Source organism: Flavobacterium sp. 316 (genome assembly GCF_000967805.1).
GTDB lineage: Bacteria > Bacteroidota > Bacteroidia > Flavobacteriales > Flavobacteriaceae > Flavobacterium > Flavobacterium sediminilitoris.
In genome coordinates, this window is the sequence record NZ_JYGZ01000001.1 from 57,672 (window position 1) to 115,342 (window position 57,671).

Sequence of the window (57,671 nt, forward strand, 5' to 3'; positions counted from 1 at the left end):
TTTTGCTGTAATAAAGAATTAACACACTTTTTAAACTTTCCTCTGCTTTTTTTAAATAACAATCGTTATCGTCTATGTCTTCATGAAGTATAGGGTTGTCAATATGGTTTATTATTACATTGAGTTTACTTAGTTCATAGGAGAACTGAGTGTCATCATGACCATAAAATTTTATTTCTTTGTCAAACTCTACTTGATCAAAAATAATCTTTTTAATAAGTGTGTTATTGAAAAGTAAAGATTTGAAAGGGCTAAGGATTCTTTTAGAAGCTATTTTATCTTCAATGTATTTACCATATTTCCAGCGTAATTTTTGTTGCTTTGATGGAAACGTTTCTGGGTGTTGTCTTCCACCATAAATAACATCAAATCCAATACAATTATTAAGATAGGTTTGGATGTAATTAGATTGAATTATTTTTGAATCCCCATCAATAAATAGTAGCCATTTAAAGTTAGCTTTTTTAGCAAGAAGATTTCTATTTTGTCTGTGAGCCACATTATTTTCTAAAGAAATAAAAAAACAGTTGTCAAGTGAATTGATTTCTTCATTTATTTTATTTAAAGGAGATTTTGAAGCATCATCTTGACAAATGATTTCATACACTATTCCATTTAGAATACATTGCTTTTGTAACTCTTTGACTAAAGGTAAAGCATTGTGATTATAAATTGGAATTAAAATAGATAACATCTTTAAACCGTTCTTTGTACTACTTCAAAAACTTTTCCACCGTCAAACTTTAGTGTTTTTGCAGGAAATTTTAATAACAAAGCATAATCATGTGTTGCCATAATTATAGTTTTTCCAGTACTATTTATTTTTCGAAGCACTTCCATAACTTCTACACTTGTTTGAGGGTCTAAATTTCCAGTAGGCTCATCGGCTAAAATTAATTCAGGATCATTTAGTAAAGCCCTTGCAATAGCAATTCGTTGTTGTTCTCCACCCGAAAGTTGATGAGGCATTTTTAATTGATAATTTTTCATACCTACCTTGTCTAAAACTTCATCAATTTTAACGTTCATCTCTTCAGTTGCAGTCCAACCTGTAGCTTTTAAAACAAATAAAAGATTTTGCTTAACATTTCTATCAGGTAGTAATTTAAAGTCTTGAAAAACAACTCCTAGTTTTCTTCTCAAATAAGGAATATCTTTTTCTTTTAAATTTCTTAAATCATATCCTACAATGTTTCCTTCTCCTTCTGTCAAAAATAAATCAGCATATAATGTCTTTAAAAAACTACTTTTTCCTGCTCCAGTTTTTCCTATTAGATATATAAAATCTCCATTTGTAACCTCTAAGTTAACATCTGTTAGTATAGGATTTTTCTCTTGAAATACTGTAATTTCTTTTAATGAAAGAATTGTTTGAGACATAGTTTACTAAAGTTTAATTGTGTAAAAGTAATAACTTAGGGCACGCTTTCAAAATTAAAAATTAATTTCAATCGAAAATATTATTATCGTTTATAAAAATGTTTAAAAAAAGTACAATAATATGTTAACTAGCTTCGTTTATAGTTGTAATAAACTTTATATTTGAGGTCAATAAAATACAAGCAAAAATGATAAAAATACTGAAACTTTCCTTATTCTTTTTATTTGTTAGTCCATTAATGGTTTCAGCTCAACAATCTTCAATTTATACACATGATTTGAAAGAGTATGATAGAGCTGTCGCATTGTATAAGGATAAACAATATCAATCCGCTCAAATTTTATTTGAAAGAGTTAAAAAAGAAGTCTCAAATCAGGAAGTACAAGCTGATTGTGCCTATTATATTGCGAATTGTGCTATTCGATTAAATCAAATGGGAGCAGATGACTTAATTGAAAAATTTGTAGAAGATTACCCTACAAGTACAAAACAAAATCAAGCCTATATTGAAGTAGCTCACTATTACTTTGAGCAAGGTAGCTATGCTAAATCATTAGAATGGTTTGATAAAGTAAATGAAAGTTCAATGTCTTACGAAGATCAAGAAAAATATAATTTTCAAAAAGGATATTCTTATTTTACAGCAAAAAATACTACTGAAGCATCAAAATATTTCAATAAAGTATTAAACTCTAAAACATTTGGTAGTCAAGCTAAATACTATTTAGGTTATATGTCTTATGAAACAGATGATTATAATACTGCGAATCAATATTTTGATCAAGTACAAGATAAAGATAAGTATAAAGAGAAAATGGGCTATTTTCAAGCCGATATGAATTTCAAATTAGGGAATTTTCAAAAAGCAATAGATTTAGGTCAAGAGCAAATGCCTAAGTCAAATGCAATTGAAAAAAGCGAATTATCTAAGATTATAGGTGAAAGTTATTTTAATTTAAAGCAATATGATAAAGCATTACCTTATTTGTTAGAATATAAAGGGAAAAAAGGAAAATGGAATAATACAGATTATTATCAATTGGGATATGCTTATTATCAGCAAAAAGATTATGAAAATGCAATTGCTCAGTTTAATAAGATTATTAATGGAAATGATTTTGTAGCCCAAAATGCTTATTATCATTTAGCTGAAAGTTATTTAGAAACAGGTAAAAAACAACAAGCTTTAAATGCATTCAAAACGGCATCAGAAATGGAGTTTGAGCCTAAAATTCAAGAAGATGCTTATTTAAATTATGCTAAATTAAGTTATGAAATAGGAAATCCATATCAATCTGTTCCTGAAATTTTAAATGCTTATTTAGATAAATATCCTAACAACTCTAATAAAGAGGAGATTAATACATTATTAATTAGTTCTTACATTACATCAAAAAATTATGCAGAAGCACTAGTCTTATTAGAAAAAAATAAATCACCAGAAAATAAGTTAGCATATCAAAAAGTAACTTTTTATAGAGGATTAGAATTGTACACAGACAGTAATTATCAAGAAGCATATTCATTATTTAAAAAATCCATTTCGGAAAATAAAGATTCAAAATTTACAGCGCGTGCTACTTTTTGGAAAGCTGAAACAGAATATAATTTAGATCAATATAAAGAAGCAATGCTAAGCTTTAAACAGTTCATGAACTATAATGAAGCAGCATCTACACCAGAATATAAAAATGTGAATTATAACTTAGCTTATTCATACTTCAAGTTAAAAGAATATGACAATGCTATAAAGCACTTTACAGATTTTACCGCTGAGGTAATGAACGATAATGTGAGAAAAACAGATGCTTATCTTCGTTTAGGAGACTGTAATTTTATTTCAGCCAAATATTGGCCTGCAATGGAAGCTTATAATAAAACGATTGAATTAAAAAGTGTTAATTCAGATTATGCGGCCTTTCAAAAGGGAATTAGTTACGGATTTGTAGATAGAAATGATAGAAAAATAGAAGATTTAGAAAAATTTGTAAAAACGTATCCAAACTCGCAATATGCAGATGATGCATTTTACGAATTGGGAAATACTTATGTAAATGAAAATAATGAATCTAAAGCAGTTGCCACTTACGATAAATTAATTACTAATTACAAAACAAGTTCTTATGTAGCAAAAGCAATTTTAAAACAAGGGTTAATTTATTACAATAATAATAAAAGTGATCAAGCATTAACGAAGTTTAAAAAAGTAGCTGCCGAATATCCAGGAAGTCCAGAATCATTAGAAGCAGTTTCTACGGCTAGATTAATTTATGTAGATAGTGGAAAAGTAGATGAATATTCAAATTGGGTTAAAACGCTAAGCTTTGTTGAAGTTTCAAATGCCGATTTAGATAATACAACTTACGAATCTGCTGAAAAACAATATTTAATGAACAATGCAAAACAAGCTATTTCTGGATTTAGTAGTTATGTTGCTAAATTTCCTAATGGAATTCATGCATTAAAAGCAAACTTCTATTTAGCTCAATTATACTTTGCAGATAAGTTAGAATCTAATTCAATTAAACATTATGAATATGTTGTAAATCAGTCAAGAAACGAGTTTACAGAGCAAGCTTTAGCACGTTTATGTCAAGTACATTTAAAAACAAACGATTATGATAAAGCAATTCCTGTTTTAAAGCGTTTAGAAAATGAAGCCGATTTTCCTCAAAATAAAACGTATGCACAATCTAATTTGATGAAATCGTATTATGAAAAAGAAGATTATACAAGTGCTGTTGTTTATGCGGATAAAGTGTTAGCAAATGACAAAATTGATGATAGAATTAAAAGTGATGCTCAAATTATTGTAGCACGTTCAGCAATTAAAACAAATGACGAAGTTAAGGCAAAACAAGCTTATGCTGATTTATTAAAAATTGCAAAAGGAGAATTAGCAGCAGAAGCGCTATATTATGATGCATATTTCAAAAATAAAGAAGAAAAATTTGAAGCTTCAAATAAAGTAGTTCAGAAAATCGCAAAAGATTATTCAGGATATAAATATTACGGAGCAAAAGGATTAGTGATAATGGCTAAGAATTTTTATGGATTAAAAGACAGTTTTCAAGCAACTTATATTTTGGAAAGTGTAATTAAGAATTTCTCAGATTATCCAGATGTTGTAGAGGAAGCTAAAACAGAATTAAATAAAATTAAAACTGAAGTGTCTAAAACAAATTCATCAGTAACTAATTAGTATAAAATATAAAAAAGAATAAAAAGAAAAATTTAGAATATATTCTATTTTCTTTTATCCAAAAATAATAAATATGAACAAAGTCAAAATATATTTATCACTAGCAATCCTTACTTTAGTAACACAAATATCTTTCTCACAGGTAAAAGACGAAAATATAGGTTCTGAAGTAGTAAATATTGTAAAACCATATACTCCAACAATATCTGATGCTTTTAAAGTAAAAGAAACACCAGTAATGGAAGACGATGAAAGTATGAATAAAGAAACAATTCAATATAATATTTTCTCATTTCCAGTAGCTTCAACTTTCACACCAGCAAAAGGAAAAGCAGCATCTGTAGATAAAGCAGAAAGAGAGAAAATATTTCGTAATTATGCAACACTAGGATTTGGGAACTATTCAGCAGTAAATGCAGAATTATTTGTGACAGAAAATTTTGGAAGAAATAGCTATGTAGGAGGAATGTTACGTCATTTATCTTCTCAAGGAGGAATAAAAGACTTAGTATTAGACGATAAATATTATAATACAAGCTTAGATATTACCTATGGAACACGTGAACGAGACTTGAGTTGGAATGTAGATTTAGGTATTAAAAACCAAATTTATAATTGGTATGGTTTACCAACAAAGAATATCGTTTTTGATGAAGCAACAATAAAAGAAATCGATCCAAAACAATCTTACAACACTATTGCTTTAGGTGGAAAATTAAATTTAGAAAACAGCTTTTTTAATGAAGCGAGTTTACTCTTTAAACGATTTTCTGACGGATTTGGTTCAGGAGAAAACCGTTTTTATGTGAAGCCAAATTTTGATTTTGATGTTGTAAATCAAAAAATAAAAGCAAATTTTATATTAGATTATGTAGGTGGTAAATTTGAAAAAGATTATACTGCTTCAAATGAAATTAAATATAGCAATGTTATCTTCGGAACTAAGCCAAGCATCTTATATCAACAAGACGATTTATCAGTACAGCTTGGAGCAGGAATATTTTATACAACAGGAAAAATAAATGGTGAAAGTGATAGTAAATTGTTTGTTTATCCAAATGTAAAAGCATCTTATAAAATTGTTGGTGATGTATTAATAGGATATGCTGGAGCTGAAGGTGGTTTAAATCAAAATTCGTATGCTGATTTTGTAGATCAAAGTCCTTTTGTTTCTCCAACACTTTTTGTTGCACCAACAGATAATAAATATGATATTTATGTAGGATTAAAAGGGAAATTAGCTAATACTGTAGCTTTTAATATAAGAGGATCATTTAATAATGAAGATAATAAACCTCTATTCATGAGTAATGAATACGTTTTTCAGAATGCAAATACAGAAGGTTATACATATGGAAACTCTTTCAAAGTAGTGTATGATAATGTTAAAACAGCAAGTTTTTTTGGAGAAATTAAAGCCGATTTTTCTAAAAATGTATCATTAGGAATTAATGGAACTTATAATAATTATACAACAGACGAAGAATCAGAAGCATGGAATTTACCACAGTTGAAAGTAGGAACAACATTAGATTTTGATATTAATGAAAAATGGTATGCTGGTGTAAATGTGTTTTTTGTGGGAGAACGAAAAGATAGAGTTTCAGTTCAGAGCTTAGCGGCAGTTTTTCCTCCAGAATTTCAACCACAAGATGTAACTTTAGATAGTTATTTCGATTTAAATGCTCATGTCGGATATAAATATAATGACAGATTAACTGCGTTTTTAAGAGGAAATAATTTAGCAAATCAACAATATAATCGTTGGACAAACTTTCCAGTACAAGGTGTTCAAGTGCTTTTAGGAGCTAATTATAAATTTGATTTTTAGAATTGAAAAGTAAACAAGTTATAGTTGTAAACTTTCTTTTTTTAGTCGTAAAAAAGAGAATAAGAACGATTTTTTGTCAGAATTTGAGAGTGTTTTTAAAAGCTAATTTATAAATATGAACCTTAAACAAAAAATGTACAATCATTATTGTAATTTATTAGAAGAAAAAATAAAAACACTTCGTAATAGAATTGCTGATTTGGCAGAAGACGCTCAAAATGATGCAAAAGGTTCAGCAGGCGATAAGCATGAAACAGCTCTGTCTATGATGCATTTAGAGCAAGAAAAATTAAATCATAACCTGAAAGAAGTTTTAGATCAAAAAAGTATATTAGAAAATATTGATGTTACCCTTGTAAATAAATACATTGGCTTAGGAAGCTTAATTTACACAGATAAATTTATTTTCTTTATAAGTTTAGCTTTACCAAAGATTGAAGTTGATGGAAAAGAAATAATAGCATTGTCTTTACATTCACCATTAGGAAAAGAAATGAAAGGGAAAAAAAAGGAAGAAACCTTCACTTTTAATAAAACAAACCATAAAATTGTAAAAATAGAATAATTAAAAACCACTTGTAAAGTGGTTTTTTTATGATTTGTAACCAATACCATGTGTTTTTATCATTTTAGTTTAAATTTTAATTATAATTTAGATATTTTGGTTATAATTTGTAATTAAAATTAAGTTTATGATTTATATTTAGTACTTAAATACTCAAATTTGCTTTGTTAATGAAACAGAAACAAAGTATTAAAAATAAATTATAAAGTTATGTGTGGAATTTTAGCCATTATAGGAAAAGGAAAAGAAGAAGCTTTAGTGCAACAATTATCAAAGCGAATGAGTCATCGTGGACCAGATGAAAGTGATATTCATGTTACGGAAAACGGACACATACTTTCACATGAAAGATTATCAATTGTAGACTTGCATACAGGGAAACAACCTATTCAAGGTACATCATCTGCTTGGATGGTGCATAATGGTGAAATTTATAATCATAGTGCTTTAAGAGAAACGGTCTTGAAACATCACACTTTTAGAACAACTTCAGATTCAGAAGTAATTGTTCATTTATATGAAGAATTTGGATATGACTTTTGCGACTATTTAGATGGAATGTTTGCTTTTGTAGTGGTAGATGGAGATGATTTTATAGTAGGAAGAGATCCATTAGGAATTAAACCATTATATTATGGTATTGATGAAAGGGGAAGATACTATTTTGCAAGTGAAATGAAATCAATAGCAGATCAATGTAAAACATTTTCCACTTTTCCACCAGGACATTATTATACAAATAAAACAGGTTTTGTAAAATATTATAAACCTGAATGGGAAGACGATTTAAAAGCAGTAGAAGAATTAGACTATACAGCAATCAAGGAAACACTAACAGAAGCAGTTCGTAAAAGATTAATGGCAGATGTTCCATTTGGAGTTTTACTTTCAGGAGGATTAGATTCATCATTGACATCTTCAATTGCAAAACGATTGTTGGGAGATTCGCAAACGCTTCATTCATTCTCAATTGGTTTAGATGAAAATGCTCCAGATTTAGTTGCAGCAAGAAAAGTTGCTGAATTTTTAGGAACAGAACATCATGAAGTATATTTTTCAATTGAAGAAGGAATTAAAAATATTGAGAACCTTATTTGGCACTTAGAAACTTATGATGTTACTTCTATTAGGGCAAGTACACCAATGTATTTTATGTCTAAAAAGATTACCGATTTAGGAATTAAAATGGTATTGTCTGGTGAAGGAGCAGATGAAATATTTGGAGGGTATTTGTATTTTAGAAATGCTCCATCTTCAGAAGATTTTCAAAAGGAAACAATTGAAAGAGTTCAAAAATTATTTACAGCCGATTTATTAAGAGCCGATAAATCGACAATGGCTCATGGATTAGAAGCACGTGTGCCATTTTTAGATAAAGAGTTTTTAGAATTGGCAATAAAAATTAGACCAGAAGAAAAACAACCGAAAAGATATAAAGGAATTGAAAAATATATATTAAGAAAAGCATTTGATACAAAAGAGCAACCTTATTTACCAGATGAAGTTTTATGGAGACAAAAAGAACAATTCTCTGATGGAGTTGGGTATAATTGGATAGATCAATTAATAGAATATTGTACAACACAAGTATCTGATGTGGAATTTGCAAAAGCTAAAGATTTATTTCCATATAATACGCCTACAAGTAAAGAAGCTTTTTATTATAGAACCATTTTTCATAAACATTTTCCACAGGAAAGTGCTGCGCAAACAGTAAGAAAATGGATTCCAAAATGGCAAGAAAATCAAGACCCAAGTGGTAGAGCAAATGCAGCACATGTACAAGCAGATATTGAAATTGCAAAAGAAAAAGAAATAGTTTAAAATTTTGAATATGATTTGTTTTTGAAACGTCAGCTATATTAGTTGACGTTTTTTTATTTTTAATCGCTTAAAACCCTCTTAAAATGAAAATTTTCAACATTTGTTAATAACTTATGCCTAAAAACAAAACTAAAGGAAGATAAATTTTTATATAATGGTTATATTTGTCTGTTTAATAATAACCAGTCTTTTTTAAGAATTAAAATATGAGTGAAGAAGTAAAGAAAAACAATTATTCAGCCGACAGTATTCAGGCTTTAGAAGGAATGGAGCATGTTAGAATGCGACCTTCTATGTATATTGGAGATACTGGAGTTAGAGGTTTACATCATTTAGTATATGAAGTTGTTGATAATTCAATTGATGAAGCTTTAGCTGGACATTGTGATACTATATCTGTATTTATAAATGAAGATAATTCTATTTCGGTTGAAGATAATGGTCGTGGTATTCCTGTAGATATTCATAAGAAAGAAGGAATCTCTGCTTTGGAAGTTGTAATGACTAAAATTGGAGCAGGAGGTAAGTTTGATAAAGATTCATATAAAGTTTCTGGAGGACTTCATGGTGTAGGTGTATCATGTGTAAATGCATTGTCTGATAATCTAAGAGCAACTGTATATAGAGACGGGAAAATTTGGGAACAAGAATATGAAAAAGGAAAATCTTTATATCCTGTTAAACAAATTGGAACAACAGAGAAAAGAGGTACAATGGTTACATTTAAACCAGATGCTACAATTTTTACTCAAACATTAGAATACTCTTATGATACTTTAGCAGCTCGTATGCGAGAGTTATCGTTTTTGAATAAAGGGATTACAATTACATTAACAGATAAGAGAAATAAAGATAAAGAAGGAAACTTTATATCAGAAATTTTTCATTCTAAAGAAGGATTAAAAGAATTCGTTAAATTTTTAGATGGCAATAGAGTGCCAATCATTAGTCATGTTATTAGCATGGAAAATGATAAAGGAGAAATTCCTGTTGAGGTCGCTTTAATTTATAATGAAAGTTATAATGAAAATATCTTTTCTTATGTAAATAATATTAATACTCACGAAGGAGGAACGCATTTACAAGGTTTTCGTATGGGATTAACCCGAACTTTGAAAAAATATGCAGATGCTTCTGGGTTATTAGATAAATTAAAGTTTGAAATATCAGGTGATGATTTCCGTGAAGGTTTAACGGCTATTATTTCTGTAAAAATACAAGAACCTCAATTTGAAGGTCAAACTAAAACAAAATTAGGAAATAGAGAAGTTGTTTCTCCTGTTTCTCAGGCAGTAGCAGAAATGCTTGAAAATTATTTGGAAGAGAATCCTAATGATGCAAAAATTATTGTTCAAAAAGTAATTTTAGCAGCTCAAGCACGTCATGCAGCTAAAAAAGCTAGAGAAATGGTACAACGTAAAACCGTTATGGGCGGTGGAGGTTTACCAGGGAAACTTTCTGATTGTTCTGAACAAGATCCTGCAAAATGTGAAATTTTCCTTGTTGAGGGAGATTCGGCAGGTGGTACTGCAAAACAAGGACGAGATAGGATGTTTCAAGCTATTTTGCCATTAAGAGGTAAGATTTTGAACGTTGAAAAAGCAATGCAGCATAAAGTCTTTGAAAATGAAGAAATTCGTAATATTTTTACTGCATTAGGCGTAACTGTTGGTACAGAAGAAGATAGTAAAGCTTTAAATCTTTCAAAATTAAGATATCATAAAGTAGTAATCATGTGTGATGCCGATGTCGACGGTAGTCATATCTCAACACTTATCCTAACATTCTTCTTCAGATATATGAAAGAATTGATTGAAGGAGGACACGTATATATTGCTGCACCACCTTTGTACTTAGTGAAAAAAGGAAATAAAAAAGAATATGCTTGGAATGATAATCAACGTGATAAAATTGCAATGCAAATGGGTGGAGGTGTAAACATTCAGAGGTATAAAGGTCTTGGAGAGATGAATGCTGAACAGTTATGGGATACAACTCTTAATCCAGATTTTAGAACACTACGCCAAGTAACAATAGATAGTTTATCTGAGGCGGATAGAGTGTTTTCAATGTTAATGGGAGATGAAGTTCCTCCTCGTAGAGAGTTTATTGAGAAAAATGCAGCTTATGCTAAAATTGATGTTTAGTATAGCTATAAATAAATAACAGTTAGGCATCTTATATAAGGTGCCTAACTGCTTAAAAAAAGGATATAAAAATAAAAGAGTTAAGTTTTGTTGAACTTTCATCTTTTAGCTAAAATTATATAACAAACTTGCTTTGCAAAGTTCATTTGCTTTTGGTAAATTTGCGAGAGTTAATAAAAAAATAGTAAATAACAACATACAAAAAAAATAAAATGAAAGTAACTATAGTAGGTGCAGGAAATGTAGGTGCAACATGTGCAGATGTAATTTCATATAGAGGAATTGCAAGTGAAGTAGTATTATTAGATATCAAAGAAGGATTTGCAGAAGGAAAAGCAATGGATATCATGCAATGTGCTACAACTACAGTTTTTAATACAAAAGTTTCAGGAAGTACAAATGATTATTCAAAAACAGCAGGGAGTGATGTAGTAGTAATTACTTCGGGTATTCCTAGAAAACCAGGAATGACTCGTGAAGAATTAATAGGAATTAATGCTGGAATTGTAAAATCAGTTGCGGAAAATGTATTAACTCACTCACCTAATGCAATTATTGTTGTGGTTTCTAACCCAATGGATACTATGACTTATTTAACATTAAAAGCAACAGGTTTGCCAAAGAATAGAGTAATAGGTATGGGAGGAGCTTTGGATAGCTCTCGTTTTAAATACTTTTTATCTCAAGCATTACAAAAACCAGGAAATGATGTACAAGGAATGGTTATAGGTGGTCATGGTGATACAACAATGATTCCTTTAACAAGATTAGCATCTTATAATGGTTCTCCAGTTTCAAACTTCTTATCACAAGAAGAATTAGACAAAGTAGCAGCTTCTACAATGGTAGGTGGTGCAACATTAACAGGTTTGTTAGGAACATCAGCATGGTATGCACCTGGAGCATCAGTAGCTTATTTAGTAGATAGTATTTTAAATGATCAAAAACGTATGATACCTTGTTCAGTAATGTTAGAAGGAGAATATGGACAAAATGATATTTGTATTGGAGTACCATGTATTATAGGGAAAAATGGAGTAGAGGAAATTGTAGACGTACAATTAAATGATACTGAAAAAGCATTATTTGCTAAGAGTGCAGACGCAGTTCGTAATATGAATGCAGACTTAAAAGCAGTTTTGTAATATATAAAAAAGGAATAAAAAAAACTGTCAAATAAAATGACAGTTTTTTTTATATAGTCAACAATAGGTTAATATTGAAAAAAACTAATTTTATTAGGAAATAAAATTGGTTAATCCTATTGTAAATTATATATTTGTCCGTTTTTATAAAATAGAATAATTAATTTATAGTAATAATGCAGAATAAAGGACTAATTAAATTTTTCGCAATTCTTTTCGCGTTGGTTTGTATTTACCAACTTTCTTTCACTTTTGTAGCTAATGGAATTAGTGAAGATGCTAAAACATTTGCAAAAGGAGATTTCACAAAAGAATTAAGATATCTAGATTCGATTGGAAAAGAAACGGTTTTCTTAGGGAAAACCTATAATGAAGTGAGAGATAATCAACTACAAAAGGGACTTGACCTTGAAGGTGGATTGAACGTAATTCTTCAAATATCTGTAAAAGATATTTTAAGCGGTTTAGCAAATGACTCAAAAAATGTAGCATTTGTTAAAGCTTTAAATGATGCAAAAACGAATCAAAGGGGAAATCAAGATTATATTGATGCTTTCTTTATTGAAGCTAATAATGCAAATTTAAAATTAGCAAGTTCTGACATTTTTGGAAATAAAAATTTAGATGAAGTAATTAAATTTGATATGACTAACGCTCAAATAGAGCCGATTATCAAACAAAAAGTTATTGAATCTGTAGAAAGTGCTTTTGGAGTTTTAAGAAAGCGTATTGACCAATTTGGTGTTACGCAACCAAACATTCAAATGTTAGGAAATTCGGGTAGAATTTTAGTAGAATTACCAGGTGCAAAAGATGTAGATCGTATTAAAAAATTATTACAAGGTACTGCAAAATTAGAGTTTTGGGAAACTTATAAAATAGAAGAAGTAGCTAATTATTTAATTTCTGCAAATGAAGTATTGAAAAAAACTGAAGTTGCAATTAAAGATGAAGTAAAAGATAAAGTTTCAACAGGAATAGACTCTTTATTAACGGATAAAGCTGATTCAACTCAAGTTCAATCAAATCCATTATTTGAAAAATTACAAATTACTCAACAACAAGGGTTATCAGTTTTAGGATATGCTAAAGTTACTGATACTGCTTTGATTGGTGGATATTTAAGGAGAAGTGATATTGTTTCAAATTTACCAAATGCTTTATCTAACATTAAATTTGTATGGGGAAAAACAGATGAAAAAACTCCAGATATTGTTGAATTATATGCATTAAAAAGAGGTAGAGATGGTAAAGCTCCTATTAGTGGAGGTGTTATTGTTGATGCTAGAGATACATTTGATCAATTAGGTAAACCAGCCGTTTCAATGCAAATGAACGGAACTGGAGCAAAAGAATGGGAAAAATTAACTGGAAAAGTTTCTCAACAAGGAAATGCTATTGCAATCGTTTTAGATAATATTGTATATTCTGCACCAGGTGTAAGTAGAGGAGCTATTTCAGGTGGACAATCTGAAATTTCAGGAAACTTTACGCTTAATGAAACTAAAGATTTAGCAAACATTCTTAGAGCTGGGAAATTACCTGCTGAAGCTAAAATTGTTCAATCTGAAGTAGTAGGACCATCTTTAGGAAAAGAATCTGTAAGAAGTGGTATGTTGTCATTCATTATTGGTTTCTCTTTAGTTCTTTTATGGATGGTTGTATATTATGGTAAAGCTGGTTTCTATGCTAATTTAGCATTATTAGTGAATATCTTATTCATTTTTGGTGCCTTAGCAAGTTTTGGAGCTGTGTTAACATTACCTGGTATTGCAGGTATCGTATTAACAATTGGTATGGCAGTAGATGCAAACGTAATTATATACGAGAGAGCAAAAGAAGAATTAGATTCAGGTAAAACAGTTGAAGAAGCTGTTAATTATGCTTATACATGGAAAGGAGCAATGTCGTCTATTGTAGATGCAAACGTTACTACTTTTATAACTGCATTAATCTTATTTGTATTAGGTACAGGACCAATTAAAGGTTTTGCAACTACATTATTAATTGGTATTATTACATCATTAATAACAGCTATATTTATTACAAGAATATTCCTTGACTGGAGTTTAAGTAGAAATGAAAAAATTGCTTTCTCTACATCAATTACAAAAAATTGGTTTAAAAACTTAAACTTTGATTTCTTAGGAAAACGTAAAATTGCTTATGTGATTTCAGGTACATTAATTGTATTAAGTTTAGTTTCTTTATTTACAAAAGGATTAAATCAAGGAGTTGATTTTGTAGGAGGAAGAACATACCAAGTTCGTTTTGATAAAGCAGTTTCTGCTCCACAAGTTACAGATGAATTAGTAGCTGTATTTGGAAGTGCTGAAGCTAAAGTTTTTGGTAATGACAATCAATTAAAAATTACTACAAAATACAAAGTAGAAGAAGAAGGTGAAGAAATAGATAAAGAAGTAGCAAATACATTATTTGATGCATTAAAGAAACATTTACCAGCAGATTTAACTTACGAGAAATTTGTGAATTCTTATGATGGTAAAAATATCGGAATTATGCAATCTTCTAAAGTATCTGGAACAATTTCAAAAGATATTAAAACAAACTCTATTTGGGCTGTTTTAGGATCATTATTTGTAGTTTTCCTTTACTTAATGATGTCGTTTAGAAAATGGCAGTTTGGTCTTGGTGCTGTTGCTGCTGTTGCGCATGATGTTATCATTGTATTAGGGATATTCTCTTTCTTTTATACAATTTTACCTTTCAATATGGAAATAGATCAAGCATTTATTGCAGCAATCTTAACTGTAATTGGATATTCATTAAATGATACGGTAATTGTATTTGACCGTGTAAGAGAGTATTTAGATTATAACTCATCGTCAGATTTTAAAGGATTAGTAAATAAAGCATTAAATACTACATTAAGTAGAACAATTAATACATCTGCAACTACATTAGTAGTATTACTTGCAATTTTCTTCTTCGGAGGAGATTCAGTAAAAGGATTCGTATTTGCTATTTTAGTAGGTATCTTAGTAGGAACTTATTCGTCATTATTCGTTGCAACTCCTGTAATGAATGATACTATGAGTGATAAAGAAGCTAAGAAAATGGCTGAGTTTAAAAAAGAAGAATAGTATTTAACATATTATATATAAAAAGAAGACCTGAATTTTCAGGTCTTTTTTTTATATATTTATAGGACTAAATTCTGTAATATGAAATATTGTAAACATTTATTTTTTCTTGTTTTTCTTTTCTTATTATCTTGTGATAAGGATATAGTTTATAGTAAATTTTATTCTGATTTTAAAGAAAATAGATGGTTGACCAAAGAAGTGAAATCATTTGATTTTTTAATTAAAAATAACGAATCTAAAGTAGATTTGATATTACATCTTGGTCATGTTTACGATTTCCAATTTCAATCGGTTCCATTTAATGTTATTATTTTTTATCCTGATGGTAAGAAAGAATCTATTCCTATTAATTTAAAAATAAAAGATGAAAATGGAAAAGATTTGGCAGATTGTTCAGGTGATATTTGCGATTTGTATTTTACAATCAAAGAAAAAATGGCATTGCAAAAAGGAAAATATAAAGTTGAAATTAAGAATAATTTTAGCGGAGATTACCTTCCCAATGTACTTGGTGTAGGAATTAAAGTAAAAAAACAATAGACTATTCTATATTAACAATCTTATTTTTTATTGCATACAAAACTAAACCTATTCTAGTTCTTATCTCTAATTTTGAAAATAGATTTTCTCTATAACCATCAATAGTTTTAGGGCTTAAACACATTTCATCAGCTATTTCTTTATACGTTTTTTCAGTACAAGCATGTTTGATGAATATAATTTCTTTATCTTTCAGTTCTAATCTTATATTTTTATTATTGTCTAATCTATTAATAAGAAGTCCAGAAACTAATTCAGTAAAGAAAAAACCTTTATCTGAAACAGTATTTAGAGCTTCTTCAAATATTTGAGGAGAAGTATCTTTTAGTAAGTATCCTTTAGCTCCATTTTTCATCATTTTTATAATGGTTTCCTCATCATCATTTACAGAAAGAGCAATTACTTTTGAACTTTCATGATTAATTTTAATCCATTCCATTGTTTTTAGTCCATCAAGTATTGGCATATTTACATCAAGTAATATAATGTCAATTTCATCCAAATTTATCTTATTTGCAACTACAGAATCAATAAAATCTTTTCCATTTTCAAAATTATTTACAACAATAAAGTCTTCAAAACTATTAATCAAAAATTTTAAAGATTGTGAGAATAATAAATGATCGTCAATAATTATTACTTTATTTTTAGTTTTCATTTTTCTTGTTTAAAAGGTATTCTAAAAGTAAAATTGTTCCATTATTATTAGATTCGATTGAAACAGTTGCTCCTATAAGTTTAGCTCTAAACTTTATATTGTTTAAGCCTAAACCCTTACTTGTCTTGTTTAAATCAAACCCAATACCATAATCTTTTAATCTAATTAATAGTTTTTTCTTTTCACAAGTAACGTCAATCTCTATTTTTTTACTTAATGAATGTTTTAAACTATTATGGATTGCTTCCTGAAAAATGCGATATAGAATTAATTCATGCTCTACATTAATTTTAGGAAAGGTCTCATCGTGATTAAAAACACATTCTATATTTTTTAACTTTTTAATTCTATCAAAGTCATTTTTTATAGACTCTATAAAGTTAGTATTTATTAAATTGTCTTTGTTAATTATTCTCGATAATATTCGAATTTCATCTAATGACTTGGCTAAGACATTCTTTAATTCATTTAAATCTGCTTTTGTAACTTTCTCTTCATTTTTTAAATACAAATTCACTTGCATTATTGCAACAGATATTATTTGACCTATATTATCATGTAATTCTTTACTTATTTCTGATAATGTTTGATCTTTTATTTCAACTCTAGTTTTAATTAATTCAGATTGAAAATGAATTTCAGACTCCATTTTATCTATAAGAAATTGTGTTTTCTTTTTCTGAAAATAAAAAAATAGCGCAAACAGTATTATTAGTAAAGTAAAAAATACAATACTAAGCGATATTACTAATAATTGTACCTTTTCTCTGTCCATATGAATCCTATTATAAAACAACTATGCATTAAAAAATTTAAAATAAACACTACAAAACTATAGATTGATTCTACTCTTTCTATTAAAAACCAATCAAGTGCTAATAAAAAAGGTAAATATGGAAGATGGAAAAGTAAAACACCTAATATAAACCAAAAATAAATTGACTTTTTAAAATTTAAAATCTTTTCAGAATTAAACATCTCAATTAAATATAAGCAAGATAGAATTAAAACAAAGAGAACACCTATTGCAAAACTATTGGTAAAAGTTTCATCAATATTATTTTGAATAAGTATAAAATTGATAGCATAAAAAATAATATAAATAACTAAGAATAGGTTTGCAATTGCTTTATATATGATTTTATGTACTAATAATTTTAGTAGGTATATATAGTAAATGAAGCTTATTAAAATGTAAAAATTAAATATGAAATAATTGATTATGCCTGTCCATTTGCTAAAATTGATTCCTAAAAACTCAATTATAACAGATAGCCATATCATAACCAAAATAGATTTAGCTTTGTTATTTGGTAGTTTGTAAAAGAAAAACAAACCAATAATTCCAGATAACAAAGCTAAATAAATAGTATAAAATCTTATATTTTCTAACATTTTTTAATTTGAAGGATACGACATTTTTGGAGGGTTTCCCATTGAACCATAATTTAGCGGACTAATTTCATCAACATCACTGCTTTGTCCTAATTCTTCTTTTGATGAATAACTTAGTAAACTACTTTTTTGCGCTTCTGTTTTATATCCAGTTGGACTTAAAAATATTGTAGTCATTCCCGCTTTTTCCTTATATTCTTCTTTATTTGGATATTTACCTATATAAAATCTGATGCCATCAATTTTATAGCCTTTTTCAATTCCTTCTGTTTTAATATGATTGATGTAATTTTCCAATTCTTCTAATGAATACCAAAAAGCATTTGCGTCATCCTTCGCATTTTTATTTGCAGTTGCAATTGCTTCTGTATGATTATTATTCAGTTCTTTAGCAAACGAATTCGTGATTAACTGTTTAGGTTTGCTGTAACTCATGTTGTCTTCTTTTGATTTAATTTCAATTGTCTGAAGATCATCTGCAATTAAAACGTTATTCATTTTTTTCATAATAGTAATGGTTTTAAATTGATATGGGACAAATGTATTCCTAACCTTAAAGTGAAACAAGGGGAAAATCCCCCTTTTTCAAAGGATAATTACTTTTTCTGTTGATTTATAGTGATTTATTAATAAGGATAGTACCTGTTTCTTATTTATAAGAAGCTTATTTAGTAATTGAATTCTCGTAAATAATTTATTTTATATTATTTTTCCTTTATTTTTGCTCAAAATAGAAAAATAGGTGAAAAGTAAAATTGAAGAGCAATTAGAGAAAGGATATAGCTTAGATTTGGGTAAAGTGATAGATTAAAGTATTGAAATATATAAGAAAACATTTCTTATTTCAGGATTAGGATATCTTTTACTAATTTTTGTAATGATTGTTTTATATAGTTTTTTATTTTTGTTTATATATGGAATTAATGATTTTGCAGACTTTGCAGTTGAAATGAATGAAATGAAGCTCGATTCAACATATTTAATTGGAAACCTTATTCTTTCAGTTGTTTTTGCATCATTAACAGCACCGTTAAACGCAGGATTTATAAAAATCTGTTTCTTAGCAAAAAGGAATGAACCTCTTAATGTTAGTACAATATTTGATTATTACAAAGGAAAGTATTTTAAGGATATCGTAATAGGTTCGGCTATAATTGCATTAGGAACGCTTATCTTAACAGGACTATTTGATTTTTTAGCATTATCATTTATAAATATAATTATACATATTATATTTAGTCTTTTTACAGTATTATTTATTCCTATAGTAATATTTGGAAATCAAAGTTTTGGTGAAGCTATTGAAAAAAGTATTAAATTAGTAGCAAAACAACCAATACATATTTTTGTAGCATTACTTATTGCAATTGTAGTAATTATGTTAGGACTTATAGGTTTATGTATTGGGATTCTTTTTACACTACCATTTTGGCCAGCAATGACTTTTGTATTGTATGATAATATTATAGGTATTGAAGAAGAAGAGAATATTATTGATCAAATAGGATCATCTGAGGTTTAATTTAAATAGATTATTTATGAAATGGCAAGGCAGACGTCAAAGTGATAACGTAGAAGATAGAAGAGGAATGTCTTCAAAAGGGAAAGTAGTTGCAGGTGGAGGAATTATAGGTATAATTGTCCTTTTGTTACAAATTTTTGGAGGTGATACAGGTAAGATGGTAGCTCCAGTTTTAGAACAAATGAATCAGCAACCTACTACTCAGCAAACAGAACAGAGAGAATTAACAACAGAGGAAAAAGAGCTTGGTCAGTTTGCCGCTACAGTTTTAGCAGATACAGAAGATATTTGGACTAAAATTTTTAGAGATAACCAAATAGGTGAATATGAAAAACCAAAAATGGTATTATTTACCGATGCTGTTCAAACAGCTTGTGGAGGAGCTAGTTCTGCATCAGGACCATTTTATTGTCCAGCAGATCATAAAGTATATATGGATTTACGTTTTTTTGAAGAACTTCGTACTCGTTTTGGAGCAAAAGGAGGAGACTTTGCAATTGCTTATGTTATCGCTCATGAAGTAGGGCATCATATTCAAACTTTACTTGGGACTTCACAAAAAGTAAGACAAGCACAACAAGGGAAAAGTAAGGTTGAAGCAAATAAACTATCTGTTTGTTTAGAACTTCAAGCCGATTTTTATGCAGGATTGTGGGCACATTATAATAAAAAGTATTTAGAAGCAGGTGATATTGAAGAAGCATTGAGCGCTGCTCATGCAGTAGGAGACGATGCTATTCAAAGTAAAATGCAAGGTCATGTGGTTCCAGATTCATTTACTCATGGTTCATCTGAGCAACGTATGAAGTGGTTTATGAAAGGTTACAATTCTGGAGATATTAATCAACATGATACTTTTAAAGAAGAATTGTAAAAAGATTTTAAATAAATAAAAATACCCCAAAAGTTTAATTAACTTTTGGGGTATTTTTTATGAAAAAAACTCTCCATCAATCATTACTTTTTCAATGAGATTATTTCCAAATTCATAAGGTAATTGATAATAGGATGTGAGTGGTTTTGTGACAATAATATTTGCTTTTTTTCCTTTAGTAATACTTCCATGAGTTTTACTAATTCCCATAGCATAAGCACCATTTATTGTTGCAGCATTAATAGCTTCTTCAGGAGTCATCTTCATTTTGATACAAGCTGTTGCTACAACAAAGTTCATGTTTCCAGATGGAGTAGTACCCGGATTAAAGTCAGTAGCAAGAGCTAAAGGTAAACCAGCTTTTATCATTTTTCTAGCAGGTGTATAAGGAATACTAATAAAATAAGAACAACTAGGTAAAGCAACTGGCATAGTATTACTGTTTTTTAGTACTTCAATGTCTTCATCAGTTACAATTTCTAAATGATCTACAGATAAGGCACCTTGCTCTACACAAGCTTTTATTCCTTCAATTGCAGTAAATTGATTTACGTGGATTTTTGGGATTAAACCATATTTTCTTCCTGCTTCCATAATTTTAACAGTTTCATCTACAGAAAAATATCCAGTTTCTAGAAAAGCATCTATATAATCGGCTAAATTTTCAGCAGCAATTTTAGGTAGCATTTCATTAATAATAACATCAATATAAGCAGCATGATTTTCTTTATATTCAATAGGAAAAGCATGAGCACCAAGAAAGGTAGCTTTTATAGGAAGGCTATAATTCTCTTTTAATCGTTTTATTACACGAAGCATTTTTAATTCGCCATCAATTGTTAAACCATAACCCGATTTTATTTCAACAGCTCCAGTCCCTTGTAGCATCACTTCTTCTAAACGGAGTTTTGATTGTTCATAAATCTCATCTTCAGAAGTTTCATTTAATTTTTTAGCCGAATTTAGAATACCACCACCACGATTAGCAATTTCCTCATACGATAATCCATTAATTCGATCTACAAATTCTTGAATTCTATTTCCAGCATAAACAATGTGCGTATGACTGTCAACCCATGTAGGTAAAATTACTTTTCCTGTAGCATCAATAACTTCAGTGTTTTCAAGTTTCGGACAGTTAGCCATTGTTCCAAAATCTTCAATGATATCATCTTTAATAAGTAAAAAAGCATTATCAATTTTTGGTAATATTGCCATTGCATCACCCGATACTTTGTCTATTGGATTAGTTCTTATTTGAAGAAGTTCTTTTATGTTGATAAAAAGTTTTTGCATGAAATAAAATTTTCACAAAAATAAGCAGCAATTTTTAAAAACACCTATCTTTATGCTTAAAAACTATAAATCTTGAGAAAATTAAGATATAAAAAAGGAAGAAAAGTAAATTCACAACCGTTAGAATATACAGGAGTTTATAAGGATAAGCAAACTGAAATGCAACTTTTTGTATTTAATGAAAAAGAGGTTGACGAATATGAAAAAATATCTGTAAAAGAGTTTAATGAAAAAAAGAAATTTGAATTAAATAATTGGCTTAATATTCATGGCCTAAATGATGTAGAAATCATAAAATCATTGGCAGAATATCTTCAACTAAATAGTTTAATTGTTTCAGACATTTTAAATATTACTAGAGGAACTCGATTAGATGAGTTAGATGATACCTTGTTTTTTAGTGTGAAATCTATCTTGCCAAATGATGACGAAGGAACTATATTGATTGAACAAATTAGTTTTTTACTACAGGATAATTTAATTGTATCTTTTCAAGAAAAGAGAGGTGACTTTTTTACGCATATAAGAGAACGTTTAAGAGGAAACACTGGAATTGTTCGTAAAAAGAAAGTGGATTATTTACTGTATTTAATGCTCGATTCAATTATTGAAAATTTTTATATTACTATAGAAAGCAAAGAAAATAAAATAGAATCTCTTTTATTAGCTTCAAAAACTTCTGATAGTCCAGAAATAATGGAAGAAATTGAGAAGTTAAGGGAGATTTTTCATTTGTTAAAACGTTCTATTACTCCTTTGCGAGATGCGTTATTTACGATTAAAACCATTAAAGATGATGATGAGTTTGATTGTATAGAAACAGCGAATTATATTTTCTTTGGTAGGTTGCACCAAAAGGCATTGGAACTTTTGGAACAAATTGATTACGATATGAAAACTTTAGATAGTGCAAGCAATTTTTTCTACACTGCTCAAAGTCATAGAATGAATGAAGTGATGAAAACATTAACGGTTATTTCATCAGTTTTTTTACCTCTTACATTTATAGCAGGTATATATGGAATGAATTTTAAACATATGCCAGAACTTGAATATCGATACGGATATTTTATCATTCTAGGAGTAATGATTGTTTTAGTATTATTAATGCTTTATTATTTTAAAAAGAAAAAATGGTTTTAAATATGAAATAATTAGAAAAACTATGAAAGAAAATATATTTGTTAGCTCAATATCAAAAAAAGAATTTCCAATAAGTGAAAAAATATCAGCAAAATCTATAAGGAAACCAATTTTTGATTTAATTGTAAAAGAAAATAATTCGTTTACAAATACTAGTGTAATTTCTATATCTGAATTGAATAAATATAGAGAAAAATATATAGGTTCATTATTGTTAAATGAAGAAGAAGAGCTTTCAGGGCTAGAAAATATGGTTTTAGACTCTATGAAAGATAAAAGTAGTTTAAGTCAAATTATTGAAGTTAAATCTAAAAGTACTTTTGGACAAAAAATTGCAGACAAGGTTGCTCAATTTGGAGGAAGTTGGACTTTTATTCTTTCATTTCTGTTTTTTTTAATTGTTTGGATTATTGTTAATGTTTTCCTTCTTATAAATAAAGGTTTTGATCCTTATCCATTTATTTTATTGAATTTGATTTTATCTTGTATTGCAGCTCTTCAAGCTCCAGTAATTATGATGAGTCAAAATAGACAAGAAGAAAAAGATAGAGAAAGAGCAAAAAATGATTATATGATTAATCTAAAATCAGAATTAGAAATTAGAATGTTGCATGAAAAAATAGACCATTTAATTCTACATCAAGAACAATCAATGCTTGAAATTCAAAAGGTTCAAATTGATATGATGAATGATATAATTGATAAAATAAATAATCCTAAAAGTTAAATCATATTTTCAGGTTTTACCCAAAGATCAAAATCTTCTGCTGTAACATAGCCTAATCGAATTGCTTCTTCTTTTAAAGTGGTACCGTTTTTATGAGCTGTTTGTGCTATTTCGGCCGCTTTATAATATCCAATTTTAGTATTTAACGCTGTAACAAGCATTAATGAATTAGCAACTAATTCATCAATTCGTTTGTTGTTAGGTTCTATTCCTTTAGCACAATTCTCATTAAAAGAGTTGCAAGCATCGCCTAATAATTGTGCTGATTGAAGAAAATTAGCAATAATCATAGGTTTAAAAACATTTAATTCATAATGTCCTTGTGTCGCACCTATTGTTATGGCTACATCATTCCCCATTACTTGAGCACAAACCATTGTTAAAGCTTCACATTGTGTTGGGTTTACTTTACCAGGCATTATAGATGAGCCAGGTTCATTTTCAGGAAGTAATAATTCTCCAATTCCCGAACGAGGACCAGAAGCTAGCATTCTAATATCATTAGCTATTTTATTTAAGGAAATTGCTAGTTGTTTTAATGCGGAATGACTTTCAACGATTGCATTATGAGCAGAAAGAGCTTCAAACTTATTTGGAGCAGTTATAAACGGATAACCTGTAAATTTTGAAATATAATGAGCTACTAATGTATCGTAATCTTTAGGTGTATTTAAACCTGTTCCAACAGCTGTTCCTCCAAGTGCTAATTCAGACAGACTTGATAAAGAGTTTTTTAAGGTTTTTAAACCGTTTGCTAATAATTGAGTATATCCAGAAAATTCTTGACCTAAGGTTAAAGGTGTTGCATCCATTAAATGGGTTCTTCCTATTTTAACAATGTCTTTGAAGCTTTCAGATTTATGTTTAAAAGTATTAAGTAGATTTTCAATAGCAGGAATAGTTTTTTCAACAAGCATAATATAAGCAGAAATGTGCATAGCAGTTGGAAAAGTATCATTTGAAGATTGCGATTTGTTAACGTCATCATTGGCTTTTAAAACGGGTTCTGTACCAATTTCTTTCTTCATTAAAAGCTGCGCTCTATTAGCAATAACTTCATTTACATTCATGTTAGACTGTGTTCCAGAACCTGTTTGCCAAATAACTAAAGGAAAATGGTCATTTAATTGTTCTTCTATTATTTCATCACATACTAGAGTAATTACATCTCTTTTTTTGGTAGAAAGTACTTTTGATTCTGTATTTGTGTAAGCTGCGGCTTTTTTCAAATAAGCAAAAGCTTTAATTATTTCAAAAGGCATTGATGCTTCTGTTCCAATTTTAAAATTGTTTCTTGAACGCTCTGTTTGTGCACCCCATAATTTATTTTCAGGAACACGTACTTCACCTAATGTGTCTTTTTCAATTCTATATTTCATACTACTTTTTATTATTTAAGAAAATTACAATTTATCAGGGTTTTAAAGAAATAAAAAGTGTTATTATATTGCTAAAAAAAATAAATACTAGTATCTTTGGCATGAATTCATAAATTCCGGAAAACATGTTTGAATTTGATCAGTATTTAGGTTTTTTACTTTTCTTAACCATTTTAACAATCGGGTTTTGGTTAATGATTTTTTTAGCGTCGTTTGTACCTTATTGGTTAGGTGGTGCTATTGTTGAATTAATCAAAGAGAAAAGAGCCAAAAAACAGCAAGAAAGACAAGAATAATAAATAATAATTATTTTTCTTGTTTAAAAATAAAAAAGGACTGCATTTGCAGTCCTTTTTTTTATATTATCCCATGAAGTCATCTCCACCGTTATCGTCTCTTCTCTGATTTTCTCTTTCATTTTTCTGCTTATTAAATCTATAAGTAAAAGAAAGATTAATTTGTCTTTGTCTCCATTGAAATTCTGAATAACTAGTTATATTTTCTAAATTAGTTTCAGAACGTCTTTTTCTAGAATTAAATAAATCGCTAACATTTAATGCAATTGTTCCTTTGTCTTTTAAAACATCTTTGCTAAATGCTAAATTTACACTAGTCATTGATAATCTTTTACCTTGTGCATTATTTTCTGGTGCACTATAGGTTGCATTTGTTTGCCAATCAATTTTGTATGGTAATGTAATTTTAGAAGAAACTCTTGCAAACCAACTTGATGCTACATTATCGAAATTTTGAACGATTTCTTCATTTAATGAATTTATATATCTATAATCTCCTTTTGTTTCGTTTCTATAAAGATTGAAATTAGTATTCAATCTCCACCATTTATATGGAGAATAATTTACATTAAATTCAAAACCAGATCTAAATTCTGTTGCTAAGTTAATAGGCGTTGCTTCAATAACGGGAACACCATCAACGATTGATCCAGATTCTCTTCTGATGAATTGGAACGAATCATCTGTTAAATTAGCATAAACAGAGGTGTTGAATGTTACTTTATTCCATCTTTTTAAATATCCTAAATCAAATGCATTTGTATAAGCAGGATTTAAATCAGGATTTCCTCTAAAAATATTAATTCTACTTGAATAAGTTGAAAAAGGATTTAAGAAACGACCTCTTGGTCTATTAATTCTTTTACTATAGCTTAAACTTAAACTACTTGTTTCCGAAAATTCATAGTTTACAGTAGCAGTTGGGAAGAAATTATTATATTTTTTAGTATTATAATCGTTAACCGAAATTGAGTTTACATCAATATTACTATCTTCAAAACGTAATCCTAAGAAATAAGAAAATTTATTGATTTTTGAACCAAATTGAACATAGAAGGCATTTACATTTTCGTTATATTCTAATAGATTTGAATATAAATCATTTCTAACCCAGTTTCCATTGTCTAATAAATCAATTTGGAAATCAGTTAGGTTTTTTTGAAAACTACCACGATATCCTGCTTCAAAACGAGATTCTTTTCCTATAGGTAATACATAATCAGCTTGAAAAAGATTGCGTTGTTGAGTTTGAGGATTTAATGTTCTTTCAACAAATAATGAACTAGGATCGTTTAAAACTTGATCATTAATTATAGAATTGTCATTTTCTCTGTTTTGAGAGAACGACATATCAATTGTTAATTTGTGATCTTCTTTTTTAAAGTTTTTTGTAAAATTTGTAGCGTATTCAAAAGTTAAATCTTTACTTCTTTGATCGTTAAATCGATTTCTAGTATAAGTAGGATTTCTTAATTCATCAAAATTATAGAAAAATACATTATCTGGATTTTCTCCTCTACTATTCTGTATCGTTAATGAATTTGTCCAGCTAGTTGATTTATTTATAAATAATTCTATTCCAAAGTTTGTATTATATCCTTTGTTTAAACGTTCATTATTTCTTTTTTCATCAATATAGTTTTGAATAACACCATTATCAAAGTAAGTAGAATTATTAAATGAATTCCCTAGAGAAGTTCTATAATTATAACCAGTATTTGAAAATAAATTGAATTTATCACTTCTATAGTTTAAACTTGAGCTTACACCATAGCTTTCAGGATCACCAGCAGAAACTACAAACGAACCATTTAATCCTTGTGCTTTTCCTTTTCTTAAAATAATGTTTATAATTCCACCACTACCTTCAGCATCATAACGAGCAGATGGGTTGGTAACAACTTCTACTTTTTCAACAGAGTCTGCTGGAAGTAATTTTAAAGCATCTGCAATATTAATTCCAGCTAAACCAGATGGTTTTCCGTCTATTAAGATTCTAACATTTTCATTTCCTCTAAGAGCAACATTTCCTTCTGGATCAACTGTAACAGATGGAACATTATCCAAAACATCACTAACTGTTCCACCTTTTACCATCATATCTTTTCCTACATTATAAACTCTTTTGTCTAGCTTTATTTCTACAGTAGAGCGTTCCGCAATAACTTCAACAGCTTGTAATTGAGCAATATCAGCTTCTAAATATACAGTACCAAAATCGGTATTAGTATTATATGTTTTATTTTTAAATTCAACAGTTTTGAAAGAAATAAACTCAAATCGAACATTATATGTCCCAGATTGTATTTCAAAGTTAAAATCACCATTTAAATCAGTAACACCACCGCTTAATTTTTCAGGGTTTTTAACATCCTGAAATACAACAGTTGCGTATTCTAAAGGTAATGTAGTTCCTTTTTCAATAATTTTACCAGAAACTTTAATTCTTTTTGCATCTGGTCTTTGTTGAGAAAAAACCATCATTGGTAATGAGAGTAAAAAGAAAAGGGCGGTTAATTTGTAATTCTTTAGCATGATAAATTTGTATGTTTTTCTTTAAGACAGCAAATTTATGTTTAGGTTTAATCTACACTTCCCAATAGTATGTTAAAAAAACTATAGAATTTTGTTAATCATTTCTAAAGGTCGTGCTATAACTGCTTTATTATCATTCACAACAATAGGTCTTTCTATTAATTTAGGATGATTTAACATAGCGTCAATTATAGCCTCATCAGAAAGTTCTTTCCCTTTATAGTCATCAATCCAAATTTTTTCTTTTACTCTTACTAATTCAATAGGTCTTATTCCTAATTTTTTTATTACGTCTTTCAATTCTTCTTTAGAGAAAGGCTCGTCCATATATTTTCTTAATATAAAAGGCTTGTTGAAAGATTCAATTTCGCATAAACCTTCTCTCGATTTTGAACATCTTGGATTGTGGTAAATTGTTATCATAATAGTATAAATTTTAATACAAAGGAAATGATATTATTGTTTGTAACAAAATACTCTTAAATTTGACTGATTTAAAAAAATAAAAATATGTACTTAGAACAAGTAAAAAAATTCACTGCCAATCCTATTTTGTATTTTATATTTCCTATTTCCTTTATTGGTTTAATAGCAGCAAATTATGTGGCAAGTGAAGGAGTAGATACTAATGAATTACTACAACAAATGATTAACTCCGTTGGAGTTAATGGTGCTTTTATAATGCTTATAGCTCCACTTTCCGTAGGAGTATTTGCTATTTGGTTTTGGGTTAAGTTTATTCAAGGGCAATCTATAAAAAGTTTAACAACATCAAGAGCGAAAGTAGATTGGAAACGTATCTTTTTTTCTTTTTCACTATGGAGTTTAATTACTATAGGAATGACCTTATTAGCCTATTACTCAACACCAGAAGATTTTGTATGGAATTTTAATCCTCAAAAATTTGCAATATTTTTTTTAATAGCTATAATTTTAATTCCATTACAAACAAGTTTTGAAGAATATTTGTTTAGAGGTAATTTTTTACAAGGATTAGCATTGGTTACAAAAAGTAGATTAGTACCATTATTAATTACTTCAATATTATTTGGGCTTATGCATATTGCAAATCCAGAAGTAGGGAAAATAGGTTTAATAATCATGGTTTATTATATTGGAACAGGTTTGTTTTTAGGAATTTTAACCATAATGGATGAAGGATTAGAACTAGCTCTTGGTTTTCATGCTGCTAATAATTTAGTAGGAGCACTTTTAGTTACTGCTGATTGGACTGCTTTTCAAACACATTCTATTTTAAAAGATGTATCCGAACCATCTGCTGGATTCGAAATTATATTTCCTGTTTTAATTGTTTTTCCTTTGTTGTTATTATTGTTTTCAAAAGTTTATAAATGGAAAAATTGGAAAGAAAAACTAACAGGACCATTAGAAATCAATAAAGGAGCTGAAATTTAATAGAAAGAATAAAAAATGATGGTAACGCATAAAAACGTACATAATAGATTTAAACTCAATGGATATCATTTTAGTTATGATGATTTATGCAGAGTAGCATATTGTTTTATTAAAGAAGGAAATGAAAATGAAAGATATGTAGGTGAATTTCTATTAGAATGGTTAGATGATAGTTCATTTTTAGAAGTTCAAACATCAGGAACAACAGGAGTTCCAAAAATAATTAAGCTTGAAAAACAAGCCATGATTCAATCAGCATTAGCTACTGGAGATTTTTTCCAATTAGAACCAGGAAATTCTGCTTTACTGTGTTTATCTGCAAAGTATATTGCAGGGAAAATGATGCTTGTAAGAGCCATAATTTTAGGATTAGAGCTTGATATTGCATTGGTAGACGCTAATCCTTTAGCTTTAGTCAATAAAGAATATGATTTTGTAGCAATGGTTCCGCTACAAGTTGAAAATTCATTACAGAAATTACATACAATTAAGAAATTAATTATTGGTGGAGCTGCTTTATCAAAACTATTAATTCATAAGATAGAAAAAATAGATGTAGAAGCTTATGAAACATATGGAATGACTGAAACAATTACGCACATTGCAGTTAGAAAAATTGGAGATGAAAATTTTAAAACATTACCTAATGTAATAGTTAAAGTAGATGCTCGAAATTGTCTTTTAATTGAAGCACCAAAAATTATTACAGAAGAAATAATAACTAATGATATTGTTGAAATTATTTCAGAAAAGGAATTCAAATGGTTAGGTCGATTTGATAATGTGGTTAATAGTGGAGGAGTGAAGCTATTTCCAGAACAAATAGAAGCTAAGTTGCAAGACACTATAAAAGATCGATTTTTTATTAGTAGTGAAAAAGACGAAAAATTAGGTCAAAAACTTATATTAGTCATAGAATCAGAAGAAAAAGAATTACCACTTTCATTTTTTGATGCATTGGATAAATTTGAAAAACCCAAAGCTATTTATTTTATCCCAAAGTTTGTTGAAACTAAAACAGGGAAAATAAACAGGAAATTAAGTTTAGAAAAACAAAAAGGAGCTAATTAGCTCCTTTTAAATTTTTATTGATTCACTTTAATGAAAAAGTGATTTGTTAAAACTTCTATATCATTAAGATTTGGAATTACTTCTTTTGATTTTTGCCATTCATTAGTAGCATCCAACCTCATTTTTTTACCTTCAATCATAATATCTACAGGCATTTCAAAGTTAGGGACATTAGTTATCCATCTATATTGAAAACGCTTTTTATACTTTTTAAATTCAAGTTTTGGAATAGTTGTATATTGAAGATATTGTTCAAAAATAGGAGTTAAGTTACGACCAGTTTCTTTATTGAAAAAATCTACAACTGTTTTAGTATCAATAATTTGTTTTCTAAAAGTTTCTGAATATTTTAAAATAATATCCCACCATTTTTCATCATTGTTTACTACGTGTCGCAATGTATTTAAAAGCAAAGCACCTTTATAATACATATCACCACTTCCTTCATTGTTTACACCATATTGACCAATTATAGGTTTGTCATTTTGCACATTTTGAGACTGACCATTGATATATTTCATGGCAGCATCATATCCTTTCATGCATTCAACAAATACGGTTTCGCTATAAGTAGTAAAACTTTCATGAATCCACATATCGGCAATATCTTTACTTGTAACGCTATTACCAAACCATTCGTGACCTGTTTCGTGAATAATAATAAAGTCAAAGTTCATTCCTTCACCAGTTCCCGATAAATCTCTACCTAAATATCCTTTTCTATATTTGTTACCATAAGCAACAGCACTTTGATGTTCCATTCCTAAATAAGGAGTTTCTACTAATTTATAGCCATCTTCCCAAAAAGGATAACGACCAAATTTAGCTTGAAAACATTCCATCATTGGTTTAACATCGGCATCAAAATGATTTTTAGCTTTTTCTTCATTTTCTCTTAAAACATAATAATCTAAATCTAAATTATCCATTTTGTCCTCAATATGAACATAATCTGCAATATTTACTGTTATGGTATAATTGTTAATTGGATTTTTTACTTCCCAATTCCAACGTGTGTAGCCATTTTTTAAATCTTCAGATCCTTTGAAACGTCCATTTGAAACATTCATCAATCCGTTCGGAACGGCCACTTTTATAGTTGCACCATTATTAGGTTCGTCTGTTTGAGAATCTTTCACAGGATACCACAAACTAGCACCTGTTCCTTGAACTGCTACTGCTACAAAATGCTTATCGTTACTATCTTTTTTAAATACAAAACCACCATCCCAAGGAGCATTTTTTGCTACTTTCGGTTTTCCCGAATAATAAAAACGCACTTTATCATTGGTATCTTTTGCTAATTCCTTTGGAAAACTAATAAAAACAGCATCATAATCACGTTCATACTTTAGTTTTTGATCATTCCAAACAATAGAATCTACATGCATATTATCAAATAAATCCAATTGAATTTTTGAAGTAGGTTCTACTACATTAAAAGTAATATCATTATATCCAACAATACTTCTTTCATCTGGATTAATTTTAATATTCAAATCATAATGCTGCACATCAAAACAATTACGCTCAAAGCGTAATCCTCCATGTAATGAATCTCTACGAGTAAAGTTTTGTGCTGATAATTGTTGCAAACTAAGTGCAAGTATACTTAGTAAAAGTGTTTTTTTCATTTGGTACGCTTTGATAATAAGTTGTTAATTGTAAACATGAGTTACAATTAATCTTTATAATATTCAAAAATTCTTGTTGCAATTATTGTAGGTGTATTTATATCATTAGTTAAGTACATATAGCATTTTGTCCAATTACCATACTTATCATATTCATACTTGTAATATTTATCATTATTATGGGATACTAAACCTCTTTTTCCAGGAGGAGGCAAAAACTCATGCTTGTATTTTTTACTCGTTATATCTTCGTGTTCGTTGTAGGTTATTATTGTTGTATCATTTAAAAAACGTTGATAAAATTCATCTTTAAATCTATTATCTATAAAAATTTCTTGCTTTTCTAAATACCCTTTTGTAGGATGATAGGTAAACTTCTTTGTTTGTACTGCAATTCTTTTGGTTTCATCTTCTGGGTCTATACAACTTACTATTTCTTCTGTCACTCTATTGTTATCGTTGTACTTAAAATTAACCTTAGGCTCTCTAGAAATACCCAAAAGCACAAAATCGAAAGATTGGGATCTTAAACTTTGCTCAGCCATTTCAAAAGTTAACTCTATTATACGATCTTTATCATCATATGTATAAAACGTTGTTTCGTCCCAGTCTTCTTCTTTTAAATCTTTATACTTCGTTTTCTCTTGTTGCAAAGGAAATTTCTCCCATTTTTGCCTGTATACAGAATCACACATATAGAATCTATTCTCTTTTATTCTTCCTCCTTTCTCATCTATTATGTACCAATTCACATATTCATCAAAATCGGTTCGATCAAATTCCTCCCATTCATAAATTTTATATCTATTTAATTGCAATTTATACAAATCCCCACCCATATAATGTTTATAACTGTATTTGGGTTTATAATTATATTTTTCCTGTATATCTATGGTGTCTCTAAGCCAATTATCTGGAAAAGGTGATACTGTAGTATCAATACTTTTTAAGAACTTTGGCACCAAAGAATCATATTCCATATTATTTTCACCATTACCATACATTTCATAACTTCCAGGTATTAATCCCTTTTTATCATATTGAAGAACTCCTTGAGCTAATATGTAATCATGATCATGTTCCCTAAATGAAAAAAATTTTTTATATACTTTTTCTTCATATTTTCCTGTTCTGTTAATTACCTTATATTGTATTATTCTCTTAATAGGCCCTTTCAAATTTTGAGAAATACCAGGATAATTACAATCTATACCTCCACCCCAATTTTCATTTACATTCTCTTTTTGAGAAGAACACTTAATAAATGTTAGACTCAAAATGAAAATAACAAGATTTTTAAATATCGTTTTCATATATTTTATTTTCAAAATTTAAATATAAGAGTTTGGATTTAAAATTTTATAATTTAAATAAAATAAGATTTTAATTATGAGGTAAAGGATACTAGTACAACTTTACTTTGGTATTAAAGAATAATGAATTGTTAAATATTTTTTAATCGGATAAAATAGCTTTAAATTTGAAATTATTTATTTGAAATGAATCGGTTTAATCTTTTTACCATATGTATAGTTCGAAGTTTTATCACTTTGAATTATTTGCATGATGATTCTTTTTTAAAAAGTTCTAAAGACTTCATTAAATAATCCCTGTCAAGCCCATGGCAGGGAAAATTCTATTTTCTTACTCAAAATAAATAATAATCATTTGCTTTTTGATGCTTTTGTGCTGAATTCAATTTTGAATTTAGTTGGGTATTTATTTAGGTTTTATTAAAGCATTTGTAAAAAAAACAGAAATAATGAATCAAGATATTGTATTGACAACAGGAATTTATGACTTAATTAAAGATTTACTAAGAAGAAAAAAAGTAACACCATTTGTAGAAGATCAATTAATAGTACAATTAAAACGTGCCAAACAAATTAGACGCAGAGAATTGCCCGATAATGTAGTTACTATTGATTGCAGAGTCACTATTAAAGATCTTAATACGAATGAATTGCAAACGTTTACCTTTGTAGCTCCCTCAAAAGCTAAAAGAAGAAATAATACGGAGTCAATTGTAGGTGAAGTAGGATTAGCTTTAGTTGGAAATAAAACAGGAGATCAAATAAAATGGGATTTTGGAACAGGAGAAAAAAACATTGAAATTGTTAATGTAGAAAAATTTCAGAACAAGCAGTAATAGAGCCAAAATATAATTTTAGTTAAGTAAAAAAGTGGGTTTCAATTATCCGAAACTCACTTTTTTAAAATTCAGCATTTGCTATTATTGTCATCCTTTCTTTTAAAATAGGATGGTTAAATGTGATTTCTTCTGCATGAAGGTGCAATCTATTAGCTTTAGTTCCATATAAATCATCACCAACAATAGGAGAATTTAGTCCTAACGAATGGGATGCATGAACTCTCAATTGATGTGTTCTACCAGAAATAGGGAAGAAGTGAATACGTGTTTTTCCGTCTTTTCTTTCGATTACTTTATATTCAGTTCGGGCTTGTTTTCCATGCTCATAACAAACTAATTGATTTGGACGATTGTCTAAATCTACTCGTAAAGGTAAATCAATAAAACCTTCATCATTTGAAACAATATTTTCTAAAATGGCTACATAGCGTTTTTTAATTGTTCGTTTAATAAATTGAGATTGTAAATCTTTATAAATATCTTCCGATTTAGCAATTAAGAGTAATCCAGAAGTAGACATATCTAAACGATGTACGATTAATGGTCCGGTTGCACTTGGATATAAATCTTTTACCCGTTGATAAACAGAATCACTTACATTTTTCCCAGGAACAGATAAAAATTCAGCAGGCTTATTTATAACAGCTAAAAAATCATCTTCAAAAACAACCGAGATATCTTTTCCTTCTGCGGGATTTTCTAAAAACGGATTATCTTCCAAAGGAATATCTTTAAGCATGTGAGCTAAGATGGGTTCACATTTACTTCTACAAGCAGGATAAAATTGCTTATGTTTTCTAACTTCTGATTTAGGCGACTGTCCCCACCAAAATTCGGCCATACTTATAGGCCTCAAGTTATGATGAAAAGCATAATGAAGTAATTTTGGTGCAGCACATTCTCCAGCACCAGCAGGTGGATTATTATTAAAAATTTCACCTACACTTTTTAGTTCTTTTGCCTGATTAAAAAAAGAATAACTATCAAATAATTGTTGTTGTAATTCTCCTGATTTTTGTTTTCTAAGTTCTTTTAAACTGTTAATCTTTGAAGTAAACTTTGCAAGTTCATTTTCTATATTTTCAGTTTGATAATTCCAGTATTTAGTCATTTTTTTTAACAGAATACTTTCTTCTTTACTTTCGTTACTTAGTTCTTTTTGAAGTATTTTAAAGTTTTCAAAATCAAGATTTTTCTCTCCTTCAATTCTTCGTTCATCTCTAAGTGTTTTTAATCTTTTAATCCTTTCTTTTTGATTTGAAATATCTTCTAAAGCTTTCTCCTTAGTTGCAATGACTTTCTTTTTTGTTACAATATATTTAGGCGTTTTTTCTAATACTTCAATTTTTCTATTAATAGCATTTAAAACTTCCTCTTCTCTTTTGAAGAAGCCATCATGTTGTAACATATCAAAAACAGGAGGAACAAAATAATCATGATGATTGTTCTCAGCTAATTTTCCTGAAAAAGCCCATAAATAGCCCAGTTTTTTACTTTCGTTTTGGCAAACTAAAACACCAAACATTTTACCAATAACTAATCCATCTTGATTTTTATCTAATCCAAAATTATGTTGGAAATTAGTTTGCGTTTCTAAATAATTTTGCAACTCTTTCGCTGCAATAACACTTAAAGCATGTGGTTCATAATAAAAAGGGAAAGTGAATTTTTTAGGTAAATCGTTACTATCTATCTGAGTTGGAAATGGTATGAAATGGGGAGGAAGTATCATTCTTCTAATTCTAATTTTGATTTGTTTTTGATGTCTTCTAGTATATAATTTAACTCTGGGTCATTGTTATTTAACCTATCATTTAATGATGGTATTATTGTTACATCAGGATAAATACCATGACCTATTACATCTGTTTTTTCTTGAGCATTAACATACATTAAACCAATACGCATTTTTACTTTAGAGTTAGGCAGCGTTATTTGTGGCATAAACCCAGCAACAGTTCCATTATATTCTCCACCAGTTTCTTCACCTACAAAGATAGCTCTTTTATTTGCTTTTAGCTTAGTAGACAAAATACTAGATGCAGAGAAACTACCTCCATTTATTAATACATAAACATTCCCATTAAATCTTAAATCGCTTGATTTTTTTTCTTTTGCATTTGAATTAAAGTAATAATTTCCATCTTCTTTTTTATGTACTTTGAAAAACATATAACTATAAAAGAAAGGAGAAAGAATCCCTTTAACTATAAAAGAAACTGGTTTTGAACCCTTGAAATAATCTGTTTGCAATAGACTTGTTTTTCGGGTAACTTCAGATTCATTTACAAAAGTATATGTAGAGTCAGGAGCTAAATAGCTATATAAGCTACTAATTTCGTCAATTCTACCACCAAAATTATTTCTAATATCAATAATTAAATTTTTAGTTCCTGTTTTCTTTAAAAGATCAAAATTTTCTTTATAAAAACTATTATAATTACCTATTGTGAAACTTTTAATTTTCATAATAGCAGTACAACTGTCTTTTGCTGTAAATGTTAATTCTCTATTGTATTTTTTAGTGTCTTTGTTATAGCCTAATTTACTTAATCGTCTATTTACCTTTATGAGGCTATCTCTTTGAACTTTAGTGAATTTTTCGTTTTTCTTCTTACTCGTTTTATCAGAAACAGTGTCTTTGTTAATCCTTTTTATCCAGAAAGATTTATCATTATTAAATTGAAAAGCAACACTATCTTGTATTTGATATTTAAAGGTGAAAAAAGTACCTAAACGTTGCGCAATAAATTTATCTTGAAAAGTAGTATTATAGCCATCCGAAGTAATCCACGTTTTAGCATCATTTATAAGATTTTGTACGGGCTCATTATTTATTTGAGTCAATTCATCACCTATTTTTATAGAGTCTATTTTAGATTTATTTTCTACAACATATAATTTGTTATCAAAAATTTCAAATTCAAACTGACTAAAAGAACTAATTTGTTTTTTAAGATTCTTCTGTTCTTTTTTAGAATAGCGTTTCAGTTTTGGATAAGTAAATAAATGACCTTGTCTCACTTCTGAAACAACGGGACTCAATTTTGTAAAAAAATCATAGCTTGTAAGAGGTTTTGTAATAGATGCCTTTAAACTATCAAACTTATAATCCAGTTTTTCTTTACTAATATATTGATACAATTTAGGTTGCATTTTTTGCAACTTTTTATAGGCATAATCAACATCTTTGTGTAATTGTTTTACCTTTATTTCTTTATATAAAGTTTCATTGTGTTTCTTAACAGATGTACATTGTATCAATAATAATCCTAAGGCTAATAGTATTATTTTTCTCATAAAACAGGAATTAAAGTTCTATAAAGCCGAAATTATAAGATTTTTTAGGAAACACATAATTTTTGAGTTTTAATTAACAAATAAGCGAATTAAATAACAATATTATTGTAGCTTCTAATCGTCTTATGAAGAAAAAATAAACTAATCAGTATTAAAATAATACCATTAATTAAGTATTCAATATTTTTATTTTCCGTTAAGAAACTAGCAAGTATATTAAGATAAGAATTTACTAATCCAGATGAAAAAACAGTACTAAAAGTATAAAACATAAATACAATAAAAAACGACAAAAAACTATTCCAAAACTTAGTTGTTTTTTTATATTCAAATACAATCAGAAGTAAATTAGAAAGTATTAAAATAGAGCCTATTGTAATGAATATATTTAAATGAAAAATTTGAATATCGGATTCTGTAATCTTCTCAAGTTCATTAAAAATTTTAGTTTGTGTTGCAATAAACAATCTCTTTCCTCCATGTACTAGAAAAAAGATAAAAAAACACCCAAATAAAATAACTCTACTATTAAATTTTAAAATAAAGTGATATGTATTCATGTATCATTTATACTTGAATAACACCTAGATTAAATGGCTTTTCAATAGGCGCATGATTAGCAGCTTCAATTCCCATAGAAATCCAAGTTCTAGTATCTAAAGGATCAATTACAGCATCTGTCCACAAGCGAGCCGCTGCGTAATAAGGAGAAACTTGAGCATCATAACGAGCTTTTATTTTGTCAAACAATTCTTGTTCTACTTTTTCGTCGACTGTTTTACCTTGCTTTTTTAAAGAAGCAGCTTCAATTTGCATTAATACTTTTGCAGCCTGAGCACCACCCATAACAGCTAGTTCTGCACTAGGCCATGCAAAAATTAACCTTGGATCATAAGCTTTTCCACACATAGCATAATTTCCTGCTCCATAAGAATTTCCAACAATTACAGTAAACTTTGGTACTACCGAATTTGAAACGGCATTTACCATTTTGGCACCATCTTTAATAATTCCCCCATGTTCAGATTTACTACCGACCATAAACCCAGTAACATCTTGTAAAAAAACTAATGGAATTTTTTTCTGATTACAATTAGCAATAAAACGAGTAGCTTTATCAGCAGAATCTGAATAAATAACACCACCAAATTGCATTTCACTTGGTTTTGTTTTAGCACTTGTAGTTTTTACAATTTTACGTTGGTTAGCCACAATTCCTACAGCCCAACCATCAATGCGAGCATAACCCGTAATAATAGTTTGACCATAACCTGCTTTGTATTCATCAAATTCAGAATTATCAACTAAACGATTGATAATGTCCATCATATCATATTGTTCGTTTCGAGCTTTCGGAAGAATTCCATAAATCTCTTTAGGCTCTAAAGCCGGTTTTTGTGTTTTTACACGATTGTATCCTGCTTTGTCAAAATCACCTATTTTTCCCACAATACTTTTAATTCTATCTAAAGCATCCTTATCATCTTTTGCCTTAAAATCGGTAACTCCTGAAATTTCACAATGAGTTGTTGCTCCACCAAGAGTTTCATTGTCAATACTTTCGCCAATTGCTGCTTTCACTAAATAGCTTCCTGCAAGGAAAATACTACCTGTTTTATCCACAATTAGAGCTTCATCACTCATAATAGGTAAATAAGCACCACCAGCAACACAACTTCCCATTACGGCTGCAATTTGCGTAATTCCCATACTACTCATTACCGCATTGTTACGAAAAATACGCCCAAAATGTTCTTTGTCTGGAAAAATTTCATCTTGCATAGGTAAATATACACCAGCAGAATCCACTAAATAAATAATAGGCAATCTGTTTTCAATAGCAATTTCTTGTGCTCTTAAATTCTTTTTCCCCGTAATAGGAAACCAAGCACCTGCTTTTACTGTAGCATCATTTGCCACTACAATGCATTGCTTGCCTTGTATGTAGCCTATTTTTACTACTACACCACCAGATGGACAACCACCATGCTCTTCATACATACCATCACCTACAAAAGCTCCAATCTCAATACTCTTTGCCTTTTCATCTAATAAATAATCAATACGTTCACGTGCCGTCATTTTTCCTTCAGTATGAAGTTTATCAATGCGTTTTTGTCCACCACCTAGTTTTACCTGTGCGAAACGTTGTTTTAAATCAGAAAGGAGTAATTTATTGTGATCTTCGTTTTTGTTGAATTGTAAATCCATGAATAGTTTATGGTTTTATAGTTGTTTTCTTTAATTGGTTCGCTAAAGTACAAAAAGTAAAATCAAAAATCAATGTCAAAATCAAAGACAATTTCAAACTTTAACATAAGAATAAATTATGTTTTTACTTTTGAAAAAGAAATCAAAAAATATTTGAGAAATAAGTAAAAAAACATTCAGAAGAATGAGTATCGCAAAATATAAAAAAAGAAAAAGCACCTTATAATATTAATTATAGAGTGCTTTTTCAAATGAATTAAGTAACCTTAATTTTGTATTTATACTTTTCTATTATTGTGCGATCTTGAAAACGAAGCTAAATGCTCTGGATCAATATTTCCATCTAAATCAATTACTTTATTAATGAAAAGCAATTCAATAATTTCCTTAAAATTTTTATTAATAAGCAATGTAGATTCAATCGTAACCTCATTTTTTGGAAATACAATTCTTATATAATCATCATTTAAAAATGAAATAGTATTATTATTATTTATTTCAATGAATATAACTTCTATGGTAGTATCCAATTTAAAAAGAGAAATCTCACTTCCTAACTTTCTTTTATCAAAATTAAAAACACTTTTGCTATCGGCTAATACTTTTCCTCTCTTTAAAATTATTTCTTGCGAATAAAGATTACAACCAATAAGAAATAGCGTAAAGAATAAAAGATAATTTTTTTTCATGGGTTAAATTTTAGTTAATATCAGAATTTCGGAGGGCAAAATTAATCCTTTTTAATAAAAAAGAAGCATTGAAAGAGCTGATTTTAAAATAAATAGAATAATATATAAAAATAAAAAACGAAGAATAATAAAAAAGAGAAAGCAATGAGTAATAATGTTTTAAAATAAAGAGTCAAGAAGTGTAAAAACTATTTAAATTTAGTTAAATAATTGTTTTTTATTTGTTTCTCAATTAAGTTAAAAATTTATAAAAAGAATGTATTTTTATGATTTATTTACAAAAATAACAAGCCAGAAACCTTATTCTTTCCTTGAAACATAAGAAAAATTGGATTTAAAATAGAATTAGTTAAGATGAATCAATATCAATTTAGAAGAGCAACACTTGTCGAAATTCCTCAAATATGGGAAATTTTACAGCAAGCCATACAAAAAAGAAAACAAGAGGGCAGTAACCAATGGCAAGATGGTTACCCAAACCCAGAAGTTATTCAAAAAGATATAGAAAAAGGAGTTGGTTTTATATTGACAGATAATGAAACAATCGTTGGCTACACCGCAATATTACTAAATGACGAACCCGAATATGAAAAAATAATAGGGAAGTGGTTAACAAATACTGATTTTATAGTGTTTCACCGAGTAGCCATTTCTAAAAATCATTTGGGCAAAGGCTTAGCCAAAATAATGATGAATCACATAGAAACATTTGCAGTAGAAAACAATATCTACAGTATAAAAGCCGATACCAACTTTGATAATAATGCCATGATTGCCATTTTTGAAAAATCAGGCTATGTATATTGTGGAGAAGTGCATTTTAGAGGAAGCCCAAGAAGAGCGTATGAAAAAGTTTTAACAAAAACGACTTAAAATAAACTCCCTCTTCTTTAGTAGAAGCGCTAATGCTTCGTGATTTAGATTTAAAATCAATTGGATTTAAAGATTATGAAAACTTTGAGAATAAAAAATAAAACTCAATGAAAGAAAGAATGGTTTTGATTTCAGCAATAATTCTGACTTTAATAGTCGAACTGATTTTAATGGTTTTGGTTTATAATAAAGTTGGTAGTGAAAGAATTCCGTCTCAAATTGTTCGTCTAACTATTCAATTGATTCTGATTACAATGATTTTAACACGGAAATCTAACGTTGCATTATTTTTATTAACAACTTATCACATTGTTTCTAGTCTGTTTGGTTTGTATTCGAAAGGGTCAACCGAATTATTAGGACAAATATTAATTGGTTTTCATTTCATAATTGGAATCATTATATACTTCCACGATTGGATTGAAAACAAGATCGGATTAAAAAACATTGAGTAATAGCCGTTTGTTACAATTGCTAGGCCAGTTCGCACGTAGTGCTCGAGTCTCCGAAAATTCCATGAGGAGTTTTGTACTTGTAATCTTTTATTATAAATTTACGCAACTGTGACAAGTGTCAATGTATTGACCGTCAAGTTAAAAAGAACGTTTTTTTACAAATGACTATATTGATTACAAGCATGCTAAAACTCATATCCAGATAGAAATGAAAGAAATCGTTGAGCTTTCAGACAAGACAATAACCCTTGACAGAAACAAATTTCTGAAAGTAAAAGGTAGTATTGATACAAATATATATTATGTAGAAAGCGGAAGCTTAAGAATTTTTGTGTTAGACGATTATGAAGAACAAACTATTCGATTTGGATATAAAGAAAATTTAATCGTTGCTTTAGACTCTTTTCTCACAGGTAAACCTTCCAATTTATTTATTCAAGCTATTAAAAAGACCATTATAAAAGTAGTAACCAAACAGCAAATTCAAAAATTCTTAGAAACAGAAAATAATAGAAATTTATGGATGCGAATTTTGGAAGATTTAGTTCTTCAACAAATGGAACGAGAAATAGATATTTTAACAAACTCACCAAAAGAACGATATAAAAGAGTTTTAAAGCGAAGCCCACAACTTTTTCAAGAAATTCCAAACAAACATATTGCTAATTATTTAAGAATGAGTGCTGAAACCTTGTCCAGGCTAAAAAAATCTTGATTTCAATCAAGATTTATGGAAAATACTTTTTAGAACTTTGCTTAAAAATCAAAAATTATGCAATCCAAAAATTTAATAGAATCGCTTTTAGAGCAGACAAGACAAATTATAAATCAAACCGAAAAATTAAAAAACTATGATTTACAAATTTTAACGTGGAAAGAAAATGAAAATTCCTGGAGTATTTTAGAATGTTTAGAGCATTTGAACTTATATGGCGATTTTTATTTACCACAAATAGAAAACAAAATAAAAAATTCAACCACTAAAACAGAATTTGAATTTAAAAGTGGAATTTTAGGAAATTACTTTGCAAAAAGTATGTTGCCTAAAGAAAAACTAAACAAAATGAAAACCTTTAAAGATAAAAATCCATTAAACGCTAACCTAGACAAAACGGTTATCGACCAATTTATTAAACAGCAAATCAAGTTGTTGGATTTACTTAATCAATCAAGAAATGTAAGTCTGAACAAGGTGAAAATTCAAACTTCCATCTCAAGTCTAATCAAACTAAAATTGGGAGACACTTTTCAATTTTTTGTCAATCACATAATCAGGCATCTCAACCAAATTGAAAGAATACAAACAGCAATGTTATAGCCTATGCTAGAACAATCGCTTAAATCACAACATACTGAATGTTTTGATAGTAATGATAAAATTATAGCAGATATTGCAAAAGCAACTTATGTCTTTTACACAAACAAAAATGAATAAAACTGTAACTAGTTACAAATAAGACCAACAAATACAACAACAGATAACAAATTATTTTAGTTATGAGAATTATAATCACAATGTTTAGTTTGTTGTTTTATACAACAACTTTTGCACAACAACTTAAATCAAACGACTCTATATACGTAATTCAAGACAGTGTTTTAATTCCAACAAAAAGCGGTATAGATATTTCTGCAGTAGTCGTTCGTAAAAAGACAAATAAAAAACCACTACCCGCAATTTTGTTTTATACAACTTATCATCAAGGAGCAGGAGATAATATTTTCGGAAAACGTTCGGCCGACAAAGACTATGTAGGCATTGTAGCTTATGCTAGAGGCATTCGGACGAATCTGAAAGATTATGCTCCATATGAACATGAAGGAACTGACATTTACGACATTATCGACTGGATAAGCAAACAATCGTGGTGCAATGGCAGTGTAGGAATGTTTGGCGGAAGCTATACCGGTTTTTCACAATGGGCTACTGCTAAAAAACTACACCCTGCACTGAAAACAATTGTTCCACAAGTTGCAGTAATGCCTGGATATGATGCACCAATGGAAAACAATGTCCCTTTTGGAGGAATTTTAGGTTGGGCAAACGACAACATTTACAAGAATAAACCATACAGTAGAGATCTGGTTTTTGATTGGTTCAATTCTGGAGCTTCTTTTAAAAGTTTAGATACTTTGGGCGGACAACCTAATCCTATATTTCAAAAATGGCTTAAGCATCCCGCTTATGACAATTATTGGCAATCAATGGTGCCAACTCCTTCAGAATATGCTAAAATAAATATCCCTGTATTATCAACAACAGGGTACTATGACGGTTCACAAATCGGTGCCATTCAGTATTTCAAACTACATACTAAACATAATAAAAATGCTAATCATTACTTTGTAATAGGACCTTATGATCATTGGGGAGGACAACGTAGACCAGCAAAAAACTTAATGGGTTATGAAATTGACAGTGTGGCTAATGTTAATATGATGAACTTAGCCTACGATTGGCTTGACTATGTACTAAAAGGCAAACCAAAACCTGAACTGTTGAAAGATAAAGTGAATTATCAAGTTATGGGAACAAACGAATGGAAACATAGCTCAAAACTTGAAAAAATTAACAATGATACTTTGACTTTTTACCTTGATAAAACTAATCTAATTTCATCTAAGCCAAAGAAAAAAGGATTTCAAAAACAAACAATAGATTTCAAAGACAGAGAAAATCAAAATAATTATTATACGCCAAGCATTATTTTTGATACCCTCGATGTAAGCAATGGGTTGGTTTTCACAACAGAAACTTTTCAAAATGACGTCACGATTAATGGCTCATTTTCAGGTAATCTTTGGGCTACTATAAATAAAAGAGATATGGACGTTTCAATGGCATTATATGAACTAATGCCAGATGGGAAATACTTTTTCCTTACAAGATACGTCGGTAGAGCAAGTTTTGCAAAAGATAATACTAAAAGGCAGTTATTAAGACCAAACAAGAAAGAAAAAATACCATTTGATAATACCCGTTTCGTGAGTAAGAAAATAAATAAAGGAAGCCAACTTGTAATTTTACTCAACATCAATAAACATCCTTTTGAAATAATCAATTATGGCTCAGGTAAACCTGTATCAGAAGAAACAATTAATGACGCAGGAAAACCACTAGAAATACAGTGGCACAATGATAGTTATATTAAAATTCCTGTATGGAAAGATTAATCAGAAAAATAAAACCCAGTTCTAAATCTGCATTTTCAAAAATATTAATGAGTAAGATAAAATTCAAAAAAATAATATGAATTTCACCGTTTTTTTAGCTGTACTGGTTGGAATAATTTTTCCAACTTACATCCTATGACCTATAAAAGAGTAAATGAAAACATTAAGAAAAACGAAAAATACCGTTTGCTTGATTACAAACAAATGATATTCATATTCTGGGTTTTGACAATTTTGGTTTTAGCCAATTATTTTCTATACAATCAACCAACACTAAATCTATATCCCAAGTTTTCCATAATAAATATTGGACTAGCAATATTGATTTTAGCTTTCGAATATTTCTATAGACATAAAAGCAGGAATTTTAGGTTATAGGGTAAGTGAAGCGACTAAGAATAATGATATAAAAAGCCTGAACTATTAAGAAAGTATTGCCAAAATTGGAGCTGAAGTCCAAAATTTAGGTTTTTGTATTTCTATCCCGCAAAGATATTTTTTTATTTACTTTAAAATCTAACACCTAAAAGTTGAGAAATTTTGAGGTGCATATTATTAATATGGTACTGTTGTTTATAAAATGCGAACAGTAATTTCATGAGAATTGTATCGAAAACTCAAGAACCACAAAAAAACATTCCTTTACGAAAAACTGTAAAATAGATTTTAAAAAGCACCCTATTTTTATCAAAACAAAACCAACCTAATACACTATAAAAAAGTATTTCAACGAACTATTTTACCTTGACTACGTATAAATACGTACAAAAAAACATAAAAAATACGTATTTATACGTATTGCAAGACAAAATAGAATAGTTTAGGTTTGTAAGGAGTAAATCAAACACGCTTTATCATACCTAATTTATCTAAAAATAGATGGCTTTGTGTGATTTTGTTATATATTTAAACTAGTTAGTAATTTTACAAAACAGATTTAAAATAACAGAAACGGAACAATTTTGCCAAATATTAAGAGAACGCTCTGCCGAGAATGTCTTGGCTAGACGACTACTTTTCAGGAGAGACTATATGGACAACTAATATCAGTTTTAAGACAAGAATTAGACTCTTTAGTTCGAGCAGTTTTTCTATTGAGCAAAGACTTGCCTAGAAGGCAACATTTTATATCGCAAACATTGCAAAATACGAAATGGACACTTCCTAACTCAAGGACGGTAGTTACAGACCGAAATATGGTTGACTTAACAGACAGACTTCACGGCTGGACAAATTCAGTTTACAAATTGGGTTGTGCATTTATTCATTTGTCACCAATGGCTGACTACAGAAATTCAAATCCATTCCTACAGCTTGAACAAACGGAAATAGTTAACATAAAGGAACATTTACATAACTATCACGGCTTTCATTTGAATGATGATTTAAATATGGATACTGTTAGTCCTTATTTGTTAATAGTTCTTGACAAAGTGTCGAGCAACTTAGAATGTTATATTAATTGTTTAGAAAATAATCAAGTAAATAGTATTTAAAAATTATAAGGAGAAGAAAACCTCTGCTCCGCAAAATCTCTTGACTTTGAGGTACATATTATCAAAAATTATGTAAAAAAGTTAAATAAAATCTCCAATTTTGTAATATTTTCTTATTATTACCTTTTATATTAACTTTATGACCTCTAAAATAGATGAAACAAATTGAAAACGATTTTATTGAGAGTTGGAATTTAATTGAAAACTTCTATCAAGGATATAATGATGATAAACGTCCATTCAACTGTGATGCGCTTAAATTGATTAAAGAAATGAGAAATTTAGGTCTTGATAAAGACTTAAGGGCTGGTCAATCACTATGGTTTTTATTATTGTCTAGAAATAGAAATCACGGACTAGATAAAGAACCACATTTGCAAATTACTTTCTTAGGTGAAAATAAAATGGTTATCAATTCAAATTTTAACGGTGAAAAAGTAAGTAAAGAAATTGAAGTAAATTATAAAGGATATTTTGAAGATATGATTAATAAATTATTGAAAGAAAAAATAACTTGGAACGACTATGATATCGATCCAGACCCGCTATTAGATTTATTCAATAATGAGTAAGAAAGAAGACTTGTTCTGCTAAAAATCACCCTTATTTTTTATAAAAAAATCACATTTATTCGCTCGGTAGAGGTGTTAATAATTAATTAGGAATTTAAATTATTTTATAATATGATGAAAAATTTTATTTATTTATGTTTTTTATTACATCATGTAAGACATCTTATATTGTTGAATATATAGAGACTGATGTAAATTCGACTTTTGAAAAGAAAATTGATGGAACACCTAATTTTTTTATTATTATAGATAAGTCGTTGGTAAATAATAACATTAGTGTAGAAACAGGTAGTCTATCTGGTACAAATGTAATTTATAATGAAACATTTCAATTGAAAAGAAAAAATGAGTTTTATAAAGTGATTAAAGCAAAAAATACTGAAAATATTTTAATAACAATAAATAAAAAATATTTTCCTATTGAAATTAATAAATACCAGAGATATAGATTTCTATTTATAAAGAAAATGAAAAGATGTATATATTTAACTTATTCTAATGAATTACCTGATACTCTAAACCAGCTCTCTGAAGAGTTCTAATTAAATCCCAGCTCTGCAAAGTCTCCCGACTTTGAGGTATACATTTAAAAAATATGTGAAACAGTTTTGTAAAATCCCCGCTACCGCGAGCATCTTGCTCGTGGACATAAACAATACCCCGATAGTAAAGGTATAACACAAACTGATTCTCAACGCAACAATTGCATTCTGTGCTCACAAAGAGCGTCAAAAAACAGAATACTAAATTGTATTTTGTTTAGATTTGAAAAATATAATCTGTTCCTCAAAATCCCCGCCTTTAAACCACAAACAAAGTAAATCCAGCATAAAAAAAATTACGATTTAGTTTTTTTCGTGTTGAATACATTACTTGTTGTTCTTTAAATTAACCAATTTTAAACATTGCTCATTGACTTCTGGTAATACCCTGTAACATTACCATTTCTTCTTGAGAAAATAAAATCAGTACTTTAAATATTTTACGCTTCTTCACAAGCCACTATATAAATTATATACAATCAAAAACTGTGACAAAATAATTAACTTAAAATTATTTTGTCACAAATTTGTGACAATTCGTATTCGAAGAAAAAAAATTGTCACAGTTTTGTGACAAAACAAAAAAAGGAAAAAAAAATTGTCACAACTTTTTCTAAAAATAAAATTATCTGCCAACAACCGTTTCGTTGCAATTGTGAAGTTTTATTTGTGTTTTAGAATTTCATTTCGTTTGTTTGCCTCACTAGAGTCTTTGAAAATTCCATGAGGAGTTTTGTACTTGTTTTCTTTTGTTTTAAATTTACGCAAGAGCCACAAGAATATAACGGTACTAAAAGTAAAATAACATGGCAATAAATTATTCATTTGGTCTTCCTCTAAAACATAACTTTGCAGAATTCATTTATTACACGGGATTATTCCTTCCACATGAAATAAATAAAATACTCAATTTTTGGGAAGAAGACAAAACCATAAAAGCAACACTTTCTGGAGACGATACCTATAATGACGAATTGCGAAAGAGTTCTGTTATGTTTATAGAAAATACACCCGAAAACGATTGGATTTATAACCGATTAGCAAGTTTAGCAATTAACTGCAATAACGAAAGATACTGGTTTGATTTGTTAGGCTTCCATCAGGAACTACAACTAACAAGATATTCTGAAGGCGATTTTTTTGATTGGCATTTAGATTTTGGTGCAGGAGAAATTTCCGCACGAAAATTAAGCATGACCATTCAGTTATCCGATGAAGACAGCTATGAAGGAGGCGATTTACAGTTTATGATAAACAATAAAATAGAAAATGCACCCCGAAAAAAAGGAACCATAGTCATTTTTCCTTCCTTCATCATGCATCGCGTTACACCCATTACAAAAGGCACACGACAATCTATTGTGGGTTGGGTTTCTGGACCACCTTATAGGTAAACATATATTTTAAATGCTTAAAAAATCTATTCAAAAACCTTACTAAAATGAAGAAGATGAAATCACTTGTAGCAACAATCCTGCTTTTATTGTTTGGGATAAACAGTTTTTCCCAAAACACAGAATTTGGCAAATCGAATAATGGACTCATCTATTCAGATAACACTGTAAAACAATTAAAGTTTATTGTAGATTCGTTAAACTTAAAATTTAAAGTTTGCGAATTCGATAAAATCTATTTATCAAAACCACAAGCAAAGGCTCATTATGTATCATTAGAAGATACGCTAGTAAAAGAAGCAAAAAAAGATATAGAAGCAAATATTTCATTTGATGATTTTATAAAAAAATATATTCAAACTGAAGTAGATAAAGACTTAGTTATTATAAAGTTTAAATATAAAAACTATAAGAAAAAAGAAGTTGTAGAATTAAGTAGTTTAGAGTTCAATGATAATCATGGTTATGAATTTAATTTTTATGAAAATTTAGAAATATATGATGAATCATTAAAAGGGAAATGGGTTTTTAGATATTATGAAAAAAGCGAATATTCTAAAGAATCTATTGATGCATTTTATTTTACGGAAGATTTTACACAACAACCCATACCAGAGCGTTATGCCAGAATGATTCAATATTCAGATTGTATGGTCGATACTACTGCACATGTTTTTTATGAAAAAGCAGAAAAAGGAGGTGTTAGATTCTCAAACAAAGAGCCTTTGAAATCTAAAAATTTTATTGATTACATTAATAAAGCAACAAACAGACCAGAATACAATACTGAATTCAATGAAGAAAGTTATCAAATTTTTTCGGAGAAGTACAAATTATGGGATTCTTTACGTCTTAAGAGAGTAGATAGTTTAAGAGTAATTGATGAAAAATTTGATGTTCTTCTTGGAAAAGCAGTGCAAGAAGTGCTAAAAAAAGGAGGCTCTAATGATGAATTAGAAGAATATGTAGCACTTTATTATTCACCAAAAACAGCACTCGAATTAAAAAGGAATAGAATTGTAATTGGAGGTTGTAGTCAAGATAATAGTCCAAGAATACACGCTGTAAATATTGCTAAATTAGCGGCTGAAACCATAAATTGGGAAATATTCCTTCGATCCCATTTAGACATCATGAACGATAGATTTGACAGAGTAAGTGATGGAAGTTATGCATGGGGAAGAAGGAAAACCTATATAAAAGAGCTAGAAGTCTTAGATATTAATGTTTTAGACTTGCTATTAGGAATAAGTTTACGAGTTGAAAACCCAAGTAAAAATCATTATTATGGAAGTATAGGTAGAATAGGCAGAGCTTTATCTGAAACAGAAAAAGCAAATGAAATAGAAACAAAAATGTTAGAAATGATAGTTGATAATCAACTTGATGATTACAATAGGATTTTAATGTATTATTTGTTTTTAAACTATAACCACAATTTAGAAAACGAAGAAAAACAAACAGTCAATAAAAAGAAATTAATAGAAGCAGTAAATAAATTACCAGAATACCTCGTAACCAAGATAGTTGAAGAATAAAAAATACTGTTAAGGAAGCTTCATTTATATCTAGTAGATAAATTTAGAAATATGAAAGAAATAGACTTTAGTTCAATAAATCAAACAATTAATTGGTGGGAAAAGCATAGACTTCGTTTTAATATAATTTTAGGCGCTTTAGGCATTTTTTCTCTATTGATTATTTTTCCATCCTGTTTTGGTTTAGTAGATTGTATTGGAATTTTCTTTTGGGGCTTCATGGCAAATGTTCTTTATTCTCTAGGAATATTACTTGAAATAATTAACGTATATTATTTAAAATCAAAGTTTAATTTCTTTCAATACAGGCATTTTTTTATCATTATTGGAACAGTTGCCTATAGTTTTGTAACCTTTTTTTATCCTTTTATATACTACATGCATCCCCTTTAATTTTCCTTTCTCTATCTTAGTTGATACGTTAATATACTCTTAAATCCTTTTCTATCCATTCAGATAGAAGTAAATTTGTATATACAAATAAAAAAGATAATGGAAAATACATTAAAAGTACAAATTTGGTCCGACGTAATGTGTCCGTTTTGTTATATAGGAAAAAGAAGAATAGAAGGAGCATTAGCCAATTTTAAACACAAAGACAATGTAGAAATAGAATGGAAAAGTTTCCAATTAGATGCAAGCTTTAAAGCTTCGCCTGATGATAACATTGTAGATCATTTAGCAGTGAAATATGGTAAAAACAAGGCTTGGGCACAAGAAATGGTCGATAATATGACCCAAAATGCTAAAAATTCTGGATTGGATTTTCATTTTGAAAAAGCTATTTTAGCCAATTCACATAATGCACATCGCTTATTACATTTAGCAAAAGCACATAAATTAGGAAACGAACTAAAAGAACAATTGCTAAAAGCTTATTTGACAGATGGTAAAAATGTTGATGATTTAGAAACCTTAAGTACATTAGGACAACAAGTAGGCTTAGAAAAAGAAACTGTTGAAGAAGTTTTACATTCCGATGCTTATTCTGATGAGGTTAAAAACGATATAGCTATGGCACAACAAATAGGAGTACAAGGTGTTCCGTTTTTTGTATTTGATAATAAATATGCCATTTCAGGAGCGCAACCAGAAGAAGTATTCTTACAAACATTAGAAACAACTTGGAAAGAAGGAAATTTTACTTCTAAAGTAACTTTAGTTAATACAACAGAAGGAGATAGTTGCGGAATTGAAGGTTGTAATTAAGTTTTTATTACCATAATTGTTAATTCAAAAAAAAAATCCAAATTCCATTATTTAAAAGGAATTTGGATTTTTTATTTAACCTTGTTTAAAATTGACAAGCAGGATGTGAAGGTAATACACACATGTAATTGCAACAAACATGATTAGGAACTCCACAATCAAAAGAATATTTAGATTCACATTCTCCATAAGAAGAAGCTCCTTTAATAGCCTTTTGTTCCGATTTTGTTAAAACTTTTCCAAACTTTAAAATTTGATTTTTCATGATTTAAAATATTAAAATTAATGTTATAGTGAATTTTTATAGACATTCACTTTTCATGTCTGTTTGTTTATGTTGTAATTTATAAGTACATTTTGAATTATCTAAAAATAGAGATTATTTTATTTAAAATCAATATGTTATTTGAATTATATAAAAAAATCCAAATTCTAAAAAGGATAGAATTTGGATTTTTTTATGATAATTAATTTGAATTGAGAATAAATCTTATTCTTCCTCTTTCTGTCCCATCATCATTAGATAGGCTTTTAAGAATTTATCGATATCTCCATTCATAACTGCATCCACATCGCTAGTTTCTGCACCTGTGCGAACATCTTTGACTAGTTTATAAGGCTGCATCACATAATTACGAATTTGAGAACCCCATTCAATTTTCATTTTACTCGCTTCAATATCGGCTCTTTGCGCTAATTGCTTTTTTAATTCAATTTCATACAACTGCGATTTCAGCATTTGCATCGCACGATTTCTATTATCATGTTGTGAACGGGTTTCCGAACATTGAATTTGAATACCTGTAGGTTTATGAACCAATTGTACTTTGGTCTCCACTTTATTTACATTTTGACCACCAGCACCGCTAGAACGAGCAGTAGTAATCTCAATATCAGCAGGATTAATCTCAATTTCAATCGTATCATCCACTAAAGGATATACATAAACCGAAGCAAAAGAAGTATGACGCTTAGCATTGCTATCAAAAGGAGAAATACGTACTAATCGATGTACACCATTTTCACCTTTTAAATAACCAAAAGCAAAATCACCTTCAAATTCAAGCGTTACGGTTTTAATTCCGGCAACATCTCCTTCTTGAAAATTCAATTCTTTAATTTTGTAGCCTTGTTTTTCACCCCACATTAAATACATTCGCATTAACATGGAAGCCCAGTCACAACTTTCTGTTCCACCAGCACCAGCAGTAATCTGTAATACTGCACTCATACTGTCACCTTCGTCAGAAAGCATGTTTCTAAACTCTATATCTTCAATATGAGCAATGGTTTTAGTATACAATTCATCTACTTCTTCTTCTGAAACATCTCCATCTTTTAGGAAATCTAACATAATTTGAAGCTCTTCTGCCATTTCAAGTCCCTTATTGTAATCTTCTACCCATTTCTTTTTAGAACGGATATCGCGAACAATAATTTGAGCTTCTCTAGCATTGTCCCAAAAACCAGGAGCAAACGTTTTTTCTTCTTCGTTTGTTATTTCGATAGTTTTTCTATCGATGTCAAAGATACCTCCTTAACGCACCAAGGCGATCAATAATATCTTTTACTTGTTCTGTATTAAGCATAAATATTGTAGTTTTACAACACAAAAATAGAACATTCCTTTTGATTTTATGGAAATAAATTTAATTAGTGATACTGTAACAAAACCAACGCCCGCTATGCTTGATGTAATGTTTAAAGCAGAAGTAGGAGACGATGTGTTTAAACAAGATCCAACAGTCAATGAATTAGAACGTTACACTGCTGAAATGTTTGGCAAAGAAGCCGCTTTATTTTTTCCAAGTGGCACAATGGCAAATCAAACAGCTATAAAATTACATACACAACCAGGTGATGAGGTAATTTGTGATAAATGGTCACATATTTTTTTATATGAAGGAGGAGGAGTAGCTGCAAATAGTGGTGTTTCTTGTCATTTAGTAGATGGCGATAGAGGAAAAATAACAGCAGAACAAGTTAAAAACGTAATTAATGATCCAGAATTTTATCATGCACCAACTACTCGTTTAGTAAGCTTAGAAAATACAACCAATAAAGGGGGAGGAGCTTGTTATGAATTTCAAGAATTGCAAAAAATTAAACAAGTTTGTATTGAACATAATCTAAAGTATCATTTAGATGGAGCCCGTTTATGGAATGCATTAGTCGCAAAGCAACAACAACCAAAAGATTTTGGTAGTCTATTTGATACTATTTCGGTATGTTTATCAAAAGGACTAGGAGCTCCAGTAGGATCTGTTTTAGTGGGGAATGCAATCGATATTAAAAAAGCAATTCGTATTCGTAAATTATTTGGAGGAAACATGAGACAATCAGGATATTTAGCAGCAGCAGGACTATATGCTTTGCAAAATAATATAGAAAGATTAGCTCAAGATCATCAAAGAGCAAAAGAATTAGGTAAAGTTTTAGCTTCTAAATCATGGATTGCATCAGTAGAACCAGTAGAAACTAATATTGTTATTTTTACATTACATGCTACAGTTGATGAAAAGCAGTTTATTGAAAAATTAAAACAAAAAAGCATTTTGATTTCTTCAATGGGACAAGGAAAACTTAGAATGGTAACACATATGGATTATAGAAGTGTTATGCATGATTACGTTTTAGATGTTTTGAATAGAATGCAATCTTAAAACATTTTAGGAAACGACATATTTAAAAAGAGAGGCTACAATTTTTGTAGCCTCTCTTTTTTATTTTTTTACTAAAGATTTAAAAACAAAATATAAACCTATTATTACAAAAGGAATACTTAACCATTGCCCAGTTGAGAAAACACCAAGAGCATTTTCAAATCCACCCTGACTTTCTTTTACATATTCAACTAAGAATCGTACAGTCCAAAGAAGCACTAAGAAAGTTCCAAATAATAGTCCTTGCTTGTTTCTAGCATCTGTTTTCCAATACATATAAAATAAGATAGCAAATACAAAAACATAACCAAAAGCTTCGTATAATTGTGCAGGATGTTTAGGAACAACATCGGCTAATACTTGCGAAAACTGAGGATTTGTTTCAATAGCTTTGTAAGCATCTTTAGCATTTCCAATACCTGTTTTTTCGAAAGCCTCTCTAGGAGAATACCAATCTTTAATAAATTTAATTCCAAATGATGAAGAAGTTTGAGTTCCAACAATTTCGGAATTCATAAAATTACCTAAACGAACAAATATGGCACCACTTGCAACTGGAATAACAACTCTATCTAAAACCCAAAGAATTGGTTTTTGTACTACTTTTTTACTATAGAAATACATGACTAAAATAATAGCAATTGCAGCACCATGACTAGCTAGACCCGCAAAACCAGTAAATTCCCATCCGCTTGCAGTTTCTTTTATAGGAAGAAGAATTTCTAATTTATGATCTTTAAAATAATCCCAATCGTAAAAGAAAACATGACCTAAACGCGCACCTACAAGTGTTGCAATTACAGTATATACAAAAAGATTGTCTAGTTTTTCCATTGATAAACCTTCTCTTTTGTATATGTTTTTCATGATATACCATCCTAATCCAAAGGCAACAACAAACATTAAACTATAATAGCGAACCATAAAAAATCCTAAATCTATTCCTTCTGATGGGTTCCAAACCATATTTAATGAGTATTGCATGTTATTGATTTTAGTATTAAGGGTTAAAAATAATTATTATTATTGGTATAGATGTTAAAAAAAAATAAACTTTTAGATTAAAGTAAAAAATGGTTCAAGGTTAATGTTTTTGAATTATTACTTATAAGGTTTAACTCAATGCCCTGCTTTAAGGAACAGGATCATAACCGCTTTTTCCCCAAGGATGGCAACTTAAAATCCTTTTAATAGATAACCAACCACCTTTGAAAATTCCATGTTTTTGTAAAGCTTCAATTGTATAATGTGAACAAGTTGGTTCAAATCTACAAGTTGCAGGTGTATATGGAGAAATAGCCACTTGGTAAAACCGAACCAAGAGGATAAAAGGAAAAGCTAATGTTTTGAATATTTTTTTCAGTTTTGTGTTTTTTACTTATAAATTGTATTAATTAACACTGAATCCAGTTCCTTCTTTACCATCTTTTAACTGTATTCCTAATGCTAATAATTTATCTCGAATTTCATCTGACAAAGCCCAATTTTTATTTGCTCTAGCTTCATTTCTCATTTCAATTAGCATATTCACAACACCATCAAGTTTTGAATTAAGGTTAGAAGTATTAGAATCGTAATTTTCTTCTATTCTAATCCCTAAAACATCAGTTAAAAAGGCATAAATAGTATTGGTCAGTAAATCAATATCAGATTGTGTTAATGATTCTTTCTTATCGTGAACTAAATTAATAAAACGGATACCTTCAAATAACTGTGCTAATAGTATAGGAGTGTTAAAATCATCGTTCATTGCATCATAGCAGCTTTCTCTCCATTTTGTAATGTCTAATGAAGAAGTATCACTTGATTCTAATGATTTAGCTATTTTTAGTCCTTCAACAAAACGATTAAATCCTTTTTCGCTTGCTACCATTGCGGCATTAGAAATATCTAATACACTTCTATAATGTGCTTGTAAAAATGAAAAACGAACAACACTAGGGCTGAATGCTTTCTCAAAAAAATTATTCTTACCTTCTATTAATTCCATTGGCAAAATATAATTACCTGTAGACTTGCTCATTCGCAAACCATTCATAGTAAGCATATTTGTATGCATCCAATAATTAACAGGAGATTCTCCGTTGCATGCTTTTCCTTGTGCTACTTCACATTCATGATGCGGAAATTTTAAATCCATTCCACCTCCGTGTATGTCAAATTTTTCACCTAGATATTTTGTACTCATTGCTGTACATTCTAAATGCCAACCAGGGAATCCTTCTCCCCAAGGAGAGTTCCATCTCATGATATGTGCAGGAGAAGCATTTTTCCACAACGCAAAATCTTGTGGATTTTTCTTTTCACTTTGTCCGTCTAAATCACGTGTATTTGAAAATAGCTCTTCTATATTACGATTGCTTAATTCTCCATAATTTAAACCTCTTTTATTGTATTCTAAAACGTCAAAATAAACAGAACCTTTACTTTCATAAGCAAAACCAGTATTAACTAATTTTTCAATTAATTCAATCTGTTCTATGATATGTCCTGTTGCAGTAGGTTCTATATTTGGAGGAAGAAAATTGAAAAGATTTAAAACATTATGGAAATCTACAGTATATTTCTGAACCACTTCCATAGGTTCTAACTTTTCAAGTCGCGATTGTTTTACAAAACGATCATTATCAACATTGCCATCATCAGTTAAGTGTCCTGCGTCTGTTATGTTTCTTACATATCGAACTTGATAACCAATATGCTTAAGGTATCTGTAGATAACATCAAAACTCATAAAAGTTCTCACATTACCAAGATGTACATTACTATAAACTGTAGGCCCACAAACGTACATTCCTATATGTCCTTCATGGATAGGTTTGAAAGTTTCTTTTTCACCAGTAGAGGTGTTGTAAATTTTTAGGCTTTGGTTTTTATATAATTGCATATTGTTTATTGTTTGTTCTGAAATTTTACACGTTTTTACTTTAAGTATAATTTATAAAAAAGGGAAGTTAATCGCTTTATAAGAAAATTTTAAAATTGTGTATCTAATTTAATATAATCTAAAAATTCTCTTCTTGTTTTGTCTTCTTTAAATTTTCCGCCAAATTCAGCAGTTACAGTACTACTTTCAATATCTTTAATTCCTCTAGAATTTACACATAGATGTTTTGCATCAATAACACACGCTACATCTTCTGTACCTAATACTCTTTGTAATTCTTGAACAATTTGGATAGTTAGGCGTTCTTGTACTTGAGGTCTTTTTGCAAAATAGTCAACAATTCTATTCATTTTAGAAAGTCCTACAACAGTGCCGTTTGAAATATAAGCAACGTGAGCTCTACCTACTATTGGTAATAAATGATGTTCACAAGTTGAATAAACAACAATGTTTTTTTCAACAAGCATTTCGTTGTATTTATATTTATTGTCAAATGTTGAAGAACTTGGTTTTTTATTTGGGTTTAATCCACCAAAAATTTCTTTTACAAACATTTTTGCAACTCTATTTGGTGTTCCTTTTAAACTATCATCTGTAAGATCCATACCAAGTGTTGTCAAGATGTTTTCTACATCTTTTTTTATGCTTTCGATTTTTTCATCATCAGTTAGGTTGAAAGCATCTTCTCTTAGAGGAGTTTCTGCATTTGTTGCAATGTGGTTTTCTCCTATTTCGTCTTGAAAATTATCTGTGTTAATCATTTATAATTGATATGAATTATATGTAATTTTTTTGAAGTGCAAAGATAATTAATTATGTTAAAATAAA

At 29.0% G+C, this 57,671-nt stretch carries 51 protein-coding genes (1 of these 51 only partly in view); 29 read left to right on the top strand and 22 right to left on the bottom strand.

The window, feature by feature from the left end; translation table 11 throughout:
• Both SY27_RS00280 and SY27_RS00285 read right to left on the bottom strand, forming a co-directional pair.
• On the bottom strand, positions 1-694 hold the 5' portion of the coding sequence (locus SY27_RS00280) for a glycosyltransferase family 2 protein (RefSeq protein ID WP_045966360.1). Its footprint begins 197 nt before the window's first position; only the first 694 of its 891 coding nucleotides appear in the window; its start codon is at positions 692-694; its stop codon lies beyond the left edge, outside the window.
• A 2-nt stretch (positions 695-696) separates the two neighbouring features.
• The gene (locus SY27_RS00285; protein ID WP_045966362.1) at positions 697-1,380 is read right to left on the bottom strand and encodes a cell division ATP-binding protein FtsE; all 684 of its coding nucleotides are present in this window, start codon (positions 1,378-1,380) and stop codon (positions 697-699) included.
• A 188-nt stretch (positions 1,381-1,568) separates the two neighbouring features.
• Here SY27_RS00285 and SY27_RS00290 point away from each other — a divergent pair, with 188 nt between their 5' ends.
• The 8 genes from SY27_RS00290 (at position 1,569) to SY27_RS00325 (ending at position 15,742) form a co-directional block, all read left to right on the top strand.
• Positions 1,569-4,583 carry a tetratricopeptide repeat protein gene (locus tag SY27_RS00290; protein WP_152640663.1) on the top strand — a complete coding sequence of 1,005 codons (3,015 nt, stop codon included), beginning with the start codon at positions 1,569-1,571 and terminating at the stop codon, positions 4,581-4,583.
• A 73-nt stretch (positions 4,584-4,656) separates the two neighbouring features.
• Entirely contained in the window at positions 4,657-6,414 is a 1,758-nt protein-coding gene (locus SY27_RS00295) for a TonB-dependent receptor (protein ID WP_045966364.1), read from the top strand.
• Positions 6,415-6,547: 133 nt separating this feature from the next.
• The gene (locus SY27_RS00300) at positions 6,548-6,979 is read left to right on the top strand and encodes a hypothetical protein (protein WP_235270870.1); all 432 of its coding nucleotides are present in this window, start codon (positions 6,548-6,550) and stop codon (positions 6,977-6,979) included.
• 210 nt (positions 6,980-7,189) lie between these two features.
• Positions 7,190-8,803 (top strand): asparagine synthase B, encoded by a 1,614-nt coding sequence (gene asnB / locus SY27_RS00305; RefSeq protein WP_045966368.1) that lies wholly within the window; start codon positions 7,190-7,192, stop codon positions 8,801-8,803.
• 206 nt (positions 8,804-9,009) lie between these two features.
• Positions 9,010-10,950, top strand: coding sequence for a DNA topoisomerase (ATP-hydrolyzing) subunit B (gyrB, locus tag SY27_RS00310; protein WP_045966369.1), 1,941 nt, complete (start codon positions 9,010-9,012; stop codon positions 10,948-10,950).
• Between the two features lie 212 nt (positions 10,951-11,162).
• The gene (mdh, locus tag SY27_RS00315) at positions 11,163-12,095 is read left to right on the top strand and encodes a malate dehydrogenase (RefSeq protein WP_045966371.1); all 933 of its coding nucleotides are present in this window, start codon (positions 11,163-11,165) and stop codon (positions 12,093-12,095) included.
• A 176-nt stretch (positions 12,096-12,271) separates the two neighbouring features.
• The gene (secDF, locus tag SY27_RS00320) at positions 12,272-15,199 is read left to right on the top strand and encodes a protein translocase subunit SecDF (protein ID WP_045966373.1); all 2,928 of its coding nucleotides are present in this window, start codon (positions 12,272-12,274) and stop codon (positions 15,197-15,199) included.
• 81 nt (positions 15,200-15,280) lie between these two features.
• Positions 15,281-15,742, top strand: coding sequence for a hypothetical protein (locus tag SY27_RS00325; RefSeq protein ID WP_045966375.1), 462 nt, complete (start codon positions 15,281-15,283; stop codon positions 15,740-15,742).
• 1 nt (position 15,743) lies between these two features.
• Here the strand turns inward: SY27_RS00325 and SY27_RS00330 are convergent, their stop codons facing one another.
• The 4 genes from SY27_RS00330 to SY27_RS00345 form a co-directional block, all read right to left on the bottom strand.
• The gene (locus SY27_RS00330) at positions 15,744-16,400 is read right to left on the bottom strand and encodes a response regulator transcription factor (RefSeq protein WP_045966376.1); all 657 of its coding nucleotides are present in this window, start codon (positions 16,398-16,400) and stop codon (positions 15,744-15,746) included.
• On the bottom strand, positions 16,390-17,049 hold the full coding sequence (locus SY27_RS00335; RefSeq protein WP_235270871.1) for a sensor histidine kinase: 660 nt from the start codon (positions 17,047-17,049) through the stop codon (positions 16,390-16,392). The genes SY27_RS00330 and SY27_RS00335 overlap by 11 nt, the downstream gene beginning before the upstream one ends.
• A gap of 98 nt (positions 17,050-17,147) precedes the next feature.
• Positions 17,148-17,795, bottom strand: coding sequence for a hypothetical protein (locus SY27_RS00340; RefSeq protein ID WP_045966378.1), 648 nt, complete (start codon positions 17,793-17,795; stop codon positions 17,148-17,150).
• A 3-nt stretch (positions 17,796-17,798) separates the two neighbouring features.
• On the bottom strand, positions 17,799-18,302 hold the full coding sequence (locus SY27_RS00345; RefSeq protein WP_235270872.1) for a hypothetical protein: 504 nt from the start codon (positions 18,300-18,302) through the stop codon (positions 17,799-17,801).
• A 370-nt stretch (positions 18,303-18,672) separates the two neighbouring features.
• Here SY27_RS00345 and SY27_RS00350 point away from each other — a divergent pair, with 370 nt between their 5' ends.
• Together SY27_RS00350 and SY27_RS00355 are read left to right on the top strand one after the other, a co-directional pair.
• Positions 18,673-19,317 carry a hypothetical protein gene (locus tag SY27_RS00350; RefSeq protein WP_045966379.1) on the top strand — a complete coding sequence of 215 codons (645 nt, stop codon included), beginning with the start codon at positions 18,673-18,675 and terminating at the stop codon, positions 19,315-19,317.
• Between the two features lie 16 nt (positions 19,318-19,333).
• Positions 19,334-20,191: a neutral zinc metallopeptidase gene (locus SY27_RS00355; protein WP_045966380.1), complete on the top strand. Its 858-nt coding sequence runs from the start codon at positions 19,334-19,336 to the stop codon at positions 20,189-20,191.
• A gap of 57 nt (positions 20,192-20,248) precedes the next feature.
• Here the strand turns inward: SY27_RS00355 and hutI are convergent, their stop codons facing one another.
• Positions 20,249-21,487 (bottom strand): imidazolonepropionase, encoded by a 1,239-nt coding sequence (gene hutI / locus SY27_RS00360; protein ID WP_045966382.1) that lies wholly within the window; start codon positions 21,485-21,487, stop codon positions 20,249-20,251.
• Between the two features lie 72 nt (positions 21,488-21,559).
• On the opposite strand from hutI, the gene corA reads away from it, so the two are divergent.
• Complete coding sequence (gene corA / locus SY27_RS00365; RefSeq protein ID WP_045966384.1) at positions 21,560-22,630, top strand: magnesium/cobalt transporter CorA; 1,071 nt, start codon at positions 21,560-21,562, stop codon at positions 22,628-22,630.
• Between the two features lie 22 nt (positions 22,631-22,652).
• Positions 22,653-23,357, top strand: coding sequence for a DUF1003 domain-containing protein (locus tag SY27_RS00370; protein ID WP_045966386.1), 705 nt, complete (start codon positions 22,653-22,655; stop codon positions 23,355-23,357).
• Here SY27_RS00370 and fumC read toward each other — a convergent pair.
• Positions 23,354-24,736, bottom strand: coding sequence for a class II fumarate hydratase (gene fumC, locus SY27_RS00375; protein ID WP_045966388.1), 1,383 nt, complete (start codon positions 24,734-24,736; stop codon positions 23,354-23,356). The genes SY27_RS00370 and fumC overlap by 4 nt on opposite strands.
• Before the next feature lie 125 nt (positions 24,737-24,861).
• Between fumC and SY27_RS18955 the strand changes: the two genes are divergently transcribed.
• Positions 24,862-25,032, top strand: a complete 171-nt coding sequence (locus SY27_RS18955) for a hypothetical protein (RefSeq protein WP_045966390.1) — start codon at positions 24,862-24,864, stop codon at positions 25,030-25,032.
• A 66-nt stretch (positions 25,033-25,098) separates the two neighbouring features.
• Here the strand turns inward: SY27_RS18955 and SY27_RS00385 are convergent, their stop codons facing one another.
• Positions 25,099-27,567, bottom strand: a complete 2,469-nt coding sequence (locus SY27_RS00385; protein ID WP_045966392.1) for an outer membrane beta-barrel family protein — start codon at positions 27,565-27,567, stop codon at positions 25,099-25,101.
• A gap of 81 nt (positions 27,568-27,648) precedes the next feature.
• The gene (arsC, locus tag SY27_RS00390; protein WP_045966394.1) at positions 27,649-27,990 is read right to left on the bottom strand and encodes an arsenate reductase (glutaredoxin); all 342 of its coding nucleotides are present in this window, start codon (positions 27,988-27,990) and stop codon (positions 27,649-27,651) included.
• An 87-nt stretch (positions 27,991-28,077) separates the two neighbouring features.
• On the opposite strand from arsC, the gene SY27_RS00395 reads away from it, so the two are divergent.
• The gene (locus SY27_RS00395) at positions 28,078-28,983 is read left to right on the top strand and encodes a CPBP family intramembrane glutamic endopeptidase (RefSeq protein ID WP_045966395.1); all 906 of its coding nucleotides are present in this window, start codon (positions 28,078-28,080) and stop codon (positions 28,981-28,983) included.
• A 15-nt stretch (positions 28,984-28,998) separates the two neighbouring features.
• Positions 28,999-30,054 (top strand): AMP-binding protein, encoded by a 1,056-nt coding sequence (locus SY27_RS00400; RefSeq protein ID WP_045966397.1) that lies wholly within the window; start codon positions 28,999-29,001, stop codon positions 30,052-30,054.
• A gap of 14 nt (positions 30,055-30,068) precedes the next feature.
• On the opposite strand, the gene SY27_RS00405 is transcribed toward SY27_RS00400, so the two are convergent.
• Positions 30,069-31,688, bottom strand: a complete 1,620-nt coding sequence (locus tag SY27_RS00405; RefSeq protein ID WP_045966398.1) for a M1 family metallopeptidase — start codon at positions 31,686-31,688, stop codon at positions 30,069-30,071.
• Positions 31,689-31,735: 47 nt separating this feature from the next.
• A complete protein-coding gene (locus tag SY27_RS00410) occupies positions 31,736-33,001 on the bottom strand; it encodes a hypothetical protein (protein WP_045966400.1) in 1,266 nt (421 codons plus the stop codon).
• Between the two features lie 449 nt (positions 33,002-33,450).
• Between SY27_RS00410 and SY27_RS00415 the strand changes: the two genes are divergently transcribed.
• A complete protein-coding gene (locus SY27_RS00415) occupies positions 33,451-33,837 on the top strand; it encodes a GreA/GreB family elongation factor (RefSeq protein WP_045967416.1) in 387 nt (128 codons plus the stop codon).
• Between the two features lie 64 nt (positions 33,838-33,901).
• Here the strand turns inward: SY27_RS00415 and SY27_RS00420 are convergent, their stop codons facing one another.
• From SY27_RS00420 to SY27_RS00440, 4 genes are all read right to left on the bottom strand, one after another.
• A complete protein-coding gene (locus SY27_RS00420) occupies positions 33,902-35,572 on the bottom strand; it encodes an RluA family pseudouridine synthase (RefSeq protein WP_045966403.1) in 1,671 nt (556 codons plus the stop codon).
• The gene (locus SY27_RS00425; protein WP_045966405.1) at positions 35,569-37,140 is read right to left on the bottom strand and encodes a S41 family peptidase; all 1,572 of its coding nucleotides are present in this window, start codon (positions 37,138-37,140) and stop codon (positions 35,569-35,571) included. The genes SY27_RS00420 and SY27_RS00425 overlap by 4 nt, the downstream gene beginning before the upstream one ends.
• Before the next feature lie 567 nt (positions 37,141-37,707).
• A complete protein-coding gene (locus SY27_RS00435; RefSeq protein ID WP_045966408.1) occupies positions 37,708-39,351 on the bottom strand; it encodes an acyl-CoA carboxylase subunit beta in 1,644 nt (547 codons plus the stop codon).
• 278 nt (positions 39,352-39,629) lie between these two features.
• Entirely contained in the window at positions 39,630-40,040 is a 411-nt protein-coding gene (locus tag SY27_RS00440; RefSeq protein WP_045966410.1) for a hypothetical protein, read from the bottom strand.
• Between the two features lie 354 nt (positions 40,041-40,394).
• Here SY27_RS00440 and SY27_RS00445 point away from each other — a divergent pair, with 354 nt between their 5' ends.
• The 12 genes from SY27_RS00445 to SY27_RS00500 all read left to right on the top strand — a co-directional run bounded on the left by SY27_RS00445 (position 40,395) and on the right by SY27_RS00500 (position 51,293).
• Positions 40,395-40,913 (top strand): GNAT family N-acetyltransferase, encoded by a 519-nt coding sequence (locus SY27_RS00445; protein WP_045966412.1) that lies wholly within the window; start codon positions 40,395-40,397, stop codon positions 40,911-40,913.
• Between the two features lie 107 nt (positions 40,914-41,020).
• Positions 41,021-41,368 carry a hypothetical protein gene (locus SY27_RS00450; RefSeq protein ID WP_045966414.1) on the top strand — a complete coding sequence of 116 codons (348 nt, stop codon included), beginning with the start codon at positions 41,021-41,023 and terminating at the stop codon, positions 41,366-41,368.
• 208 nt (positions 41,369-41,576) lie between these two features.
• The gene (locus tag SY27_RS00455; protein WP_045966415.1) at positions 41,577-42,083 is read left to right on the top strand and encodes a Crp/Fnr family transcriptional regulator; all 507 of its coding nucleotides are present in this window, start codon (positions 41,577-41,579) and stop codon (positions 42,081-42,083) included.
• Positions 42,084-42,140: 57 nt separating this feature from the next.
• Positions 42,141-42,686 carry a DinB family protein gene (locus SY27_RS00460; RefSeq protein WP_045966416.1) on the top strand — a complete coding sequence of 182 codons (546 nt, stop codon included), beginning with the start codon at positions 42,141-42,143 and terminating at the stop codon, positions 42,684-42,686.
• 179 nt (positions 42,687-42,865) lie between these two features.
• Positions 42,866-44,542, top strand: a complete 1,677-nt coding sequence (locus tag SY27_RS00465; protein ID WP_045966418.1) for a CocE/NonD family hydrolase — start codon at positions 42,866-42,868, stop codon at positions 44,540-44,542.
• Between the two features lie 1,139 nt (positions 44,543-45,681).
• Positions 45,682-46,038: a hypothetical protein gene (locus SY27_RS18960; RefSeq protein ID WP_200894122.1), complete on the top strand. Its 357-nt coding sequence runs from the start codon at positions 45,682-45,684 to the stop codon at positions 46,036-46,038.
• A 155-nt stretch (positions 46,039-46,193) separates the two neighbouring features.
• Positions 46,194-46,610 carry a hypothetical protein gene (locus tag SY27_RS00475; protein WP_045966420.1) on the top strand — a complete coding sequence of 139 codons (417 nt, stop codon included), beginning with the start codon at positions 46,194-46,196 and terminating at the stop codon, positions 46,608-46,610.
• A gap of 134 nt (positions 46,611-46,744) precedes the next feature.
• Positions 46,745-47,152: a hypothetical protein gene (locus tag SY27_RS00480; RefSeq protein ID WP_045966422.1), complete on the top strand. Its 408-nt coding sequence runs from the start codon at positions 46,745-46,747 to the stop codon at positions 47,150-47,152.
• Positions 47,153-47,958: 806 nt separating this feature from the next.
• Positions 47,959-48,546 (top strand): 2OG-Fe(II) oxygenase, encoded by a 588-nt coding sequence (locus SY27_RS00485; RefSeq protein ID WP_045966423.1) that lies wholly within the window; start codon positions 47,959-47,961, stop codon positions 48,544-48,546.
• A 47-nt stretch (positions 48,547-48,593) separates the two neighbouring features.
• Positions 48,594-50,084 (top strand): hypothetical protein, encoded by a 1,491-nt coding sequence (locus tag SY27_RS00490; RefSeq protein ID WP_082084273.1) that lies wholly within the window; start codon positions 48,594-48,596, stop codon positions 50,082-50,084.
• A 51-nt stretch (positions 50,085-50,135) separates the two neighbouring features.
• The gene (locus SY27_RS18040) at positions 50,136-50,477 is read left to right on the top strand and encodes a hypothetical protein (RefSeq protein ID WP_052705045.1); all 342 of its coding nucleotides are present in this window, start codon (positions 50,136-50,138) and stop codon (positions 50,475-50,477) included.
• 99 nt (positions 50,478-50,576) lie between these two features.
• On the top strand, positions 50,577-51,293 hold the full coding sequence (locus SY27_RS00500) for a DsbA family oxidoreductase (protein WP_045966425.1): 717 nt from the start codon (positions 50,577-50,579) through the stop codon (positions 51,291-51,293).
• 85 nt (positions 51,294-51,378) lie between these two features.
• On the opposite strand, the gene SY27_RS00505 is transcribed toward SY27_RS00500, so the two are convergent.
• Both SY27_RS00505 and prfB read right to left on the bottom strand, forming a co-directional pair.
• Positions 51,379-51,558, bottom strand: coding sequence for a hypothetical protein (locus SY27_RS00505; RefSeq protein ID WP_045966426.1), 180 nt, complete (start codon positions 51,556-51,558; stop codon positions 51,379-51,381).
• Between the two features lie 225 nt (positions 51,559-51,783).
• A protein-coding gene (prfB, locus tag SY27_RS00510; protein ID WP_152640664.1) for a peptide chain release factor 2 occupies positions 51,784-52,882 on the bottom strand; the annotation gives its coding sequence in 2 pieces (ribosomal slippage) (positions 51,784-52,818 and positions 52,820-52,882; 1,098 coding nt in all).
• Between the two features lie 48 nt (positions 52,883-52,930).
• Between prfB and SY27_RS00515 the strand changes: the two genes are divergently transcribed.
• Positions 52,931-53,956, top strand: a complete 1,026-nt coding sequence (locus SY27_RS00515) for a low specificity L-threonine aldolase (RefSeq protein ID WP_045966429.1) — start codon at positions 52,931-52,933, stop codon at positions 53,954-53,956.
• 60 nt (positions 53,957-54,016) lie between these two features.
• Here SY27_RS00515 and lgt read toward each other — a convergent pair whose 3' ends face one another.
• From lgt to folE, 4 genes are all read right to left on the bottom strand, one after another.
• On the bottom strand, positions 54,017-54,940 hold the full coding sequence (lgt, locus tag SY27_RS00520) for a prolipoprotein diacylglyceryl transferase (RefSeq protein WP_045966432.1): 924 nt from the start codon (positions 54,938-54,940) through the stop codon (positions 54,017-54,019).
• A gap of 148 nt (positions 54,941-55,088) precedes the next feature.
• Positions 55,089-55,319 (bottom strand): membrane protein insertion efficiency factor YidD, encoded by a 231-nt coding sequence (gene yidD, locus SY27_RS00525; RefSeq protein ID WP_045966434.1) that lies wholly within the window; start codon positions 55,317-55,319, stop codon positions 55,089-55,091.
• A 27-nt stretch (positions 55,320-55,346) separates the two neighbouring features.
• Positions 55,347-56,843: a cysteine--tRNA ligase gene (gene cysS / locus SY27_RS00530; protein WP_045966436.1), complete on the bottom strand. Its 1,497-nt coding sequence runs from the start codon at positions 56,841-56,843 to the stop codon at positions 55,347-55,349.
• A gap of 89 nt (positions 56,844-56,932) precedes the next feature.
• Positions 56,933-57,604: a GTP cyclohydrolase I FolE gene (folE, locus tag SY27_RS00535; protein WP_045966438.1), complete on the bottom strand. Its 672-nt coding sequence runs from the start codon at positions 57,602-57,604 to the stop codon at positions 56,933-56,935.
• Positions 57,605-57,671: the final 67 nt, after the last annotated feature.

Excerpts from the sequence above, each read along its gene's own strand:
- arsC (WP_045966394.1), bottom strand. The coding sequence starts at position 27,990 with ATGATAACAATTTACCACAATCCAAGATGTTCAAAATCGAGAGAAGGT.
- SY27_RS00435 (WP_045966408.1), bottom strand. The coding sequence starts at position 39,351 with ATGGATTTACAATTCAACAAAAACGAAGATCACAATAAATTACTCCTT.
- SY27_RS00285 (WP_045966362.1), bottom strand. The coding sequence starts at position 1,380 with ATGTCTCAAACAATTCTTTCATTAAAAGAAATTACAGTATTTCAAGAG.
- SY27_RS00300 (WP_235270870.1), top strand. The coding sequence starts at position 6,548 with ATGTACAATCATTATTGTAATTTATTAGAAGAAAAAATAAAAACACTT.
- mdh (WP_045966371.1), top strand. The coding sequence starts at position 11,163 with ATGAAAGTAACTATAGTAGGTGCAGGAAATGTAGGTGCAACATGTGCA.
- SY27_RS00355 (WP_045966380.1), top strand. The coding sequence starts at position 19,334 with ATGAAATGGCAAGGCAGACGTCAAAGTGATAACGTAGAAGATAGAAGA.
- SY27_RS00410 (WP_045966400.1), bottom strand. The coding sequence starts at position 33,001 with ATGAAAACGATATTTAAAAATCTTGTTATTTTCATTTTGAGTCTAACA.
- SY27_RS00415 (WP_045967416.1), top strand. The coding sequence starts at position 33,451 with ATGAATCAAGATATTGTATTGACAACAGGAATTTATGACTTAATTAAA.
- cysS (WP_045966436.1), bottom strand. The coding sequence starts at position 56,843 with ATGCAATTATATAAAAACCAAAGCCTAAAAATTTACAACACCTCTACT.
- SY27_RS00500 (WP_045966425.1), top strand. The coding sequence starts at position 50,577 with ATGGAAAATACATTAAAAGTACAAATTTGGTCCGACGTAATGTGTCCG.
- SY27_RS00505 (WP_045966426.1), bottom strand. The coding sequence starts at position 51,558 with ATGAAAAATCAAATTTTAAAGTTTGGAAAAGTTTTAACAAAATCGGAA.
- asnB (WP_045966368.1), top strand. The coding sequence starts at position 7,190 with ATGTGTGGAATTTTAGCCATTATAGGAAAAGGAAAAGAAGAAGCTTTA.
- SY27_RS00335 (WP_235270871.1), bottom strand. The coding sequence starts at position 17,049 with ATGGAGTCTGAAATTCATTTTCAATCTGAATTAATTAAAACTAGAGTT.
- secDF (WP_045966373.1), top strand. The coding sequence starts at position 12,272 with ATGCAGAATAAAGGACTAATTAAATTTTTCGCAATTCTTTTCGCGTTG.
- SY27_RS00385 (WP_045966392.1), bottom strand. The coding sequence starts at position 27,567 with ATGCTAAAGAATTACAAATTAACCGCCCTTTTCTTTTTACTCTCATTA.
- SY27_RS00340 (WP_045966378.1), bottom strand. The coding sequence starts at position 17,795 with ATGTTAGAAAATATAAGATTTTATACTATTTATTTAGCTTTGTTATCT.
- SY27_RS00395 (WP_045966395.1), top strand. The coding sequence starts at position 28,078 with ATGTACTTAGAACAAGTAAAAAAATTCACTGCCAATCCTATTTTGTAT.
- gyrB (WP_045966369.1), top strand. The coding sequence starts at position 9,010 with ATGAGTGAAGAAGTAAAGAAAAACAATTATTCAGCCGACAGTATTCAG.
- SY27_RS18040 (WP_052705045.1), top strand. The coding sequence starts at position 50,136 with ATGAAAGAAATAGACTTTAGTTCAATAAATCAAACAATTAATTGGTGG.
- SY27_RS00425 (WP_045966405.1), bottom strand. The coding sequence starts at position 37,140 with ATGAGAAAAATAATACTATTAGCCTTAGGATTATTATTGATACAATGT.
- SY27_RS00420 (WP_045966403.1), bottom strand. The coding sequence starts at position 35,572 with ATGATACTTCCTCCCCATTTCATACCATTTCCAACTCAGATAGATAGT.
- SY27_RS00490 (WP_082084273.1), top strand. The coding sequence starts at position 48,594 with ATGAAGAAGATGAAATCACTTGTAGCAACAATCCTGCTTTTATTGTTT.
- SY27_RS00465 (WP_045966418.1), top strand. The coding sequence starts at position 42,866 with ATGAGAATTATAATCACAATGTTTAGTTTGTTGTTTTATACAACAACT.
- SY27_RS00290 (WP_152640663.1), top strand. The coding sequence starts at position 1,569 with ATGATAAAAATACTGAAACTTTCCTTATTCTTTTTATTTGTTAGTCCA.
- SY27_RS00350 (WP_045966379.1), top strand. The coding sequence starts at position 18,673 with ATGATTGTTTTATATAGTTTTTTATTTTTGTTTATATATGGAATTAAT.
- SY27_RS00450 (WP_045966414.1), top strand. The coding sequence starts at position 41,021 with ATGAAAGAAAGAATGGTTTTGATTTCAGCAATAATTCTGACTTTAATA.
- SY27_RS00295 (WP_045966364.1), top strand. The coding sequence starts at position 4,657 with ATGAACAAAGTCAAAATATATTTATCACTAGCAATCCTTACTTTAGTA.
- lgt (WP_045966432.1), bottom strand. The coding sequence starts at position 54,940 with ATGCAATACTCATTAAATATGGTTTGGAACCCATCAGAAGGAATAGAT.
- SY27_RS00475 (WP_045966420.1), top strand. The coding sequence starts at position 46,194 with ATGAAACAAATTGAAAACGATTTTATTGAGAGTTGGAATTTAATTGAA.
- SY27_RS00345 (WP_235270872.1), bottom strand. The coding sequence starts at position 18,302 with ATGAAAAAAATGAATAACGTTTTAATTGCAGATGATCTTCAGACAATT.
- SY27_RS18955 (WP_045966390.1), top strand. The coding sequence starts at position 24,862 with ATGTTTGAATTTGATCAGTATTTAGGTTTTTTACTTTTCTTAACCATT.
- SY27_RS00330 (WP_045966376.1), bottom strand. The coding sequence starts at position 16,400 with ATGAAAACTAAAAATAAAGTAATAATTATTGACGATCATTTATTATTC.
- SY27_RS00515 (WP_045966429.1), top strand. The coding sequence starts at position 52,931 with ATGGAAATAAATTTAATTAGTGATACTGTAACAAAACCAACGCCCGCT.
- SY27_RS00325 (WP_045966375.1), top strand. The coding sequence starts at position 15,281 with ATGAAATATTGTAAACATTTATTTTTTCTTGTTTTTCTTTTCTTATTA.
- SY27_RS00405 (WP_045966398.1), bottom strand. The coding sequence starts at position 31,688 with ATGAAAAAAACACTTTTACTAAGTATACTTGCACTTAGTTTGCAACAA.
- SY27_RS00460 (WP_045966416.1), top strand. The coding sequence starts at position 42,141 with ATGCAATCCAAAAATTTAATAGAATCGCTTTTAGAGCAGACAAGACAA.
- SY27_RS00370 (WP_045966386.1), top strand. The coding sequence starts at position 22,653 with ATGAAAGAAAATATATTTGTTAGCTCAATATCAAAAAAAGAATTTCCA.
- SY27_RS00480 (WP_045966422.1), top strand. The coding sequence starts at position 46,745 with ATGTTTTTTATTACATCATGTAAGACATCTTATATTGTTGAATATATA.
- SY27_RS00485 (WP_045966423.1), top strand. The coding sequence starts at position 47,959 with ATGGCAATAAATTATTCATTTGGTCTTCCTCTAAAACATAACTTTGCA.
- fumC (WP_045966388.1), bottom strand. The coding sequence starts at position 24,736 with ATGAAATATAGAATTGAAAAAGACACATTAGGTGAAGTACGTGTTCCT.
- SY27_RS00455 (WP_045966415.1), top strand. The coding sequence starts at position 41,577 with ATGAAAGAAATCGTTGAGCTTTCAGACAAGACAATAACCCTTGACAGA.
- SY27_RS00440 (WP_045966410.1), bottom strand. The coding sequence starts at position 40,040 with ATGAAAAAAAATTATCTTTTATTCTTTACGCTATTTCTTATTGGTTGT.
- hutI (WP_045966382.1), bottom strand. The coding sequence starts at position 21,487 with ATGCAAAAACTTTTTATCAACATAAAAGAACTTCTTCAAATAAGAACT.
- folE (WP_045966438.1), bottom strand. The coding sequence starts at position 57,604 with ATGATTAACACAGATAATTTTCAAGACGAAATAGGAGAAAACCACATT.
- SY27_RS00445 (WP_045966412.1), top strand. The coding sequence starts at position 40,395 with ATGAATCAATATCAATTTAGAAGAGCAACACTTGTCGAAATTCCTCAA.
- SY27_RS00400 (WP_045966397.1), top strand. The coding sequence starts at position 28,999 with ATGATGGTAACGCATAAAAACGTACATAATAGATTTAAACTCAATGGA.